The sequence below is a fragment of the Streptomyces sp. NBC_01460 genome, assembly GCF_036227405.1.
Taxonomy (GTDB): Bacteria; Actinomycetota; Actinomycetes; order Streptomycetales; family Streptomycetaceae; genus Streptomyces.
The window spans coordinates 802,998-859,673 of sequence record NZ_CP109473.1 but is presented as its reverse complement, the minus strand read 5'-3'; the positions used below and the strand labels follow the sequence as shown (position 1 = coordinate 859,673).

Annotated in this window: 54 protein-coding genes (2 of these 54 running past the window's edge); 33 read left to right on the top strand and 21 right to left on the bottom strand. The window is 71.9% G+C overall.

The window, feature by feature from the left end; translation table 11 throughout:
* A protein-coding gene (locus OG488_RS03965; RefSeq protein WP_329225946.1) for a HEAT repeat domain-containing protein crosses the window boundary here: on the top strand, nt 1-1,785 show its final stretch. 2,721 nt of this gene lie to the left of the window's left edge; the window shows 1,785 of its 4,506 coding nt (coding positions 2,722-4,506); its start codon lies beyond the left edge, outside the window; the stop codon is at nt 1,783-1,785.
* A 4-nt stretch (nt 1,786-1,789) separates the two neighbouring features.
* On the opposite strand, the gene OG488_RS03960 is transcribed toward OG488_RS03965, so the two are convergent.
* Complete coding sequence (locus tag OG488_RS03960; protein ID WP_329238417.1) at nt 1,790-2,365, bottom strand: DNA polymerase ligase N-terminal domain-containing protein; 576 nt, start codon at nt 2,363-2,365, stop codon at nt 1,790-1,792.
* A 137-nt stretch (nt 2,366-2,502) separates the two neighbouring features.
* Entirely contained in the window at nt 2,503-3,048 is a 546-nt protein-coding gene (locus OG488_RS03955) for a hypothetical protein (protein ID WP_329225945.1), read from the bottom strand.
* A gap of 173 nt (nt 3,049-3,221) precedes the next feature.
* On the opposite strand from OG488_RS03955, the gene OG488_RS03950 reads away from it, so the two are divergent.
* Both OG488_RS03950 and OG488_RS03945 read left to right on the top strand, forming a co-directional pair.
* Nucleotides 3,222-4,139, top strand: a complete 918-nt coding sequence (locus OG488_RS03950) for a glycoside hydrolase family 16 protein (protein ID WP_329225942.1) — start codon at nt 3,222-3,224, stop codon at nt 4,137-4,139.
* A 56-nt stretch (nt 4,140-4,195) separates the two neighbouring features.
* Nucleotides 4,196-5,188, top strand: coding sequence for an aldo/keto reductase (locus OG488_RS03945; RefSeq protein ID WP_329225940.1), 993 nt, complete (start codon nt 4,196-4,198; stop codon nt 5,186-5,188).
* 9 nt (nt 5,189-5,197) lie between these two features.
* On the opposite strand, the gene OG488_RS03940 is transcribed toward OG488_RS03945, so the two are convergent.
* From OG488_RS03940 to OG488_RS03910, 7 genes are all read right to left on the bottom strand, one after another.
* Nucleotides 5,198-6,379 (bottom strand): serine/threonine-protein kinase, encoded by a 1,182-nt coding sequence (locus OG488_RS03940; RefSeq protein WP_406466254.1) that lies wholly within the window; start codon nt 6,377-6,379, stop codon nt 5,198-5,200.
* 241 nt (nt 6,380-6,620) lie between these two features.
* The gene (locus tag OG488_RS03935) at nt 6,621-7,310 is read right to left on the bottom strand and encodes an HAD family hydrolase (RefSeq protein WP_329225936.1); all 690 of its coding nucleotides are present in this window, start codon (nt 7,308-7,310) and stop codon (nt 6,621-6,623) included.
* Nucleotides 7,311-7,334: 24 nt separating this feature from the next.
* Nucleotides 7,335-7,817, bottom strand: a complete 483-nt coding sequence (locus OG488_RS03930; protein ID WP_329225934.1) for an Lrp/AsnC family transcriptional regulator — start codon at nt 7,815-7,817, stop codon at nt 7,335-7,337.
* A 184-nt stretch (nt 7,818-8,001) separates the two neighbouring features.
* A complete protein-coding gene (locus tag OG488_RS03925) occupies nt 8,002-8,382 on the bottom strand; it encodes a VOC family protein (RefSeq protein ID WP_329225932.1) in 381 nt (126 codons plus the stop codon).
* A gap of 213 nt (nt 8,383-8,595) precedes the next feature.
* Entirely contained in the window at nt 8,596-10,260 is a 1,665-nt protein-coding gene (locus OG488_RS03920; RefSeq protein WP_443074205.1) for a hypothetical protein, read from the bottom strand.
* Nucleotides 10,261-10,265: 5 nt separating this feature from the next.
* On the bottom strand, nt 10,266-12,098 hold the full coding sequence (locus tag OG488_RS03915) for a flavin-containing monooxygenase (RefSeq protein WP_329225930.1): 1,833 nt from the start codon (nt 12,096-12,098) through the stop codon (nt 10,266-10,268).
* A gap of 415 nt (nt 12,099-12,513) precedes the next feature.
* Complete coding sequence (locus OG488_RS03910; RefSeq protein ID WP_329225928.1) at nt 12,514-13,281, bottom strand: SDR family NAD(P)-dependent oxidoreductase; 768 nt, start codon at nt 13,279-13,281, stop codon at nt 12,514-12,516.
* 130 nt (nt 13,282-13,411) lie between these two features.
* On the opposite strand from OG488_RS03910, the gene OG488_RS03905 reads away from it, so the two are divergent.
* From OG488_RS03905 to OG488_RS03870, 8 genes are all read left to right on the top strand, one after another.
* Nucleotides 13,412-14,086 (top strand): acyl-CoA-like ligand-binding transcription factor, encoded by a 675-nt coding sequence (locus tag OG488_RS03905; protein WP_329225926.1) that lies wholly within the window; start codon nt 13,412-13,414, stop codon nt 14,084-14,086.
* A 104-nt stretch (nt 14,087-14,190) separates the two neighbouring features.
* Complete coding sequence (locus OG488_RS03900; protein ID WP_329225924.1) at nt 14,191-14,631, top strand: hypothetical protein; 441 nt, start codon at nt 14,191-14,193, stop codon at nt 14,629-14,631.
* A 213-nt stretch (nt 14,632-14,844) separates the two neighbouring features.
* Nucleotides 14,845-15,042: a hypothetical protein gene (locus tag OG488_RS03895; protein ID WP_329225922.1), complete on the top strand. Its 198-nt coding sequence runs from the start codon at nt 14,845-14,847 to the stop codon at nt 15,040-15,042.
* 147 nt (nt 15,043-15,189) lie between these two features.
* On the top strand, nt 15,190-16,239 hold the full coding sequence (locus OG488_RS03890; protein WP_329225920.1) for a YihY/virulence factor BrkB family protein: 1,050 nt from the start codon (nt 15,190-15,192) through the stop codon (nt 16,237-16,239).
* Between the two features lie 254 nt (nt 16,240-16,493).
* Entirely contained in the window at nt 16,494-16,865 is a 372-nt protein-coding gene (locus OG488_RS03885) for a phage holin family protein (RefSeq protein WP_329225918.1), read from the top strand.
* On the top strand, nt 16,862-17,332 hold the full coding sequence (locus OG488_RS03880) for a DUF3618 domain-containing protein (RefSeq protein WP_329225916.1): 471 nt from the start codon (nt 16,862-16,864) through the stop codon (nt 17,330-17,332). The genes OG488_RS03885 and OG488_RS03880 overlap by 4 nt, the downstream gene beginning before the upstream one ends.
* Nucleotides 17,333-17,632: 300 nt before the next feature.
* Nucleotides 17,633-19,144 (top strand): FUSC family protein, encoded by a 1,512-nt coding sequence (locus OG488_RS03875; RefSeq protein WP_329225914.1) that lies wholly within the window; start codon nt 17,633-17,635, stop codon nt 19,142-19,144.
* A 93-nt stretch (nt 19,145-19,237) separates the two neighbouring features.
* Nucleotides 19,238-20,308 carry a lactonase family protein gene (locus OG488_RS03870; protein ID WP_329238412.1) on the top strand — a complete coding sequence of 357 codons (1,071 nt, stop codon included), beginning with the start codon at nt 19,238-19,240 and terminating at the stop codon, nt 20,306-20,308.
* Between the two features lie 110 nt (nt 20,309-20,418).
* On the opposite strand, the gene OG488_RS03865 is transcribed toward OG488_RS03870, so the two are convergent.
* Nucleotides 20,419-21,342 (bottom strand): sirohydrochlorin chelatase, encoded by a 924-nt coding sequence (locus OG488_RS03865; protein ID WP_329225912.1) that lies wholly within the window; start codon nt 21,340-21,342, stop codon nt 20,419-20,421.
* Between the two features lie 138 nt (nt 21,343-21,480).
* Nucleotides 21,481-22,479, bottom strand: a complete 999-nt coding sequence (locus OG488_RS03860; protein ID WP_329225910.1) for an N-acetylglucosamine kinase — start codon at nt 22,477-22,479, stop codon at nt 21,481-21,483.
* Nucleotides 22,480-22,665: 186 nt separating this feature from the next.
* Between OG488_RS03860 and OG488_RS03855 the strand changes: the two genes are divergently transcribed.
* The 5 genes from OG488_RS03855 (at nt 22,666) to OG488_RS03835 (ending at nt 27,520) form a co-directional block, all read left to right on the top strand.
* Entirely contained in the window at nt 22,666-23,343 is a 678-nt protein-coding gene (locus OG488_RS03855; RefSeq protein ID WP_329225908.1) for a uracil-DNA glycosylase, read from the top strand.
* Between the two features lie 409 nt (nt 23,344-23,752).
* Nucleotides 23,753-24,973: a saccharopine dehydrogenase family protein gene (locus OG488_RS03850; RefSeq protein ID WP_329225906.1), complete on the top strand. Its 1,221-nt coding sequence runs from the start codon at nt 23,753-23,755 to the stop codon at nt 24,971-24,973.
* A 123-nt stretch (nt 24,974-25,096) separates the two neighbouring features.
* The gene (locus OG488_RS03845) at nt 25,097-26,590 is read left to right on the top strand and encodes an APC family permease (protein ID WP_405696876.1); all 1,494 of its coding nucleotides are present in this window, start codon (nt 25,097-25,099) and stop codon (nt 26,588-26,590) included.
* Between the two features lies 1 nt (nt 26,591).
* Nucleotides 26,592-27,008, top strand: a complete 417-nt coding sequence (locus tag OG488_RS03840) for a universal stress protein (RefSeq protein WP_329225902.1) — start codon at nt 26,592-26,594, stop codon at nt 27,006-27,008.
* Between the two features lie 167 nt (nt 27,009-27,175).
* On the top strand, nt 27,176-27,520 hold the full coding sequence (locus OG488_RS03835) for a hypothetical protein (protein WP_329225900.1): 345 nt from the start codon (nt 27,176-27,178) through the stop codon (nt 27,518-27,520).
* A 25-nt stretch (nt 27,521-27,545) separates the two neighbouring features.
* Here the strand turns inward: OG488_RS03835 and OG488_RS03830 are convergent, their stop codons facing one another.
* Nucleotides 27,546-28,631, bottom strand: coding sequence for a WD40/YVTN/BNR-like repeat-containing protein (locus OG488_RS03830; protein ID WP_329225898.1), 1,086 nt, complete (start codon nt 28,629-28,631; stop codon nt 27,546-27,548).
* A 143-nt stretch (nt 28,632-28,774) separates the two neighbouring features.
* Nucleotides 28,775-29,833: a LacI family DNA-binding transcriptional regulator gene (locus OG488_RS03825; protein ID WP_329225897.1), complete on the bottom strand. Its 1,059-nt coding sequence runs from the start codon at nt 29,831-29,833 to the stop codon at nt 28,775-28,777.
* Nucleotides 29,834-30,048: 215 nt separating this feature from the next.
* Here OG488_RS03825 and OG488_RS03820 point away from each other — a divergent pair, with 215 nt between their 5' ends.
* From OG488_RS03820 to OG488_RS03770, 11 genes are all read left to right on the top strand, one after another.
* Nucleotides 30,049-31,293, top strand: a complete 1,245-nt coding sequence (locus OG488_RS03820) for an extracellular solute-binding protein (protein WP_329225895.1) — start codon at nt 30,049-30,051, stop codon at nt 31,291-31,293.
* Between the two features lie 2 nt (nt 31,294-31,295).
* Nucleotides 31,296-32,225: a carbohydrate ABC transporter permease gene (locus OG488_RS03815; protein WP_329225892.1), complete on the top strand. Its 930-nt coding sequence runs from the start codon at nt 31,296-31,298 to the stop codon at nt 32,223-32,225.
* Between the two features lie 4 nt (nt 32,226-32,229).
* Nucleotides 32,230-33,129, top strand: a complete 900-nt coding sequence (locus tag OG488_RS03810) for a carbohydrate ABC transporter permease (RefSeq protein ID WP_329225890.1) — start codon at nt 32,230-32,232, stop codon at nt 33,127-33,129.
* A gap of 52 nt (nt 33,130-33,181) precedes the next feature.
* Nucleotides 33,182-35,584, top strand: coding sequence for a glycoside hydrolase family 3 N-terminal domain-containing protein (locus tag OG488_RS03805; RefSeq protein ID WP_329225888.1), 2,403 nt, complete (start codon nt 33,182-33,184; stop codon nt 35,582-35,584).
* Nucleotides 35,585-35,725: 141 nt separating this feature from the next.
* Entirely contained in the window at nt 35,726-36,838 is a 1,113-nt protein-coding gene (locus OG488_RS03800) for an endo-1,4-beta-xylanase (protein ID WP_329225886.1), read from the top strand.
* Between the two features lie 36 nt (nt 36,839-36,874).
* Complete coding sequence (locus OG488_RS03795) at nt 36,875-38,143, top strand: glucarate dehydratase family protein (RefSeq protein ID WP_329225885.1); 1,269 nt, start codon at nt 36,875-36,877, stop codon at nt 38,141-38,143.
* Between the two features lie 117 nt (nt 38,144-38,260).
* Complete coding sequence (locus tag OG488_RS03790) at nt 38,261-41,443, top strand: glycosyl hydrolase 115 family protein (RefSeq protein ID WP_329225883.1); 3,183 nt, start codon at nt 38,261-38,263, stop codon at nt 41,441-41,443.
* A 27-nt stretch (nt 41,444-41,470) separates the two neighbouring features.
* A complete protein-coding gene (locus OG488_RS03785) occupies nt 41,471-41,875 on the top strand; it encodes a hypothetical protein (RefSeq protein ID WP_329225881.1) in 405 nt (134 codons plus the stop codon).
* Nucleotides 41,876-42,007: 132 nt separating this feature from the next.
* Nucleotides 42,008-43,090 (top strand): NADH:flavin oxidoreductase/NADH oxidase, encoded by a 1,083-nt coding sequence (locus OG488_RS03780; RefSeq protein ID WP_329225879.1) that lies wholly within the window; start codon nt 42,008-42,010, stop codon nt 43,088-43,090.
* 81 nt (nt 43,091-43,171) lie between these two features.
* A complete protein-coding gene (locus tag OG488_RS03775) occupies nt 43,172-43,909 on the top strand; it encodes a class I SAM-dependent methyltransferase (RefSeq protein WP_329225877.1) in 738 nt (245 codons plus the stop codon).
* Nucleotides 43,910-43,960: 51 nt separating this feature from the next.
* Nucleotides 43,961-44,308: an ArsR/SmtB family transcription factor gene (locus OG488_RS03770; protein WP_329225875.1), complete on the top strand. Its 348-nt coding sequence runs from the start codon at nt 43,961-43,963 to the stop codon at nt 44,306-44,308.
* A gap of 153 nt (nt 44,309-44,461) precedes the next feature.
* Here OG488_RS03770 and OG488_RS03765 read toward each other — a convergent pair whose 3' ends face one another.
* Nucleotides 44,462-45,124: a DUF305 domain-containing protein gene (locus tag OG488_RS03765; protein WP_329238409.1), complete on the bottom strand. Its 663-nt coding sequence runs from the start codon at nt 45,122-45,124 to the stop codon at nt 44,462-44,464.
* Between the two features lie 181 nt (nt 45,125-45,305).
* Between OG488_RS03765 and OG488_RS03760 the strand changes: the two genes are divergently transcribed.
* A complete protein-coding gene (locus OG488_RS03760; RefSeq protein ID WP_329225873.1) occupies nt 45,306-46,796 on the top strand; it encodes an LVIVD repeat-containing protein in 1,491 nt (496 codons plus the stop codon).
* A gap of 172 nt (nt 46,797-46,968) precedes the next feature.
* Here OG488_RS03760 and OG488_RS03755 read toward each other — a convergent pair whose 3' ends face one another.
* The 5 genes from OG488_RS03755 to OG488_RS03735 all read right to left on the bottom strand — a co-directional run bounded on the left by OG488_RS03755 (nt 46,969) and on the right by OG488_RS03735 (nt 50,337).
* Nucleotides 46,969-47,148: a hypothetical protein gene (locus tag OG488_RS03755; RefSeq protein ID WP_329225871.1), complete on the bottom strand. Its 180-nt coding sequence runs from the start codon at nt 47,146-47,148 to the stop codon at nt 46,969-46,971.
* Between the two features lie 80 nt (nt 47,149-47,228).
* Nucleotides 47,229-47,954 (bottom strand): HAD family hydrolase, encoded by a 726-nt coding sequence (locus tag OG488_RS03750; RefSeq protein WP_329225869.1) that lies wholly within the window; start codon nt 47,952-47,954, stop codon nt 47,229-47,231.
* 30 nt (nt 47,955-47,984) lie between these two features.
* Nucleotides 47,985-48,680 carry a phosphatase PAP2 family protein gene (locus OG488_RS03745; protein WP_329225868.1) on the bottom strand — a complete coding sequence of 232 codons (696 nt, stop codon included), beginning with the start codon at nt 48,678-48,680 and terminating at the stop codon, nt 47,985-47,987.
* Nucleotides 48,681-48,714: 34 nt separating this feature from the next.
* The gene (locus OG488_RS03740) at nt 48,715-49,650 is read right to left on the bottom strand and encodes a M56 family metallopeptidase (protein WP_329225867.1); all 936 of its coding nucleotides are present in this window, start codon (nt 49,648-49,650) and stop codon (nt 48,715-48,717) included.
* 87 nt (nt 49,651-49,737) lie between these two features.
* Entirely contained in the window at nt 49,738-50,337 is a 600-nt protein-coding gene (locus OG488_RS03735) for a DUF5134 domain-containing protein (protein ID WP_329225865.1), read from the bottom strand.
* A 180-nt stretch (nt 50,338-50,517) separates the two neighbouring features.
* Here OG488_RS03735 and OG488_RS03730 point away from each other — a divergent pair, with 180 nt between their 5' ends.
* Nucleotides 50,518-51,066: a GNAT family N-acetyltransferase gene (locus tag OG488_RS03730; RefSeq protein ID WP_329225863.1), complete on the top strand. Its 549-nt coding sequence runs from the start codon at nt 50,518-50,520 to the stop codon at nt 51,064-51,066.
* Between the two features lie 99 nt (nt 51,067-51,165).
* On the opposite strand, the gene OG488_RS03725 is transcribed toward OG488_RS03730, so the two are convergent.
* Nucleotides 51,166-51,849 carry a glycerophosphodiester phosphodiesterase gene (locus OG488_RS03725; RefSeq protein ID WP_329225861.1) on the bottom strand — a complete coding sequence of 228 codons (684 nt, stop codon included), beginning with the start codon at nt 51,847-51,849 and terminating at the stop codon, nt 51,166-51,168.
* Nucleotides 51,850-52,095: 246 nt separating this feature from the next.
* Here OG488_RS03725 and OG488_RS03720 point away from each other — a divergent pair, with 246 nt between their 5' ends.
* Genes OG488_RS03720 through OG488_RS03710 form a run of 3 tightly spaced genes read left to right on the top strand, consistent with a single transcriptional unit; the run spans nt 52,096 to nt 55,345 of the window.
* Nucleotides 52,096-53,493 (top strand): DUF6421 family protein, encoded by a 1,398-nt coding sequence (locus tag OG488_RS03720; protein ID WP_329225859.1) that lies wholly within the window; start codon nt 52,096-52,098, stop codon nt 53,491-53,493.
* Nucleotides 53,494-53,519: 26 nt separating this feature from the next.
* Entirely contained in the window at nt 53,520-54,284 is a 765-nt protein-coding gene (locus OG488_RS03715) for an SDR family oxidoreductase (protein WP_329225857.1), read from the top strand.
* Nucleotides 54,263-55,345 carry a threonine aldolase family protein gene (locus tag OG488_RS03710; RefSeq protein ID WP_329225855.1) on the top strand — a complete coding sequence of 361 codons (1,083 nt, stop codon included), beginning with the start codon at nt 54,263-54,265 and terminating at the stop codon, nt 55,343-55,345. The genes OG488_RS03715 and OG488_RS03710 overlap by 22 nt, the downstream gene beginning before the upstream one ends.
* Before the next feature lie 90 nt (nt 55,346-55,435).
* Here OG488_RS03710 and OG488_RS03705 read toward each other — a convergent pair whose 3' ends face one another.
* Nucleotides 55,436-56,158: a lysophospholipid acyltransferase family protein gene (locus tag OG488_RS03705; RefSeq protein ID WP_329225853.1), complete on the bottom strand. Its 723-nt coding sequence runs from the start codon at nt 56,156-56,158 to the stop codon at nt 55,436-55,438.
* A gap of 219 nt (nt 56,159-56,377) precedes the next feature.
* Here OG488_RS03705 and OG488_RS03700 point away from each other — a divergent pair, with 219 nt between their 5' ends.
* A protein-coding gene (locus tag OG488_RS03700; protein WP_329225852.1) for a TlpA family protein disulfide reductase crosses the window boundary here: on the top strand, nt 56,378-56,676 show its 5' portion. It continues 28 nt past the right edge of the window; the window shows 299 of its 327 coding nt (coding positions 1-299); the start codon lies at nt 56,378-56,380; its stop codon lies beyond the right edge, outside the window.

Genomic DNA, 56,676 nt, shown 5'->3' with positions numbered 1-56,676 from the left:
CTGCCGGAGTGGCTGCGCCTGGCCGGGTCCGTTCCGGGGGCCACCCGGGACCGCGTGCTGGCGCTCGTCCTGCGGCTGCGCCGGGGACCGTGGTCGGCCGCCGAACTGGAGCACTTCGCGGCTTTCTCCCCGGTGCTGGCGCAGGCACTCGCGGGTGAGCGGGAGAACCGACGGGGAATCCTCTCCCTGCTCACGGCTGTGGCGCCCCTGCTTCCCGGCCCCGAGCGCATGGCGGTCGCCGACGCCGTACGCACCATGTCACCGCCGCCGCACGTGGACGCGCTGCGGACGCTCCGGGCCTGCGGAGCCGTGCTCGTCGGAGAGGATCTGGACCGAGCCCTCGCCGCCGCCCGCCTCGACACCGACGACAGGGACGCCGAAACCGCCGTACTGCGTGAGGTGTTCGGCACGCCGGCCCCGTCCGGCAGCGGCGCGGAGGTCTGGCGGTCCGCGCTGCACGAGGTCCTCCGCACGCGCGGCGCGGTGGAGGAGTTCCGGCGCGCCGACCGGCACCCACCGGACTCCAGGCACCGCCTGGCCGCCCTGATGGCCGCCTACCCCGACGCCGGCGACGACGGGGTGCGCGCGCTCCTTCTCGACTGGATGACGGACCTCCAGCCCCCCGGGGTCCCGCCGTGGACGCTCGCCGAGGCAACCGGTCCGGCTTCGGAAGTCGTACGCGAGCCCGACCGGCCGCGGTCCGCCGCGCGGCGCGGGCGGCTGCTGGAGATGCTGGAGGCGCCCGACCCCGTCCGCCGGGCCGACGCGGCCCGGCAGCTCCAGGACTGGCCGGAACCGGAGGCGGCACGCGCCGTCCTCGACGCGTACCTGCGAGGACGCGTCCCCCTGCCGGCAGGGAACCTGCCTGCCCGGGCGCTGGTCACCCTAGATCCCGCGGAGCTGGAGGCCGGGGAGATCCTGCCCGCCGGAGTGGTCCGGATCGTCCGGCTCCTGGGCCCCTGGGACGTCGTGCCGCTGATCCCCCTGCTGCTCGGCTGGTGGGAACACGGCCCCGCGGACCTCCGCGAGGAAGCCGGTCACGCCCTGCGTTCCGCGCCCGCCGAGGTACTCGCCCAGCACCTGGGCCCCCGGCTCGAGGCGGGCGCCTGGGGTCTCCTGGACCTGCTGGTAGGCCGCCCGCTGCTCGCCTCCCCGGAGCTGACGCGGATCCGGGAGCGGCTGCGCGCGGAGGGGCGCGACGACCTCGCCGCAGCGCTGCTGCTGGACGAGGGCCCGGACTCCGCCCCTCGCACGGAGGCCCCCGCCGTCACGGCGGGCCGGCCGGGGCGCGCGGAACTGCTCCGCCTGGCCCGTACAGGGGGCCCCGAGCAGATCCGCAGGGCTCTCTCCCGCCTCGCGGAGGACCACGGCGGCCGGGCACCGGACAGGGACCCCGCCCTGAGGGAGGTCATCGGTGAGCTGCTGACCCACCCCAGGCCGAAGGTCAGGCTCCACGCCCACCGGACCTCGCGCACCATGCTGGACCGCCCGGCCCACCTGCTCCATACCGCGGCTCTGCTGGACAACCTCCAGCCGGACATCAGCCGCATGGCGATCAGGACGCTCAGCCGCGCCGCCTGGGAACCCGCGGTCCCCGCGCTGGTGGCCCTGCTCGACCACACCCGGCCGACGGTGCGGGCGGAGGCGGCCGAGGGGCTGCTGAGGATGGGTGGAGCCGCAGTTCCCGCTCTGCGCCACGCCGTCGGGCACGCCCGCCCGGACAGGCGCTCGCGCTACACGGACGTCCTCGACCGGCTCACCGGGCCCGACCAGGGGCTGCCCTAAGGGCTCAGGGGGCGCTCTCCTGTTCCGCCACGGCGACCTGGTGGAGGGTGCGGCCGGTGCGGGCCGAACGCGCGTGGTACGGATCGGGGGTGCCGGGCCGGTCGTGGACGGCCTGCGGGTCGTTGGCCTTGATCAGCAACCAGGCCTCCGGCCCCCGGGTCCCGTCCTCGTCGTCGATGTGGAAGCGGGTGAGCGCGAACTCGCCGTGCAGTTTGGCCCCGTCGAGCCAGAAGGTGGCGTGTCCGCGTTCCAAGGACTCCGCGAACGGCACGGGAGCACCCGCGAGGTCATGGCTGGTCGGGCGGTAGGTGCCCTGGTCCCAGACGATCACGGTGCCGCTGCCCTGCTCGTCCTGCGGGATGACCCCCTCGAACTCGCGGTATTCCAGGGGATGGTCGTCCGTCGGCACCGCCAGTCTCTTGTCGCTCGGATTGTCCGAGGGGCCGCGCGGCACGGCCCAGGACTTCAGGACGCCGTCGACCTCCAGACGGAAGTCGAAGTGCATACGCCGGGCGTCGTGGATCTGCACCACGAAACGCCGTGTGCTCTCGCTGTCCACGCCTGATCCTTCCGCCGGGATGCGTCGGCCGGTGCGCGGCTGCCCGGCCGAGCCGCGCGAGCCCCGCACAGTCCGTCTCTCCACTGTGCCGCCGCGGACCGCGCACCGCACGACGGCGCCCGTACGCCGGCCCGGGTGCGGGGGACAGGTCAGCCGGTCTAGCGCGCGAGTGCCGCGTCGGCCGCCGCGCTGGAGCGGTGCCACCGCGTGGTCACCGGCTCCCGGACCCGGATCCCGTCCGGCGCGCCCAGGGCGGCGGCGCCGAACGTCCGCCCGCGGTGCGCGGGGTCGCCGGCGACCGTCAGCCGCTCCACCACCCGCAGCTCGGTGGCGGCCGGGTCCAGGGTGCGCACCGTGGCGTGTGCGGATCCGCCCGCCGGCACACGGTACGGCCCGCTCCCGCCTTCGGGTACCGGCAGGGCGGGGCCGTCCAGGTCACCGAGGACGACCGTGGGGACGCGGTCGACGACGCAGGCCCGGCGGACGTGGTCGGTGATGCTGATCCGGACCGTCCCGGGCAGTTCCGAGGCTGCCGCGGTGACGGTGCGGCGGTTCTCCCGGCAACCGGGCGGAGCGGGCGCGACGGCCGGCGAGGCCGTCGCGGCTCCCGCGGGGACCGACAGGGCGAGGGCCAGGCCGAGGGGAAGAACTGCTTCGGTACGGATGTGTATGTGTTGTCCGTTCCCCGATCCGGTGACTTCCACCCACGGCCGCCCGGTCCGGACCAGATCCTTGACGGAGCCTCGGACCGCTGCCTTAAATCAAGTGTTGAAAGATACGCATGGGGCGAGTGCTTCATGTGTTCATCTCTCGTGTGTATCTGTCATGCGCATGACTGTCATCCCCCACTCATCTCCCCCCACCCCGAAATGATGTGATGACCGTGCCTTCCCCCCATCACGCCGTACGCCGCCCCTCCAGGAGGCGCCGTACGACGCTCTACGCCGCACTCTCCCTGCTCTGCTGCTCCGTGGTCATGACCGCGCTTCCCGCCGGAGCCTCGGCCGCACCCGACCCCCACACGGCTGCGTCCTCCACGGCACCCGGGGCGCAGGCCGTGGCCTTCGAGGACACCTTCGACGGAGCCGCGGGCTCCGCCGTCGACGGCGGCAAGTGGCTCACCGAGACCGGCGACAACGTCAGCAACCACGAACGGCAGTACTACACCGGGGGCACCGACAACGCGGCCCTCGACGGCCAGGGCAACCTCGTCATCACCGCGCGCAAGGAGAACCCCGGCAACTACCAGTGCTGGTACGGGGCCTGCGAGTACACCTCGTCCCGCCTCAACACCTCCGGCAAGTTCACCGCGACGTACGGCCATGTCGAGTCCCGGATGAAGATCCCGCGCGGTCAGGGCATCTGGCCCGCCTTCTGGATGCTGGGCGCCGACATCGGCAGCGTCGGCTGGCCCAACAGCGGTGAGATCGACATCATGGAGAACGTCGGCTTCGAACCCGGCACCGTCCACGGCACCCTGCACGGCCCCGGCTACTCCGGCTCCGGAGGAATCGGTGCCGGCTACACCCTCCCCGGCGGGGCCGCCTTCGCCGACGACTTCCACACCTTCGCCGTCGACTGGGCCCCCGACTCCATCACCTGGTCCGTCGACGGCACCGTCTACCAGCGGAGGACGCCCGCGGACCTCAACGGCAACACCTGGGTCTTCGACAAGCCGTTCTTCCTCATCCTCAACCTCGCCGTCGGCGGCTACTGGCCCGGCGACCCGGACGGCAGCACCCCCCTCCCGCAGCAGCTCGTGGTCGACTACGTCCGTGTGACCACCGGCGACTGAGCACGGGCGCGGGGGCGGCGGCGGTCACCGCCGCCGCCCCCGCGCACCGACGTAGCATGATCCGCATGGAGCAGCGCACACTCGGCAGGACCGGCCGTGACGTATCGGTCGTAGGACAGGGCACCTGGCAGCTGGGCGGGGACTGGGGCGAGGTGCGGGAGGCCGACGCCTTCGGCGTCCTCGACGCCGCCGTCGCATCGGGAGTCACCTTCTTCGACACCGCCGACGTGTACGGCGACGGCCGCAGCGAACAGCTCATCGGCCGCTACCTGAAGGACCGGCCGGACGCGGACGTCCTCGTCGCCACCAAGATGGGCCGGCGCGTCGACCAGCTTCCGGAGAACTACGTACTGGACAACTTCCGCGCCTGGAACGACCGCTCGCGCGCCAACCTCGGCGTCGACACCCTCGATCTCGTCCAGCTGCACTGCCCGCCGACCGCCGTCTACTCCTCGGACGCCGTGTACGACGCCCTCGACACGCTCGTCGCCGAGCAGCGGATCGCGGCCTACGGGGTCAGCGTCGAGACATGCGCCGAAGCCCTCACGGCGATCGCCAGGCCGGGCGTCTCCAGCGTCCAGATCATCCTGAACCCGTTCCGCCTCAAGCCCCTCGACGAGGTCCTCCCGGCGGCGGCGGAGGCAGGCGTCGGCATCATCGCGCGCGTGCCGCTCGCCTCCGGGCTGCTCTCCGGGAAGTACACCGCCGACACGGTCTTCGCGCCCGAGGACCACCGCACCTACAACCGCCACGGCGAGGCGTTCGACCAGGGCGAGACGTTCTCCGGCATCGACTACGCGACCGGTGTGGCCGCCGCGGCGGAGTTCGCCGGGTTCGCACCCGAAGGCGCCACCCCGGCGGGGACCGCGCTGCGCTGGATCATCCAGCAGCCCGGTGTCACCAGCGTCATCCCCGGTGCGCGCTCCGTGGACCAGGCCCGGGCCAACGCGGCGGCGGCAGCGCTTCCGCCGCTGCCGCAGAGCACCCTGGACGCCGTGCGCGACCTCTACGACCGCCGCATCCGCGCGGAGGTCCACCCGCGCTGGTGAGCCTTGGGCTCAGTCGTCCTCGCCGTCGCCGTCCTCGGAGGGAGCCACCGCCGGGTCGGCCGGCGCGGGCGATTCGAGTCCGGCCGTCGGGGTGACTCCGGGATCCGGGGTGCCGGCGGCTCCGGTGTCCGGAGCGAAGAGGACCGTGCCGAGGTACACCGCCGCCAGGAAGGCGACCGTCCCGGCGACGGCGCTCGCCACACGCGGGCGGCGCCGGATCGCCTCACCCGTGCTCATCCTGCGGGTGGTCGCGGATCTGGCCGCCGATCTGGAGGCCCGGGGCGCGGGGGCCGCCCGTCTGCGGCCGGTGGCCTGCGGCAGCCGGTACGTCGACTGACCCCCGCCGGCCGGCCCACCCTGAGCCGGTGCGGGGACGGCCGGGGCGGCGGCCCGCCGGGAGGCAGGCCTCTGCTGGGGCAGCGGCTCGGGCCGCCCACGCCAGGCGTCCGTACGGAACCAGTCGGAGACCTGCTGCGCGGTCGGCCGGTCCTCGGGCTTCTTCGCCAGCAGACCCAGCAGATAGGAGTCGAAGGCGGGGGAGACGTCCACGCCCCGCTGCCTGACCGGCACCGGAGGGGTGTCCACGTGCTGGTAGAGCGTCGCGGTCGCCGTGTCCGAGCGGAACGGCGGCTGCCCGACCAGCAGTTGGTAGATGACACAGCCGAGTGAGTACATGTCCGACGCGGAGTCGGCCGTCCGCCCGAGAGCCCGCTCGGGAGCCAGGTACAGGCTCGTACCGACGATGTGGCCGGCCGTCGTCAGCGCCGTCGACGGATCGTCGACGAACTGGGCGATGCCGAAGTCCCCGATCTTCACCGACCCGTCGGCGTCCAGCATCAGGTTGCCCGGCTTGATGTCACGGTGCACGATGCCCTGCCGGTGCGCCGCGGCGAGGCCGGCCGCGGCCTCACCGGCGATCCGGGCGACCTGCTCGGGACGGACCGTCTCCTCGGCCTCCAGCAGATCCCCGAGACTCCTGCCCTCGACCAGCTCCATCACCAGGTAGAAGCGGTCCTCCCATGAGCCGAAGTCGAACACGGCCACCAGATGAGGGTGGCTCAGACGCGCGGCCGTCTGCGCCTCCAGGCGGAAGCGCGCGGTCGACGAGGCATCGGCCTGGTCGCCCAGCAGCAGCTTCACCGCCACGGCACGCCCCAGCACTTCGTCGGTGCCGCGCCACACCTCACCCATACCGCCACGGCCGATGGGGGATATCAGCCGGTACCGTCCAGCAACCAGCACCTGTGCACACCACTCTCGCATTGTGGACCGCTCCGACTGCCGCGGCGGCGACCTGAACGGGCTCATCGCCTCGGTACGGTGCGTCGGGGTGCGCGGCATGATCAGGATATCCGTCCCCTGGACCTCCGCTCGCCCCGCCCGTGACCGGGACACCGGATCCGGCCAATCGGTGGACCCGAGCGGCCTGTTCTCACCCTGCGGAGAGCCAGTCGAGCACGGCGGCGGCGGTGAATTCCTGCTGCCCGCCGGGGAAGAGCAGCTCCGCCTCCGTGAACGCCGCACCGTCCCCGGCCGCTTCGGTGTCCGGAATCGCGACGCAGCGCATCCCGGCCGCGTGCGCGGCCCGGACTCCGGGGACCGCGTCCTCCAGGACCACACAGGACTCCGGCGCCACACCCAGCCGCCGCGCCGCCTCCAGGAACACATCGGGTTCCGGCTTGCCGCGCGCCACCTCCTCGGCGGACACGTACAGGGGGAGGTGGGCGTCGAGCCCCGTGACCGCGAGCGTGGCCGCGATGGCGGCCCTGGACGACCCCGACGCCACCGCCATCGGCACGCCGCCCTCGTGCAGCCGCTCCACCAAGGCGCGCATCTCGGGGAAGGCGGTGGTGGACGCTCCGGCGAGCTCCAGGTAGAGGGCGTTCTTACCGGCCAGCAGCTCGTCGACCGGTGCCTCGATCCCGTACTCCTGGCGCAGGACGGTGAGCGTCTCACGGGTGCCGATCCCGATGAAGCGGGTGTGGTTCTCCCAGCTGAAGTCCCGCACGCCGTAACGGGCGAGGAGGCGGCGCCCCGCCTCGTAGTAGTTCGGCTCGCTGTCGATGAGGGTGCCGTCGAGATCGAAGAGGACCGACGGGGCGGACGCATGCGGGGTCTTCATGGCGTCCAGCATGCCCGACGGTGATCAGCCGGCGGCGTCCGCCGTCCGCCCCACCGCTTCGACCAGCGGCAGCACCCGATGGGCCACGCGCTCGCGCAGCGCCACCTCGGTCCGCGTCCTGACGACGCCGGGGAGCTGGATCAGCTGCTGGATCACGTCCTCCAGGTGGCCGTTGTCGCGGGCCACGACACGCGTCAGGAGATCGCCGCCCCCGGTCGTCGAGAACGCCTCGATGATCTCCGGTACGGCCGCGAGCGCGTCCCCGACCTCGTCCAGGTGCCCCTGGGTGACCTCCAGGTGGACGAAGGCGAGCACCGGGTGTCCGAGCGCGGCGGGGGAGAGGGCGGGGCCCGTGCCCGTGATCACCCCGTCCCGCTCCATGCGGTCGAGCCGGGCCTGGAGCGTGCCGCGCGCCACGCCGAGGAGGCGGGCGTACTCGCGCACGCTGGTGCGCGGCTGCTCGATGAGCAGCCGAAGGATCCGGGTGTCGAGGGCGTCCACCGCCATGTCCGGCTGTGCTCCTCCTGGCTCGGTGGCAGGTCGCCCGACTGTACCCAGGCCGGACACCGAGGCGCGGCATCGGCCGGTCCGCGGCGCCCGGCGGCGGTCGCCCGGCGGCAGGCCGCGTGTGTCAGGCCCTCCCGTGGTCAGGCCCTCGCGTGGTCAGGCCCTGCGCGTCAGAACCCGCGCGTCAGAGGGGCCGCAGTCGGGTGCGCAGGAGGCAGAACTCGTTGCCCTCCGGGTCGGCCAGGACGTGCCAGCTCTCGGTACCGGTCTGGCCGACGGCGGGCCGGGCGCCGAGGGCGAGCAGCCGCTCCAGCTCGGCGTCCTGGTCACGGTCGAAGGGGCTGACGTCGATGTGCAGCGGGAGCTTCCCGGCGCGCGGCTCGCGTCCGGCGCCGAGGACGAGGGTGGGCTGCGCACCGCCGAAGCCCTCGTCGGGCGGACCGATCTGGATGCTTCCGTCATCCTCCCGGTCGAGCTCGACGTAACCGAGGACCTCGCTCCAGAACGTGGCCATCCGGTCCGGGTCGGCGCAGTCGATGACCAACTCACTGATGCGGCATGCCATGTCCGGCAGTGTATGCGGACAGCCCGGGAGTTGATCGCGACGCCCGGGCTCCGTCGGAAGGTACGGCGGGGGCCCGCACGCCGAACCACTGCTCGGCGCCGTACTCCTCGAACCGCTCCGCCTCGGCGAACCCCGGCTTCGCGGCGAGGCGCACCGCGCTCCGCCATGACACAGGTGGGTCATGGCGGAGCGAGCGGGACCGTCCGGATGCCGCTACCGGGGGCCCGACGGGGTCAGCCGCAGCAGGGTGCCCTCGCCGTCGGCCGACAGGACGAGCGAACCGTCCGGGGCGGAGGCGATCCCGGCGAAGCGGCCGGCGAGCCCCGGCATGCCGTGGGCGAACAGCGTGGGTTCGGCGTCCGGAGGCAGGCGGACGGCGTCCGGCGACGGGCCGACCGGCAGGTCCTCCGCTTCCGTCCAGCTCGCGCCCGTGACGAGGGAGACCGCGCGCAGACTGCGGTGCGCCGTCTCCACGACGTACAACGCGTCGCCCACGACCGTCACTCCCTGCGGTGCGCCGAGGCCGTCGGCGACGACGGTCGTCCCGGCGTCCTCCTCCAGCCTGAGCACGGCGCCGGCCCGCTCGTCACTGACGTAGCACCGCCCCGCCGCGTCGAAGGCCACGTCGACCGGGCGGCCGAGCCCTTCCGCGAGCACCGTGACCCTGTCGCTCCCGTCGACGGCCACGATCCGGCCGCCTCCCGTCTCGGCGACGACGAGTGAGCCCGCCGGGTCCACCGCGATGCCCATGGGCCGGTTCAGCCCGCCCAGGCGGGTCCGCATCGACCCCTGCCGGGGGTCGTAGGTCCGGACGTCGCCGAACTGCGAGGTGAGGTGGAGGAGTCCACCGTCCGCCACGATGCCGTGCACGAAGGGCGCGAGGACCTGGCTGATCGGTTCACCCTCGTCCGCACCGGTGCCGCCGTCCCCTCCGGGGGACGCCGGGGGGCTCGCCACCCGGTAGTGGTCGGCCGCGTACACCGTGCCGCCGAGGTCGACGGTCACCCCGTAGGGGCCGTCGAACCCGCGTGGCACGATCACGCGGGTCCGCCCGTCCGGGTGCATCTCGGTGATGCCGCCACTCGCGTAGCTGGAGACGAACATGCGGTTCTCCGCGTCGAACGCCGCGTTGTCCAGCCCTGCCAGCCCACTCGTGACCAGCGTCCGGGACCCCGTGCCGTGCAGGTCGATCCGGGTCACCCGGCCCTCCGGCCCGAGCGAGAGGACGTGCAGGACGCCGTCGCGGTCGAAGCGCACCGCGACCGGACGGTCCACCTGGTCCGCGACCATCTCGGGTGCACCGCCGTCCGGCGGGATGCGCCAGATCTGCTCACTCATCATGTGCGGGTAGTAGAGGCAGCCGTCCGGACCGCGCTGCATCGCGTTGCCCATGGCGAGCCCCGCGGTGAGCACGGTGGGTCGGCCACCGTCGGGGAAGAGCTCCAGCAGGCGGCCGTCCGGCTTCATCTCGTTGACGAAGAGCCGGTCCCCGATGCAGGTGATCCCGTTGGGATTCTTCACCGCGTCGCTGACGAGGGTGTAGGCGCCCTGCGGGCTACGCCGCCAGACACGGCCCGGGACCAGGTCGGCGATGTACATCGAGCCGTCCGCCCCGAACGCGAGGTCGTCCGGTGACCGGACCGGCCCACCCGCCGGTACGACGACGTCGAGGTCGCCGTTGTCGAGATCGACCGCGCTGATCCGGCCGCCCAGGAACTCGGCGACGTACAGCCGCCCGTCCGGGCCGAACGCGATGCCGTTCGACCCCCACAGCGGGTTGGCCGGGTTGAGCCTCTCGGCGGACGGGTGGGCGCCCCGTCGGCCGGTCACGTCGAACCTGCTCGGCCGGCCGGCAGGCCGCTCGTCGCCGTCGCGCACCCCGCTCACCTGGCCTCGGTCATGACGTCGTTCATGCCGTCGCCCTCGCGCCAGGCCCTCAGCAGCTCGTGGAAGGCGACCGGGCCGTCGCCGAAGGACTCGCTCCGCGCCCGGGGCCTGCCCTCGTTGTTGTAGTACCCCGGGGTGCACTCCGCCTGGAACTCGTGCAGGCTCGCCGCCTTCCGGCGGATCGTGGCCACCCACTCCTCCTGCGCCCTGACCGTGGGCTCGACGCACCGGGCCCCGCGCCTGCGTGACTCGGCGACGACCTCCGCGACGTGCGTGGCCTGTTCGTCGAGGATGTGTACGTAGTTGACGGCGCTGGCGTTCTGCAGCGGCCCGAGCTGGAAGAAGTTCGGGAAGCCGTGGCTGTAGAACCCGTGCAGCGTCCTGGGGCCCTCGCTCCACGTCTGCAGGAGGGATGCCCCGCCCCGCCCGTACACAGGGAGCCGGCCGGACAGCACGCCCGAGACACCGACCTCGAAGCCGGTCGCGAAGATGATGCAGTCGACCTCGTACTCGGTCCCGCCCACCACCACGGCGTTGCGGGTGATGCGTTCGACACCGTGGCTGTCGGCGGTGTCGACCAGGGTCACATGGGGGTGGTTGAAGGTCTGGAGGTAGTGGTCGCTGAACGTGGGCCGCTTGCACATGTAGCGGTACCAGGGCTTGAGCTTCTCCGCGGTCTCGCTGTCCTCGACCACGGAGTCCACGCGGGCACGGATCTCGTTCATCTTCTGGAAGTCGGCCAGTTCGTAGGCGCGTTCACGCTCCTCGGCGGGAACGTCCCTGTAGGCGTCGGTCGGGATGAGCTTCTCCTGCAGACGGGCGGTGCTCGTCCAGGCGTCGTCCACCAGGTCCTCGTCCACCGGCTTGCCGGTGACGACCTTGAGGAAGTTCTCCATCCGGCGGCGCTGCCAGCCCGGTTCGAGCGACGTGGCCCACTCCGGGTCGGTGGGCCGGTTGTCCCGCACGTCGACGGAGGACGGCGTGCGCTGGAACACGTACACCTGCCGCGCGTCGGCTCCGAGGTGCGGGACGACCTGGATGGCGGTCGCACCCGTGCCGATCAGTGCCACGCGCTTGTCGGCGAGCCCGGTCAGGCCGCCGCTCTGGTCGCCGCCGGTGTAGTCGTAGTCCCAGCGGCTGGTGTGGAAGGTGTGGCCCTCGAAGGTCTCGATGCCCGGGATGCCGGGCAGCTTCGCCTGGCTGAGCGTCCCACTGGACACCACCACGTAGCGGGCCCTGATGAGGTCTCCGCGGTCCGTGCCGACCGTCCACTCCGACGTGCTGTCGTCCCAGCGCAGTTCGGTCACGGCGGTCTGGAAGCAGGCGTCACGGTAGAGGTCGAAGTGCCGTGCGATCGCCTCCGAGTGCTCGCGGATCTCCTCGCCCGGGGCGTACTTCCACTTCGGGACGTAGCCGACCTCCTCGAGCAGAGGCATGTAGGTGTACGCGTCGATGTCGCAGTGGATGCCCGGATACCGGTTCCAGTACCAGGTGCCTCCGAAATCTCCGCCCTTCTCGATCACGCGGATCGTCTCGACGCCCGCCTGGCGCAGCCGTGCCGCGGCGAGGAGCCCACCGAAACCGCCACCGACGATCACCGCGTCCACCTGGTCCGTCAGGGGCTCACGGGTGAAGTCGGGGTCGGCGTGGGGATCGGCGTCGTAATAGCCGAACTCGCCCGTGGTGCGCTGGTACTGGGCGCTGCCGTCGGGGCGGATCCGCCGGTCGCGTTCCTGCCGGTACTTCAGGCGCAGTGCTTGGGGATCGAACCCCAGCCGGTGTGTGTCCGGGCCGGTGGGCGGTATGGGTGAGGTGTGGGGGGAGGGCATGTGCGGCCTCATTCCTCTGGATTCGTCTCGGGGGATGGATCCGGTGCCGATGTCCGACGAGTGGTCCGCGCGGAGAGGGCGGGGGCGAGGGGAGGGAGTGGTCGTCACTCGGCGTCCGCGAAGTCACCGGACGGGGTGTCCGGGGACGATTCCCCTCGGTCTCCTGGGACTTGTGCCGTGCGCCGTACCGCGCTAGTGCAGCATACATATCGTGTGGTCGATACATATCGAGGGTCACCCGGGGAGCAGGGTGAAGCTGTCCGGAAATGGTCGCCCGTCCGTCCGCGGCGGCGGCTCCCGCCGCTCTCCGCGCTGGAAAGGGCGCCGGCGGAGATGGCCGGAAGCGGTGGAGCGAACGGTCGGGCCGCATGCGCGTCCGAGTGGGCCGTCGGCGACAGCCCGCACGGACGGGGCCTCAGACCGCGGACCAGCCGTTGTCGACAGGCAGGATCGCCCCGTTGATGTTGCTCGCCGCGTCGGATGCCAGGAAGACGATGGCCGCCGCCTGCTCGTCCGCCTGCGCGGGGGTGCCGACGTTGCCCATGTAGGGGGCGAGGGCTGCGGGCCCGTGGGCGCCCCGGTCCGCGTCGACCCTGATGTTGGTGAGGGTGCCGCCCGGGGCGATGGCGTTGGTGCGGATCCCCTTGTCGCGGTACATGACCGCCAGGGACTTGGTCAGACCGGCGATGCCGTGCTTGGAGGCGGTGTAGGCCGCACCCGCCGCGCTGCCCCGCAGGGAGGCCTCGGAGGCGGTGAACACGATGGCGCCCCTGCTCACGGCCAGCATGTGCGGGAGCACGGCCCGGGTGAGACGGAACGGGGCCGTGAGGTTGATGCCGATGACGCGCTCCCACTCGTCGTCACCGGTGTCGGCGGCCGCCGACATGCTGTCCATGACCCCGGCGTTGTTGACCAGGACGTCTATCCCGCCGAACTCCGCCGCCGCCGTTGCCGCGACCCGGTCGACCACGGCCTGGTCCCGCAGGTCCCCGATCACGGTGACCGCCGTGCCCCCGGCCTGCGCCACCTCCCCGGCGACCTTCCCGGCCGACGCGGGATCGACGTCGGCTATCACGACGCGCGCGCCCTCCGCCGCGAACCGCAGGGCGACGGCCCGGCCGATGCCCGATCCGGCTCCGGTGACGATGACGCTGCGGCCGGGGCCGCTGGTGGTGACGCTCACGAGACGCTCCTTGAGATCGGCGATTCCGCCGTCACGTTACGTTATTGGCGGGCCGTGCCATGATGTCGGATCGCGCCAGAAAGAACATCGCTACGATGGGCGCAGCCGGGAAGAAAGGTGGCCGAACGCCGTGGGAACCGCACACGCCGGCGGGACGAAGGGACGTCCTCGCGCCACCGCCGGATCGGCGACGGAGGACGGAGCGCGCCTGGGCCGCCCTCCGCTGACCGAACGCCGCAAGGCCGCCACCCGGCTGGAGATCGCCCGCGAAGCCGTACGGCTCTTCGCCGACCGCGGCGTGGCCGCGACGACCGCCGACGACATCGCCGCGGCGGCGGGCATCTCGCAGCGGACCCTGTGGCGCTACACCTCGTCGAAGGAGCTGTGCGTCAGCCCGCTGCTGACCTACGCCCTCGACTCCGTCACCGTGCTCATGAGGTCGTGGCCGCGCGACCGGCCGCTGGCCGAGGCCGTCTCCGGCGGCCCGTCCGCACTCACGGCCTCCGCCTCCACCGACGCCGAAGCCCTGCGCGACCTGGTCCTGCTCACCCGCACCGAGCCCGGGCTGCGGGCCGTCTGGCTCCAGGTCCACCACGACGCCGAGCGGGTCTTCGCCGAGGTCATCGCCGAGCGCACGGGGCAGGCGCCGGACGCCCTCGAACCGCGGGTGCAGGCGACCCTGTTCAACGGTGCGCTGCGCATCGCCGTCGAGCAGTGGGCCTGGGGCGCGGACCCACGCCCGGACTCGCTGCCGGGCGCGATCGCCCGCGCGCTGGGCATCGCCCGGGCCGGTCTGTCCGGCTGAGGGGGACGCGCGGGGCCGGGCGCCCCCTAGGTGTCCTGTCGGTCCGACCGTCCACGTGTCCGGTCGATCGGACCGTCGTTGATCACGGCATGAACCTGCGGTCGATGTCCCTCGCGCTCGTTGCCCTGCTGAGTACGGCCGGCTGCGTGTCCGTACAGGCCGAGACCGGCCTGCCGGCTCCCGTGGCGTCCGTGCGTTCCGGCAACGCCCCCGCCGCGCAGGCCTCCACGGAGCCCAGCGCGCCGGCGGCGGTGCACGACGCCCTGGGGAAGGCCGAGGAACGGCCGCGCAAGGAGAAGCGGAAGAGGGCGGAGAAGCTGCGGGCGCCGGTCCGGCAGCCGGAGGCGATCGCGCCTCCGGCCCGTCGGCCGGCCGGGAACCGGCCCCGCCACCAGGCCCCGCCCCGTCGGGAGCCCCGCCGCGCCCACCCTCCGCGCGTGGCCCGGCCGGCCCAGCCGCACGACATGCGCACCGTCTGCGCGACCGGCCGTGGGGTCGCGTCCGCCGACATCGTCGACCTGTGCCGCGCCACGTACGGCCGCTGACGGGGATCGGGGCCGACCTCGTGGAGCGGGCGGGGAGGTGTCGGTCCGTCACGACCGAGCCGCGCCGCACGTCCCGTAGCCGGCCGGGGGAGCCGTGACGACAGGGCGTCGAGGAGTGGGCACCGGGTGGTCACCGGACCTTCACTCCGGCGGTCGGTTACCTGGGCCGCACCGGGCACCCGACGGAGTATCACCGGTCGGGAGGTACGTGCCGTGATCGCTGTCGCCGTTCTGATCGTGCCCGCGCTCGCATTGCTGCTCTACGGGATGGACCGTTTCGAGGACCGGCTGTTCGGCAGGCCGACGGCGCGCCATGCGCGAGGCCGGCACCTACGGCTGGTCGACGGCACGGGTGGCACCGGTGATGCCGTGGAGCGTCGTCGGCGTGAGCATCGCCGCGACGCCGCGTGACAAGCCCGGGGATTCGGCGGGCCGCCCCTCTCTTCACGGAGTGACACCGCGGAACGGCACCGTCGGCCCGTCCGGGAGAGGTCCGGAAGGCAGCAACCGCGGATGGCCCGAGGGCATAGGACCGCGCCATGGGGTTACGCGGTGGGTATGGCGAAGCTTCGTTTTCCAGGACGTGAGGACCACCGCGGCAGCCGCCCGGTGCCGGAGCCGGAGGAGGCCGGGCCCCGGCCGGAGGTGGAGGAGGCGGCGCCCGGAAAGCCGACGGAACTGCCCGGGCGGGCGTGGGGCGCGGTACTGAAGGGCTCCCTGAGGGAGTTCAAGGAGGACGAGCTGACGGATCGCGCCGCGGCGCTGACCTACTACGGGGTGCTGTCGCTGTTCCCGGCCCTGCTCGTGCTGGTGTCGCTGCTGGGCATCACCGGCAGGTCGGCCACCGACAGGCTCGTGTCCAACCTCAGCCGGCTGGCACCCGGCTCGGCTCGCGACATCATCACCCAGGCGGTGGAGGAGCTGCGGGACAGCGCCGGCACCGGATCGGTCATGGCGATCGCCGGCCTGGTGCTGGCCGTGTGGTCGGCCTCCGGTTATGTGGCGGCGTTCATCCGTGCGGCGAACGCCGTCTACGACATGCCCGAGGGCCGGCCGGTCTGGAAGATCCTTCCCGTGCGGGTCGGCGTGACGGTCGTGCTGATGGTGCTGGCCGTGGCGAGCGCGGTCATCGTGGTGTTCACCGGCGGTCTCGCGCGCCAGGCCGGCGGAGCACTGGGTATCGGCGACTCGGCCCTGACGGTGTGGTCGATCGCCAAGTGGCCCGTTCTGATCGTCCTGGTCATCGTCATGATCGCGATTCTCTTCTGGGCGACGCCCAACGCCAAGGTCAAGGGATTCCGCTGGGTCACCCCGGGCAGCTTCCTGGCACTGGCGTTGTGGCTGGCAGCGTCGGCGGGCTTCGCCCTGTACGTCGCGAACTTCGCCTCCTACAACAAGACCTACGGCACCATGGCCGGCGTCGTCGTCTTCCTCGTATGGCTCTGGATCAGCAACCTGGCGATTCTCTTCGGCCTGGAATTCGACGCGGAGACTGCGAGGCAACGGGCCATCGCAGGCGGGCACCCGCCCGACGCCGAGCCCTACACGCGGCCCCGTGACACCCGTACGTGGGACGAGGGCGACCTGCGCCGACTGGGCGACGTGTGACCGCCCCCCTGCAGGCCCGCTCGCCCGACCGCTCCGCCCTGCCGGCGCCGGGCGCGGTCCGGCTGCCGTCCGGGACAGAGGGTGCCGCGCCCCGGCCTGAACCGCACGGTCGGGGGTACGCGTGGGCTCACGGACCGCCGGGGCCTCAGTGCATCCCGGCCGACCAGGAAGGACATGAGGTGACTGCCATGTCGAGTGCACAGCCGCACTCCACAGGATCTGACCGCACCGCTCCGGCTTCCCAGACTGCGCCGGTGGGTGAGCTGGTGGAGCGTGCCTCCCACCAGCTGACCGAACTGGTGCGCGGCGAGCTGAGGCTGGCTCAGGCGGAGATGAAGGAGAAGGGCAGGCGCTACGGCAAGGGCGGCGGGCTGTTCGGCGGGGCCGGGGTGGCCGGGTTCCTGATGCTCGAGGCCCTGGTGGTGACCGCGATCGCCGCGCTGGCGGTGGTCCTGCCCGTGTGGGCCGCGGCGCTGATCGTCACGGCCGTGCTCGGCGCGATCGCCGCGCTCATGGCCCTGACCGGCAAGAGGCAGGTCGACAAGGCGGCGCCCCCCGCGCCCGAGCAGGCGATCGAGAACGTGAAGGCCGACGTGGCCGAGATCAAGGAGAGTGTTCACCGATGACCAAGCCGTTCGACGAGAAGCCCGGCACCCCCAGCCCCCAGGAGCTGCGCGAGCAGGTCGAGCAGACCCGCGAGCAGCTCGGGGAGACCGTCGAGGCCCTGGCGGCCAAGGCCGACGTGAAGGCCCGGGCCAAGGAGAAGTCCGTCGAGATCAAGGAGAAGTCGTCCGAGATCAAGGCGCAGGCCGAGGCCAAGGCCGGGGAGCTGAAGGCGAAGGCCGCCGAGGCCGCGCACCAGGTGCAGGACAGCGTGCCCGACCCGGTCAAGGACAAGGCGGCCAAGGCTGCCGACCAGGTTCGCATCAAGGCGGCACAGGCCGGGGACGCGTGGGAGGAGAAGGCGCCCGAGCCGGTGCGGCACGCCACGGCGCAGGGTGTTCGTGCGGTGCGTGACAACCGCACTGTGCTTCTGGTGGCCGCCGGTGCGGCCGTCGCCGCGTGGGTGACCCTTCGCCGCAGGAAGGGGTGAGTCGGCGCGGCCCCGGAGGCCGCCTCCTCTCCCGTAAATCCGGTCCGAGGGGCCAGGCCCGGAGCCGGGCGTGTGAAGAGGGCGCCGGTGCGTGTCGCACCGGCGCCCTCTTCTGTCGCCTCGGCACTCGGGTGCGGCCAATGGTCACCTCGTGGTACAGATCAGACCTCTCCTGATGGGCCAATGGCTCAGTCCAACGGTCACCTGTTGAGCCAGCAGTCGGCAGCGTGGTCTGATGGACCCGTCGATGGCGCTGCGGATTCCGTGGCGCCCTTTTTCATGAGAAGGGGCGGGGCATCCGTGCTGAAGAGGGCGTTCGTGGCTCCGGACCCGGGGCGGTTGCGTCTGCGTCACGCGACCAGGGCCGTCCTGGGCATCGGGCTGGCAGTCGTCGTGTGCGGCCTGGCCGGCCACTCGCTCGTCGGCGCCATCACCGGCGGGCTCGCGGCGCTTCTGGCCCTTTTCACGGTCCTGGACCCCACCGTGCGCGGTCAGGCGGTCACCACGGCGCTCCTCCCTGTGGCCGGCCTGCCGGTGTTCGCCCTCGCGGCCGCGCTGCACGACCTTCCCGTGGCGCGTGACCTGGCCTTCCTCGCGGTCATGGGCGCGGGCGTCTATGCCAGGCGATGGGGGCCGCGTGGCCACTCGCTCGGGGTGTTCGCCTTCATGGCCTTCTTCATCACCCAGTTCCTGCACACCCTGCCCGAGCAGCTGCCCGAGGTGTACTCCGCCGTCCTGCTCTCACTCGTCACCGCCTCGGCCGTCCGCTTCGGGCTCTGGTGCTACGAGCGACGGCTGCCCGTGGCGGCGGTGCTCGCCCCCGTGACGGGCCGGGGGCTGGCCAGGGCGACCACGCGTCAGGCGGTCCAGGCGACGGCGGGCGGTGCCCTGGCGCTGCTGGCGGGTCAGCTCCTCTCCGGGGAACGCTGGTACTGGGCCGTCGGCGCCACGTGGTGGGTCTTCGTCAACACGGCCTCGCGCGGCGAGACCCTGGTCCGGAGTTTCCGTCGGGTGCTGGGGACGCTGGCCGGCATCCCCGTCGGGCTGCTCGTCATCGCTCCGCTGCACGGCGCGGCGCTGCCCTCCGCCGCCCTCGTGGCGCTCGGTGTCTTCGGGATCTTCTACACCGCCGCCGTCTCCTACACCTGGATGATGTTCTCCGTGACGGTCCTGGCGGGCACGCTCTACGGGCTGCTGGGCGTCCTCGATCCGGCGCTGCTCGCGCTGCGTCTCCTGGAGACCGGGGTCGGGGCCCTCGGCGCGATGGTCGCGGTGCTCGTCATCCTGCCGGTCACCACCCACGCCACGACCGACGCCTGGATCCAGCGTGCTCTGCGCTGCGTGCACGTCTGCACCGCCGAGGCGGCCGCCCGGCTGGCGGGCTCGGCGACCGCCGATCCCGCGCCCCGGGTGGCCGAACTGGAAGTGCTTCTCGGGCGCGTACGCCTCTCCCTCGGCCCGCTGGTGCATCCGCTGAGCCCGCTCCGCGCCCGTAAGGCACGGGCCGGGCAGGTGCTCGCCCTGCTCGACGTCTGCGCTCGTGAGGTGCGGGGTCTGGCGTCGGTCGCGGCGGACCCGGAGGCGTCCCATGACGCCCGGCTGGCCGCCGCCTGCTGGCGCGTCGAGGCCTCGGTGGAGGCGCTGACGACGCCGCCCGTACGGAGGGACCGCGCGCCGGCGCTCGTCGGAGCGCTTCCGCCCGCCGGTGTCACCGAACCCGCGCTCGCCCATCTGCACAGCCTGGAAAGGGCGCTCGCCGAGCTCGCCGCACCCTTGCACAGCTCGCCGCGCGCCCCGCTGATCGGAGCCTGATCCCCTCCCCGTCCTCCCTTTGGTCCGGGCCGAAAAGCGCTGCCTGCTACCGTCGGCCGGAAGATCGTGACGGACGTGAAGAGGGGTAGCGCGATGGGCGCCGACCACGCACAGCGGGCATTCATAGGGTCGTTCACCTCGGCGGGCGGCCGTGGCATCACGGTCGCCGCCGTCGACCGGGACACGGGGGCGCTGACGGTGCTCGCCTCCACGGATGCCGTCGCCGACCCGTCCTTCCTCACCGTCGGCCACGCTCCAGGCGCGGACGGCACCGTGCTGTACGCGGTCAGCGAGGCCGACGAAGGTGCCGCCGCGGCCTTCGCCGTCGATGACGACGGCACTCCGCGGCTGATCGGCGAGGTGCGGCCGGTGGACGGGAGCGGTCCCACGCACCTGGCCCTCGCCGAGGACCATCTCCTCACCGCCAACTACGGGTCCGGCAGCGTCACCATGCTGCCGGTGTCCGACGACGGCACGCTCGGCCCGGCGGCGGCCGTGCTGCGGCACGAGGGCCGCGGACCGGACGACGGCCGGCAGTCCGGCCCGCACGCGCATCAGGTGCTGGCCGACCCCTCGGGGCGGTGGGTGCTGAGCGTGGACCTCGGGACGGACTCCGTACGCGTCTGCGCCGTCGACCCGGCCAAGGGCTCCCTGCTGCCGCACTCCGAGACAGCACTGCGGCCGGGGACGGGACCGCGCCATCTCGCCTTTCACCCGTCCGGGCGACACGCCTACGTCCTGAACGAGCTGGAACCGACCGTCACCGTGTGCCGCTGGGACGCCGTCGCCGGGCTTCTCGAGCCGCTCGGGGAGGCGCCGGTGCTGCCGTACGACCACGACGAGGGTGCCGCCGTGCGTACGTATCCGTCGGAGGTGGTGGTCTCGCACGACGGCCGGTTCCTGTGGACCGCCAACCGGGGGCACGACAGCATCTCGGTCCTCACGCTCGACGAGACGGCCGAGAAGCCCGTCCTGGCGGCGGCCGTGGGCTGCGGCGGACGCTGGCCCCGTGATCTCACCCTCGATCCCTCGGGGCAGTGGCTCTACGCCGCCAACGAGCACTCGGGGAACGTCAGCTGGTTCGCCGTGGACGCGGAGACGGGTGTTCCGGAGCACGCCGGCTCCGTCGAGGTCCCGGCCGCCTCCTGCGTGGTCTTCGCCTGACCTCGGGTCCCTGCCCCGGCGGGCGCCGAGACAGGGACCCGCGACGCCGTGAGGCGCGGACCGGAGGGAACCGGTCCGCGCCTCGTCGTCCGGGTGCGGGGTGGCGCGGATCAGTGCGCCGGAGCCCCCTGCGGCGTCGCGGGGGTGATCCCCAGCGTCGTCGCGTACAGCGAGAGCACGAGCTTGCCGATGGCCGGGTACGCGCCGAGCGGCTCGGCGGTCGCGCAGCCGGCCTCCTTCGCGGCCGCGTCCAGCAGCCCGGCGTCGATCTCCGGGCCCACCAGGTACGGCGCGAGCGCGAGCTGCGCGGAGCCGGAGTTCTGCAGCTGCGCCGCGATCGAGGCCACCGACCCCTCCACGTCCAGGGCCGCCGCCATCACGGGCACCGCGAGCCGGGCGGCCAGCAGCATGCCGGTGATCCCGGCGGCCTGCACGGCCTCCTCGCCCCCGACCGTGGCCAGCACGATGCCGTCGGCCGCGGTCGCCACGGTGAAGAGCCGCGCCCGGTCGGCACGTGCCAGGCCGGCCTCCGAGAGGCGCACGTGCAGAGCCTCGGCGAGCAGCGGGTGCGGACCGAGGACGTCGGTCAGCTCCGCCTGCGTACCGCTCTCCATGACGGCCTGCCGTATGCGCCGGATCAGGGCGCTGTCCGGCCCCGCGAGCAGCGGCACCACGACGGCGGACGGGCCCGAGGGCTCGGCGACCTCGCGGCCGGCGGCGGTGGCCTGCTCGTAGCGCGCGGTGCGCTCGGCTGCGGCATGGGTGAGTACGGAGGCGAGCGCCGGATATTCGGCGTCGTCGCCGTCGAGATAACCGATCTGCGCGTTCAGGCCGGGCAGCTCGGATCGGGCGATGCTGATGACTTCCTCGGCCAGGCTGCGCGAGGCCGGGGAAGGGGTACCGGGAAGGGCAAGAACGAGCGCGGCAGCGCCCTCAGGTGCGACCACGGGCTCCGGGCGGCGGTGCCGTCCGGACTGGCGAGGTCGCGGCATTCGTACAGGCAGGCCGGAAGCGGGCCCAGTGGGGGTGCTCATGGCGCCGCATGCTACTGGTTTTGGGTGCCCCTCTGTTCGGGGAGGGGGCGGCAGGACGTCATCTGTCCGTATATGTCTGTTGAGTGGCAAAGCAGGCTACTGACCTGCTCTGTCCGGGCGGATGATCGCTCGAATCGTCTACGTTACTCCCGGTACGAACAGGAGGCGCGGGTGGGGTGGGATGCGCAGCCCCGGTCCGGCGAGCGCCCGGGCGAGCTCCAGCGCGCCGTGCAGCGGGTCGCCCGCCGCCGGCACCACGCGTGCCTGCGGGACCTGCTCGGCCAGCTCCCCGCGGAGCGGCGCGAGAAGCGGCTCGCCCATGCGGAAGAGCCCACCGGTGAGGGCGACTTCGCAGCCGCCGGGGCCGGACTCGGCGGCGCCGGGACACACCGCGGCCGCGGCCTCGGCGATGTGGGCCGCGGCCCCCCGCAGGATCCCCGCCGCGACCTCGTCGTCGAGGGCGCAGGCGGCGACTTCGGGGGCGAAGGAGGCCAGCAGCGCGGGACGGTCCGTGCGCGGATAGAGCAGGCCCGGAAGACCGGTGACGGGACCGAGGACCGCCTCCAGCCGCTCCAGCAGCGCGGGTGAACCACCGCGACGGCCGTCGTGGGCCCGCATCGCCGCGTCGAGCCCTGCCCGGCCGATCCAGGCGCCCCCGCCGCTGTCCCCGAGCAGATGACCCCAGCCGTCCGCCCGGCGCCAGGTCCGGAGATCGGTGCCGAGCGCGATCATGCCGGTCCCGCCGGCGACGACCGCCCCGGGCCGCTGCCCCAGCGCCCCCGCGTACGCGGTCACCGCGTCGGCCGCCAGGGCCACCCGCCGTACGCCCAGCGCGTCCGCGAGGGCGGCGGGCACCTCGGCGCGCAACTGGTCACCGAGCGTCGCCATGCCCGCCGCCCCGACCACCACGGCGGAGACGGACGCCCCGGGACCCGCCCGCTCCAGCAGTCGCCGGGCCGCGGGCAGCAGCTGTTCCAGCAGATGTCCGGCGTCGATGCCGGCCGGCCCCGTCCGCACCGGCTCGGCGCAGACGTCCGTGGCGACCGGGTGCGTGGTGTCCGGGCTCCCCAGGGCCACTCTCAGTCCGGAGCCGCCCGAGTCCACCCCGAGGACGAACGAGCCACGGGCGCCGGTCACGGCAACCACCGCCCGGCCGAACGCTGTTCGACGGTTTCTCTCACTGGGGACGACACCGCCTGAGCGACCTCATGGAACGGCTCCGGGGGACTGGGGTGACTGACGACGCGGCGCAGCCTACCCCCGGGCGCCTCCTGCGGGGACCGCATGATCACGTTGTCGGTGTAGGCCGGTAGGGTGACACCCGTGGCAGCGCGACCGTTGAGTGAACTTGTGGAGCCCGGATGGGCTCAGGCCCTGGAGCCCGTGGCCGGCCGGGTCGCGGCGATGGGGGATTTCCTCCGCGCGGAGATCGGGGCGGGCCGCACCTACCTGCCTGCGGGTGCGAACGTCCTGCGCGCCTTCCAGCAGCCCTTCGACGACGTCCGCGTCCTGATCGTGGGTCAGGACCCCTATCCGACCCCGGGCATGGCGATCGGGCTCAGCTTCGCGGTCGCCCCCGACGTACGGCGCCTCCCGGGCAGCCTGGAGAACATCTTCCGGGAGCTGCACGCGGACCTCGGCATCCCGAGGCCGTCCAACGGAGACCTCACGCCGTGGACCCGGCAGGGGGTGCTGCTGCTCAACCGCGCGCTGACCACAGCGCCGGGCAAGCCCGCCGCCCACCGCGGCAAGGGCTGGGAAGAGGTGACCGAGCAGGCCATCCGCGCCCTGGCCGCGCGCGGCAAGCCCATGGTCTCCGTGCTGTGGGGGCGGGACGCGCGCAACGTGCGGCCGCTCCTCGGGGACCTGCCCGCGGTCGAGTCCGCGCACCCCTCTCCGATGTCGGCCGACCGCGGCTTCTTCGGGTCGCGGCCGTTCAGCCGCACCAACGACTTCCTGGTCGGGCTGGGGGAGCAGCCGGTGGACTGGCGCCTTCCGTGAGCGTCCCCCGGACGGCCCGCCGGACCCCGCCCGCCGGCGGTGCGGGATCCACGCTCCGGCACCGTGCATAGGTTCCCGGAAGCGGGGCACGAGACCTTGTGACCCGAGCTCCGGCAGGTGCACCCCCCCCGCACCTCCGCGAGCACCCGGCCCCACCGGCATCCCCCCGCCGGTGGGGCCGGCTCCTTCTCCGCGTCCGGTCACGCCGACGGCCAGGACCCCACCCGGCACGGCTCCCGCCCCGGGCCCCGGGGAGCCCGTCCGGGTGGCTCACCGGAGCCGGGGCATCCCGGACACGGGACACCGGCCCGGCGCTGCCCGCAGCCCGCCATCCGGGCTGTTAGCGTCCCCACTCCACCGGACCGGCCGGCCCGGCCGTGCCGTCGGCTCGGCAGAGGAGTGGTGTCCCATGCGTGTTCTCCTGGTCGGCGCGGGAGGGGTGGGGACGGCGATCACAAGGATCGCCGCCCGGCGGCCCTTCTTCGAGCACATGGCGGTCGCCGACTACGACGCCGCACGGGCGGAGGCCGCCGTCGCCGCCCTCGGGGAGCGCGGGGACCGCTTCGGAGCCGTCCGGCTCGACGCCTCCGACCCGGCGGCCGTGCGCGCCGCCCTCGCCGAACACCGCTGCGACGTGCTGCTGAACGCCACGGACCCGCGCTTCGTCATGCCGCTGTTCGAGGCGGCTCTCGCCCACGGCGCGCACTACCTGGACATGGCGATGTCGCTCTCCCGGCCCCACCCGTCCCGCCCCTACGAGGAGTGCGGCGTCAAACTCGGGGACGCGCAGTTCGACCGGGCGGCGGACTGGGAGGCCGCGGGGCTTCTCGCACTGGTCGGCATGGGGGTCGAGCCCGGGCTCTCGGACGTGTTCGCCCGGTACGCCTCCGACGAGCTCTTCGACGAGATCGAGGAGATCGGCATCCGCGACGGCGCCGACCTCACGGTGGAGGGCCACGACTTCGCCCCGTCCTTCAGCATCTGGACGACCATCGAGGAGTGCCTGAACCCACCGGTCGTCTACGAGGAGGGGCGGGGCTGGTTCACCACCGCCCCCTTCAGCGAACCGGAGGTCTTCGACTTCCCGGAGGGCATCGGGCCCGTCGAGTGCGTCAACGTCGAGCACGAGGAGGTCCTGCTCGTCCCCCGCTGGCTGAAGGCCCGGCGCGTCACGTTCAAGTACGGCCTGGGCGACGAGTTCATCGGGGTGCTGCGCACCCTCAACAAGCTGGGCCTCGACCGTACGGACCCCGTGTCCGTGAAGAGCGGCGCCGGTGACGCGCAGGTGTCGCCGAGGGACGTGGTGGCCGCCTGCCTGCCCGATCCGGCCGGACTGGGGGAACGGATGCACGGCAGGACGTGCGCGGGCACCTGGGTGAAGGGCAGCAAGGACGGCAAGCCCCGCGAGGTCTACCTGTACCACGTGGTCGACAACCAGTGGTCGATGCGTGAGTACGGTTCCCAGGCCGTGGTCTGGCAGACCGCGATCAACCCCGTGGCCGCTCTCGAACTGGTGGCGGGCGGCGCGTGGGGCGGCACCGGGGTGCTGGGCCCCGAGGCCATGCCGCCCCGGCCGTTCCTCGATCTCCTGACCGAGTACGGCTCGCCGTGGGGCATGCGCGAGCAATGACGGTGAACACGTCTGCGGCGGCCCCGAGGGAGTCGTCGGACGTGCACACCGTGAATCAGCTCAATAGCATACGAAACGACATATTCCGCCTTCTCTTCAGGCCTGTGACCCTAGTGAGGGAGCGTGGCAGAGGACCGTGCCGGATCAGGACCGCCGGCAAGCTTGAAGCCGAACGCGATCGGCTTCGTCGACGCGCTCGTCATCGGACTGAACGCCACGTCACCGGCCTACTCGGTGGCGGCGGTCATCGGCCCGATCGTGGCGCTCGTCGGTATCTACGCACCCGGAGCGCTCTTCGCCTCCTTCGTGCCGATGCTCCTCATCGCCGCGGCCTTCTACTACCTGAACAAGGTCGACCAGGACTGCGGGACGACGTTCTCCTGGGTCACCCGCGCCCTGGGGCCGTGGACCGGGTGGCTCGGCGGCTGGGCCATCACCATGACCGGTGTGCTCGTGGTCGGGTCACTGGCGGACGTCGCCGTCAGCTTCGGGCTGATGGCCGTCGGCCTCGACAGCTGGGCCGAGAACACCTTCGTCCGCCAGTTGCTCACCGTGGTCCTGATCGTGGTGATGACCGGCCTGTGCGTCATCGGGACCGAGATCTCGGCCAAGGTGCAGAACGTCCTGATCCTGGCTCAGGTGGCGTTCCTCCTCGTCTTCGTGATCGTCGCGCTCTACCGCGTCTACGCGGGCTCGACCGACTTCGACTCCGTCACGCCCGCCGTCGAGTGGCTCAACCCCTTCGGAGCGGGCGGCTCGGCGCTCACGGGAGGTCTGCTGCTGGGGGTGTTCATCTACTGGGGCTGGGAGTCGTGCGTCAACCTCACCGAGGAGGTGGAGGACTCCGCGACCGCTCCCGGCAGGGCGGGCGTGTGGTCGACGGTGATCCTGCTGGTGACCTACCTGTCCGTCGGCTTCGCGGTCGTCGCCTTCGCCGGTCCTGACTACCTCGCCGAGAACGCCGACGAGGAGGAGTTCATCTTCGCCCTGCTCGCCGGCGAGGTCATGGGGAGCTGGGACTGGATCGTGCTGCTCGCGGTCGCGACGTCGGCGCTCGCCTCGACCCAGACCACCATCATCCCGGCCTCACGCACCGCTCTGTCGATGGCCCGCCGCCACGCGCTCCCCGCGCACTTCGCCCACATCAGCCCGCGGTTCCGGACCCCCGACGTGAGCACCTGGTGGGTGGCGGTCATCGCCATCGCCTGGTACCTCGTCGTCAACCGGATCAGCGAGAACGCCCTCTTCGACTCGCTGACCGCGCTGTCCCTCCTCATCGCCTTCTACTACGCGCTCACCGGGGTGGCGTGCGCGGTCTACTACCGCCGCCATCTCACCGAGAGCGCGCGCAACTTCTTCCTCATCGGCCTCGGCCCGGTGGTCGGCGCAGGTCTGCTGACATGGCTGCTCGTCCGGTCGGTCATGGATATGTCGGACCCGGCCAACTCCTACAGCGGGACATCATGGTTCGGGCTGGGACCGCCGCTCGTCATCGGCATCTGCATCAGCCTCGTCGGTGTGGTGCTCATGGTGGTGCTGCGGTTCCGGTCACCCGCCTTCTGGGCCGAGCGCCGCGGTGTGGTCGATCCCGGTCTCGTGCACGGCAAGGAGCGCTGACATGTCCGTGGTCCTCGGGTACGACGAATCGCCGGGCGCGGCGCGTGCCCTGCGGGCGGCGATCGAGGTGGCCGCCGCGTTCGGCGAGCGGCTCGTCCTGGTCTACGGGGCGGCCCCGCCCGGCCCCACCGGCGAGGAGTACCGCGCCCATTACGACGCCATCCGCCAGGCCGGGCGTACAGGGCTGGAACGGGCGGTCACCGCGGCGGAGGAGGCCGACGTGCCGACCACGGTCGAGGTCATCGACCTGAGCCCGGCACAGGCGCTGATCGAAGCCGCCGCGCGCCACGCGGCGAGGGTCATCGTGGTGGGCAGCTGGGGCGAGAGCCCGATGCGGGGGGCGCTGCTCGGCTCCACCCCGCACAAGCTCCTGCACCTGTCGACCGTCCCGGTGCTCTGCGTGCCGACCGACGAGTGAGCCGCGCGGGACGCCTCGCCCGTGTGCGGGCAGGCGTGAAGCCCTCCAACGGAGTGAGGGGGGAACGATTCTGCCGCGCCACCGGAGTGGGAGACGTGCCGTCCGGCGGTCCGCCCGGGGCAGCCTGGAGGCGCGATCGAACCCACCTCCCACGAAGGAAGACCTCCATGCGCCTCCGTCACCATGCCGTCGCCGCCCTGGGCGCCCTCGCGCTCGTCATCACCCTGCCGACCTCGGCTTCGGCTGCCGAGGGTCAGTTCAGGTACACGTACGAGACCGACGAGGGCTACGAGGCGGTCGGATTCCTCAACGACCCGCCCAGCGGGGAGTGCATCAGCCTCCCCGGTGCCGACTCGGACGCACTGCCCCCGGCCTACGCGCCGAAGAACCTCACGGACGCGACGGCGACCGTCTTCCTCGGAGCCGAGTGCGAGGGCGACGTGTACTACACCCTGCGCCCGGGCGGGGGCGCCTCGGAGCGGCTGAAGGTCCGGTCCGTGGTCTTCAGCTGATCGGACGCGCCCCGGCAGCAGTTGGTCAGCCGAGCACCGCCGCCCGTACGCAGAGGACGTCGGGCAGGTGCGAGACGAGCTGCTGCCAGGTGTCGCCGTCGTCCGCGCTCGCGTACACCTCGCCGTTGCGGTTGCCGAAGTAGACGCCGGCCGGGTCGGCGTCGTCCACGCAGAGCGCGTCGCGCAGCACCGTGCCGTAGTGGTCGTCGTCCGGAAGGCCGCGCGTGAGGGGCTCCCACGTCTCGCCCGCGTCCTGGGTCCTGAAGACCCGGCAGCGGTGGCCGGCGGGGACACGGTCCGCGTCGGCGTTGATCGGGAAGACGTAGAACGTGTCCGCGCGGTGCGGGTGCGCGGCGGCGGCGAAGCCGAAGTCCGAGGGGAGGCCCGCGCCGATGTCCTTCCAGCGCCTGCCGCCGTCGTCGCTGCGGAAGACGCCCCAGTGGTTCTGCAGGTAGAGCCGGTCGGGATCGGCCGCGTCCCGGGTGACCTTGTGGACGCACTGGCCGAACTCGGGGTCGGGATCCGGCAGGAAGACCGCCGAGACACCCTTGTTGGAGGGAGCCCAGCGCTCGCCGCCGTCCTCGGTGCGGAACACGCCCGCGGTGGAGACGGCGACGGTCACCGCCCGGGCGTCCCTCGGGTCGGTCAGGATGGTGTGCAGGCCCTCGCCGCCCCCGCCCGGCACCCACTTGGACCGCGTCGGGTGCTCCCAGAGCGGACGGACCAGCTCGAAGGACTCGCCGCGGTCGTCCGACCGGAACAGCGCGGCCGGTTCGGTCCCCGCGTAGACGACGTCGGGTGCCTCGGGGCCCGCGGGGTGCAGCTGCCAGACCCGCTCCAGCGACGCCTCGGTGAACTGCGGGAACTTCACGGCGGGCTGCTTCGGCTCCACCCAGGTCCCGCCCAGGTCGTCGGAGTGGAAGACCGAGGGGCCCCAGTGGGCGCTGTCCCCGCCGACCAGCAGCCGGGGCGTCTCCCCCCGCGTGTCGATCGCGATCGAGTAGATGGCCTGGGCGTTGAAATGGGGATCCCCGAACTCCCAGGTCCCACCGCGCCTGCGGCCGATGAACAGCCCTTTGCGCGTGCCCACGGTGAGGAGTACATCGGTCATGACAGGACCTCCCGAAACGCCGTCGTGCCGGACAGGTGCCAGTCTGCACCCGGCCACTGACAGAGGCCGGGAGCCGCGGTGTCCGCCCAGGTCACAGCGGTCGTGGCAGGCTCCGCACGCCGGGCGTCACCGGCCGTCCCTCCTCAGTGCGCCGGCGGGGCCGTGCTGCTGCGGACGACCAGGCTCGTCGCCAGGTCGACCCTGGTGGTCGCGGGCTGCCGGCCCCGGCCCAGGTCGAGGACGAGCCGGGCCGCGGTCTCCGCCATCTCTATGAGCGGCTGGCGCACCGTGGTGAGCGGGGGGCCGATCCAGCGGGTGAGCGGCAGGTCGTCGAAGCCGACCACGCTGAGGTCCTCCGGGATCCGCAGCCCCAGCTCGCGCGCGGCCTCGTAGACGCCGAGCGCCTGCAGGTCGTTCCCGGCGAAGACGGCCGTCGGCCGTTCCGGGAGGCGGAGCAGTTCCAGTGCCGCCGTGTAGCCGTCCTCATGGTTGAACTCGCCCTCCCGGACGAGCTCGGGGTCCATGGGGACGCCCGAGGTCTCCAGGGCGGCGCGGTAGCCGTCCAGCCGGGCCCGGCTGCACATCATGCGGGCCGGCCCGCCGATGACACCGATGCGCCGGTGGCCGAGACCCGTCAGGTGACGTGTGGCGGCCAGGCCGCCCTGCCAGTTGGCGGCCCCCACCGACGGGATGTCGTCACCGGGATCACCCGCCGGATCAACGACGACGAACGGGATGGAGCGGCTCGTCAGCTGGGCCCGCTGCGCCGCGTCGAGGTCCGAGAGCACCAGGATCACTCCGGCCGGGCGGCGGGCCAGGACCCCGTCCACCCATGTCTGGCCCGGGGTGAGCCGGCCGGCGCTCTCCGAGAGGACCAGGCTCAGGCCCTCCTCCCTGGCGACGTTCTCGACACCCCGGACGACCTCCATCGCCCAGGCGCTGTCCAGCTCGTGGAAGACGAGATCGATGAGCCGGGACTGCTGCGAGGCACCACGCCTGCGGCGGTAGCCGTGGCGCAGCAGCAGCTCCTCCACCCTCGTACGCGTACCAGGGGCGACGTCGGCGCGTCCGTTCAGCACTTTCGAAACTGTCGGAGCCGAAACTCCGGCCGCTCGGGCGATCTCTGCCAGCGTGGCGGTGCTCTCCGACGGCTCGCCGACGGACGCCTTCTCCTGTTGGGGCTGGACCTTTGCAGGGCTCATGCACGAATCGTAGCTCGCCCGACGCCCCGCACACGCGTCCGGGCAGGGTTCGTAAATCCTTGCTCCTGCCCTCTTGACTGGCCCGAAACACGACCGTACGGTTCCGGCAACATTCGAAAGGCACGCCGAAACATTCGACAGAGGGTGCGGTCATGCGGTCGGGGATATTCACTCAGGGCACACGTACGACGAGATGGGCCGCGGCGGGTGCGGCCATGGCCATGGCCGGACTGCTGGCCGGCTGCGGCTCCGGCGCGGGCGGCAGTGACAGCGGGACCATCACCGCCTATGTCTACGGCGACGACGCGGTCAAGGTTCAGCAGGCCGCCGTCGACACGTTCAACAAGACCTCCGAGGTCAAGGTCAAGCTGGTGTCGGTCCCCGGCACCGACTACGTGAACAAGCTGCGCAGCGCCATGGGCTCACCCAGCGCCCCGGACGTCTTCTTCAACTGGGGCGGCGGCTCCATCAAGCCGTACGTCGACTCCGACGACCTGGTCGACCTGACGTCGACGGTCACGAACGACGCGACGCTCAAGGACGGCTTCCTGCCCTCGATCATGACGGCCGGCGGACTCGAGGGGAAGATCTACGGGGTGCCCATGCGCGGCATGCAGCCCGTGATGCTCTTCTACAACAAGGCCCTCTTCGCCGAGCACGAGATCGAGCCCCCCAAGACCTGGGAGGACCTGCAGGCGGCCATCAGGACCTTCAAGGACGCCGGCATCACCCCCTTCGCGCTCGGCGGCTCCGACAAGTGGCCCGAACTGATGTGGATGGAGTACCTGCTGGACCGGATCGGCGGCCCCGAGGTCTTCAAGAAGATCCAGGACGGCGACACCGAGGGCTGGGGCGACCCGGCGGTGCTCAGGACGGCGCAGACCGTCAAGGAGTTGGTCGACGGCGGCGCCTTCGGCAAGAACTTCAACTCCGTGGACTACGGCAACGGCGGAGCCCCGACCCTGCTCAACAAGGGCAAGGCCGCCATGCACCTCATGGGTTCGTGGGAGTACTCGACGCAGCTGGGCAAGGCCCCGGAGTTCGCGAAGAAGGACCTCGGCTGGACCGCCTTCCCGACCGTGGCCGGCGGGGTGGGCGATCCCGCGAACGTGGTGGGCAACCCCACCAACTACTGGTCCGTCAACGCCCGGACCAAGCACAAGGACACCGCCGTCGCGTTCCTGAAGGCCATGGCGTCGAAGACCTACGCGCAGGCCCTCGTCGACAACGGTGATGTGCCCACCACGTCGAACGCGGCCTCGATGCTGAGCGGTTCCCCCAACCCGCAGTTCGCCACCGACCAGTACGAGATGGTGCAGAAGGCCCCGAGCTTCACCCTCTCCTGGGACCAGGCGCTCGAAGCCCAGTACGCCACGCCCCTGCTCACGGAGATCAGCAAGCTGTTCGCCGGCAAGACGACCCCTGAGCAGTTCGTCGAAGCAATGAAGGCCGCCAGGTAACGATGTCCCACCACACTCCGGTTGCGAAGAGGCACGGAGACAGGAAGGCGGCCGTCGGAAACGTCGGCCGCCCCCCGGTCGCCTGGGCCCTCCCCGGCATCCTCTTCTTCGCCGTCTTCGCGATCGTCCCCCTGGCGATCGCCGTCTACCTCTCCTTCTGCGAGTGGGACGGGCTCGACTCCCCGACCCTGACGGGCCTGGACAACTGGACCCGCCTGTTCAAGGACTCCGAATTCGGCCAGGCAGCCTGGCTGAGCCTCCTGCTCACCACGATCAGCTGGGTCTTCCAGACGCCGGTGGCCCTGCTGCTGGGCGTCTGGGCCGCGGGACGCCAGCGGAGCAGGGCCTTCCTGTCCGCGATCTTCTTCATCCCGCTGCTGCTCTCCACCACCGCCATCGCGATGCTGTTCCACGCCCTGCTCGACCCGAACTTCGGCGTGATCCAGACCATCGGACCCTGGCTCGGCGTCGACCCCAACGTCATGGGCTCCTCCACCGGCGCCCTGCTCGTGGTGGCCTTCGTCGGCGGCTGGCAGTTCATGCCCTTCCACACGCTGATCTACCAGGGCGGTGCCCGGCAGATCCCGGAGGTCCTCTACCAGGCGGCCTCCATCGACGGGGCGGGCATGGTGCGGCAGTTCTTCCACATCACGCTGCCGCAGCTGCGCCACACCATGACGACCTCGTCGGTCCTGATGATCGTCGGCTCGCTGACCTACTTCGACACCGTGCTCATCATGACCAAGGGCGGTCCCGGCACCGACACGACGATCCTGCCCTACCTGATGTACCGGACCGGCTTCCAGACGTACGACCTCGGCTACGCGGCGGCCGTCGCCACCGCGCTCGTCGTCGTGGCCACCAGCATCTCGCTCCTCATGGTGCGCCTCAGTGGCTTCGGGTCCATGCGGTCGACCCGGGAAGGTATGTGACGAGATGTCGATCGACACCCGCCCCGCCGCGCCGCGGCACGACGCGGCACCCACCCCGCCCCGCCGCGGACGCCCGGTCCGCCGGCGCAGGCCCCTGGGCAACCCGGTGGCCGGACTCGGCTCGCTGATCTGGCTCCTCATCGTCCTGGTGCCCCTCTACACGCTGGTCTCCGCCTCGCTGATGCACCAGGACGAGGCACTCGACGGCGACCCGCTGGCGATCCCCACCGACCCGACGCTCGAGAACTACCGCACCGTGCTGGACAGCGGGTTCCTCTCGCTGATCGGCAACACCGCGATCGTGGCCGTGGCCACCGTCGCCCTCGTGCTGGTGCTCTCCGTCCCGGTCGCGTACGTGGCGGTGCGCACCCGCAGCCGCCTCTCCTCGCTCGCCTTCCGGACCTTCCTCCTCGGTGTGGCGATCCCGGCGCAGGCGGTGATCGTGCCCCTGTACCTGATGATCGGGAAGATGGGGCTGTACGACAGCCTGTGGGCGATCATCCTGCCCACCGCCGCCTTCGCGATGCCCGTCGCGGTCCTCGTGCTCAGCGGCACGATGCGTGACGTCTCCGAGGAGATGTACGAGGCGATGTCCCTCGACGGGGCCTCACCGGTGCGCATGCTCTGGCAGCTGGCGGTGCCGCTGTCCAGGGCCGGGATCAGCACGGTCGCCATCTTCTCCGCCCTGCAGGCGTGGAACGGCTTCCTCTTCCCGCTGATCCTGACCCAGTCGGAGGAGCAACGCGTCCTGACGCTCGGCCTGTTCAACTTCATGAGCCAGTTCGGAGTGAACATCCCCGCGGTGCTGGCGGCGATCGTCCTCTCCGTCATCCCCATCTTCGCCGTGTACCTCGTGGCCCGGCGGGCGCTGATCAACGGACTGATGGGGGTGGGCGGCAAATAGCACACGGACGCCGCCCCGGACCACCGCACCCATGAGAGGAACCCCTGCCGCCATGGCAATCCACCCCGTCCCGCAGGCCCGCCGGGCCGATCCGCCCTCCGCCGTCGACGGCCCGTGGCGCGACCCCTCGCTCAGCCCCGAGGTGAGGGTGGCCGATCTGGCGGCCCGTATGACCCTCGAGGAGAAGGCCGCCCAGCTGTACGGAATCTGGGTGGGCGCAGACGCGGAGGGTGACGGAGTCGCGCCGCACCAGAACGACATGGTCGACCCGGTCGACTTCGAGGCCCTCACCACGCGCGGACTCGGCCAGCTCACCCGCCCGTTCGGCACCGCCCCGGTGGACCCCGGTGTCGGCGCCGTCTCGCTGGCCACGGCCCAGGCCCGCATCGTGGAGGCCGGCCGGTTCGGGATCCCGGCGCTCGCCCACGAGGAGTGCCTCGCCGGGTTCACCGCGTGGGGCGCCACCGCCTACCCCGTCCCGCTCGCCTGGGGCGCCGCCTGGGACCCCGAGCTGGTCGCCGAGGTGGCGCACCGCATCGGCGGCGACATGCGGTCGGTCGGGATCCACCAGGGGCTCGCGCCGGTGCTGGACGTCGTGCGGGACCTGCGCTGGGGACGTGTCGAGGAGACGATCGGCGAGGACCCCTACCTGGTCGCCACCATCGCCACGGCCTACGTGAAGGGGCTGGAATCGGCGGGGATCGTCGCCACGCTCAAGCACTTCGCGGGCTACTCCGCGTCGGCCGGCGCCCGCAACCTCGCCCCCGTCCGGGCCGGTGCCCGGGAGATGGCCGACGTGATCCTCCCGCCGTTCGAGATGGCGGTCCGTGACGGCGGCGCCCGCTCGGTGATGCACTCGTACGCCGAGATCGACGGGGTCCCCGTGGCCGCCGACCCGTCCCTGCTCACCGGCCTCCTCCGCGACACCTGGGACTTCGGCGGCACGGTCGTCGCCGACTACTTCGGCATCGGCTTCCTGGAGACCCTGCACAAGGTGGCCGCGGACCGCGGCGACGCGGCCCGACTGGCCCTGACCGCCGGCGTCGACGTGGAACTGCCCACCGTGCGCAGCTACGGTGACGCACTCGTCGCCGCCGTGCGGGACGGACTGGTGGCCGAGGAACTGGTGGACCGCGCCCTGCGCAGGGTCCTGCTGCAGAAGTGCGAGCTCGGCCTGCTCGACCCGGAGCACCAGGTCCTGCCGTCCGCGCTGCAAGGCGTGGAACCGGGACGGGCGCGCGGGGCGGTGGACCTCGACCCGCCGCGGAACCGTGCCCTGGCCCGGCTGCTCGCCGAGCGGTCCTGCGTCCTGCTGGCCAACCCGGAGGGTGCGCTGCCGCTGAGCGGCACCGGACGGATCGCGGTCGTCGGACCGCGCGCCGACGATCCGCTGGCCATGCTCGGCTGCTACTCCTTCCCGAGCCACGTCGGGGTCCAGCACCCCGGGGCGCCCATGGGGATCGCCATCCCCACGGTGCTGGAGGCGCTCCGCGAGGAGTTCCCAGGTGCGGGTATCGACCACGCGCAGGGCTGCGACGTGGACGGCACGGACGCGGAGGGTATCGGGGCGGCCGCCGCGCTGGCGGCCGGAGCGGACGTCTGTGTGGCCGTGCTCGGCGACCGGGCCGGACTCTTCGGCCGCGGCACCTCCGGTGAGGGCTGCGACGTGGCCGACCTCGCGCTGCCGGGCCTCCAGGGCGAGCTCCTGGACGCGCTGCTCGCGACCGGCACGCCGGTCGTCCTGGTGCTGCTGACGGGCCGTACGTACGCCCTCGGCGGCCGGGCGGACCGGCTGGCCGGGTGCGTGCAGGCGTTCTTCCCCGGTGAGGAGGGCGGACCCGCGCTCGCGGGCGTGCTGTCGGGGCGTGTCAACCCGTCCGGGCGTCTGCCCGTGGGGGTGCCCCACGGCACCGGCGGTCAGCCGTGGACCTATCTGCAGCCTCCGCTGGGCCGGGCCAACGGGGTCACCAATCTCGACCCCACCCCGCTCTATCCGTTCGGGCACGGGCTCTCGTACACCTCGTTCGCGTGGGAGGCCGGCGCCGACGTGCCGGCCGAGCTCCCCACCGACGGGGAGACCGACCTCACGCTCACGGTCCGCAACACCGGTGAGCAGGACGGGGCCGAGGTGGTCCAGCTCTACGTCCACGACCCGGTCGCGCAGACCACGCGCCCAGAGGCACGGCTCATCGGATACGCCCGGGTGCCGCTCGCCGCGGGGGAGTCGCGGAGGGTGAGTTTCCGCTTCCATCCGGACCTGGTCTCCTTCACCGGGACCGGCGGGCACCGCATCGTCGAGCCCGGAGACCTCGAGCTGCGCTTCGCCACCTCCAGCGACGCGGCCGACGTCCGGCACACCGTACGGCTGCGGCTCACCGGGCCGGAGCGCACCGTCGATCACCGGCGCCGCCTGGTCTGCGACACCTCGGTCGACGCGCCGCTCGCACAGAAGTGACGTGCGGGGGGCCGAGGCCCCCCGCACGCCCGCCCCGCGCATCCCGGAGGGGTGTGCGGGGAGATGTCGAAAGTTTCGAAGGCCGCCCGGCGCGCTCGGGGCGGTTTCGCTTCCACGCGTCGTCATGGAAAGGCATCTGTCATGTTCAAGGCAAACCGCTCGGTCGCGGTGGGCTCCGCGGCCGCCGTGCTCCTCGTCTCCGCGTTCGCCCTCTCCAGCGCTTCCGCCGCCACCGTCGACACCGGGCGGCACGCCGGGAAAGGCAGCGGCTCACCGGCCCGGCAGACGCTCGGCGCCCTCGGCCTGAAGGCCGGACTGCGCATCGGCACAGCAGTCGACACCACCGCTCTCTCCGATGACGCGCCCTACCGCGCCGAGGTCGAGAAGGAGTTCACGTCCGTGACCCCGGAGAACGTCATGAAGTGGGAGGCGGTGGAGCCTGAGCGGGGCACGTACGACTGGGCCGCCGCCGACCGACTCGTCGACTTCGCCGCGAAGAACAAGCAACTGGTCCGCGGTCACACCCTGGTGTGGCACAGCCAGCTCCCGGCCTGGCTGAACGAGGGCGACTTCACCGCCGGCGAGCTGCGGGAGATCCTGCACCGGCACGTCACCGACCAGGTCGCCCACTTCAAGGGCAGGGTCTGGCAGTGGGACGTCGTCAACGAGGCCTTCGACGACGACGGCACGCTGCGGGACAGCATCTGGCTGCGGAAGCTGGGCCCCGGCTACATCGCCGACGCCTTCCGCTGGGCACACCAGGCGGACCCGAAGGCCCGGCTGTTCATCAACGACTACAACATCGAGGGCGTCAACGCGAAGAGCACGGCCCTCCACGAGCTGGTCACGACCCTGCGCAAGCAGCGCGTCCCTGTCCACGGCGTCGGGATCCAGGGCCACCTGGCCGTCCAGTACAGCGCGCCGCACGACATCGCCGACAACATGCTGCGCTTCGACCGCCTCGGCCTGGAGACCGCGATCACGGAGGCCGACGTACGCATCCCCATGCCGGCCGACAGCACGAAGCTGGAGGCCCAGGCCCAGGCCGAGGGCTACGGCGTCCTCCTGCGCGGCTGCCTGCTCACTCCCGGCTGCAACGACTTCACCGTCTGGGGCTTCACCGACAGCTACTCCTGGGTGCCGGACACCTTCCCCGGCCAGGGCGCGGCCAACATCCTCGACGAGAACTACGCCCCCAAGCCCGCCTACGGCACCCTGCGCCAGACCCTGGCGCTCGCCGCGGGCCGGCGCTGACCCACGACCACCCCACCGGTACGGAAGAGGCGACGGATGACGACGGACCTCCGGATCACCGGAGTGCGCATCACTCCGGTCGCCTTCAGGGACCCGGCGCTGCTGAACGCGGTCGGCGTGCACGAGCCCTTCGCGCTGCGGGCGGTCGTCGAGGTGGACACGGGCGACGGCCCGGTCGGTCTCGGCGAGACGTACGCCGACGACGGGCACCTGCGCCGGCTGCGGGCGGCAGCGGACGCGGTCACCGGCATGGACGTGTACGCGCTCGGCGCCATGCACCGCGCGGTGGCCGCGGCGCTGGCGGAGGACGCCGGGACCGGTGGGTCCGGGCTCACCGGGATGATCACCACCAGCAGCGTCGTCGACCGCGTCTTCTCCCCGTTCGAGGTGGCCTGCCTCGACATCCAGGGCAAGGCGGCGGGCCGCCCCGTCAGTGACCTGCTGGGCGGCGCGGTGCGGGACACCGTCCCCTTCAGCGCCTACCTCTTCTACAAGTGGGCCGGCCACCCGGGGGCGCAACCGGACGACTGGGGCGAGGCCCTCGACCCGGACGGCATCGTCGCCCAGGCCCGCCGCATGATCGACACGTACGGCTTCTCGGCGATCAAGCTCAAGGGCGGCGTACGGCCCCCCGAGGAGGAGGCCGAGGCGGTGCTCGCCCTGCGCGACGCCTTCCCCGGCATCCCCTTGCGGCTCGACCCCAACGCGGCCTGGAGCGTGCCCACATCGGTCGGGGTGGCCCGCCGGCTGGAGGGCGTCCTGGAGTACCTGGAGGACCCGACACCCGGTCTCGACGGAATGGCCGCGGTCGCGCGGGAGACGCCGGTCCCGCTCGCCACCAACATGTGCGTCGTCGCCTTCGACCACCTGGCTCCCGCCGTCGCGCGGGGATCGGTGCGGATCGTGCTCTCGGACCACCACTACTGGGGCGGTCTGCACCGCTCCCGGCTCCTCTCCGGGATCTGCGAGACGTTCGGCATGGGCCTCTCGATGCACTCCAACTCGCACCTGGGCATCAGCCTGGCCGCGATGACCCATCTGGCAGCCGCCACGCCCGACCTCACCTACGCCTGCGACACCCACTGGCCGTGGAAGACCGAGGAGATCGTGGTTCCCGGCGCACTCACCTTCGCCGACGGCGCGGTCCGCGTCCCCCGGGGGCCCGGCCTCGGCGTCGAGCTGGACCGCGACGCACTCGCCCGCCTGCACGAGCAGTACATCGCGTGCGGACTGCGCAACCGCGACGACACCGGCTACATCCGCCGGATCGACCCCTCCTACGAGAAGAGGACACCCCGCTGGTGACCCGCCGGGGCCGCCGCGCCCGGCGTCACCGACCGACGTCGGGGCCCGCACCGCAAACCCGTCAGGGGCGTACACCCGTCCAATTCGTCATGTGTGTGAACACAATGGGAGAGCAGCATGGACAAGCACACCAGCCGCAGGTCGGTCCTCGGGGCCGGTCTCGGGTTCACGGCGCTCGCGGCGACGCCGCTCGGATCGCTGACAGGACTGGCCGGCGAGGCCGCCGCGGCGCCGGCGGGTTCCGGCGGTTCCGCGACGGCCAGGCCCACCGACCCCGGCGCGTACATCTCGTTCACGCCCCGGTCCGGTGCCTTCCCCCTGGTCAGGGCCGGTCGTGCCGCCCCGGTCGTGGTCAGCGACGAGGACCATGACGGGGTCGTCCGGGTGGCCGGTGACCTCCGGGACGACATCGAGCGGGTCACCGGCGTGCGCCCCTTGCTCGCACGGAACGCGCCGCCGCGCGGCAGCCGCGAGATCGTCCTCGTGGGCACCATCGGCCGCAGCCCGCTGATCGACGGCCTGATCTCCGCCGGCAGGCTGAAGGCCTCCGGGATCACGGGCAGGTGGGAGACCAGCCTCCAGACCGTCGTGGAGAAGCCGCTGCCCGGAGTGGACCGCGCGTTCGTCATCGCGGGCAGCGACCAGCGCGGCACGATCTTCGGCGCGTACGACGTCTCCCGGGGGATCGGCGTCTCGCCCTGGTACTGGTGGGACGACGTCGCCCCCGTCCACCGGGACGCGCTGTACGCCCTGCCCGGCCTGCACAGCCAGGGGACCCCCGCCGTGAAGTACCGCGGGTTCTTCATCAACGACGAGAATCCGGCCCTGGGCACCTGGGCGCCCGCCCACTTCGGTCCCGGCAAGGCGCCCGGCTTCGAAGGCGGGTTCAACGCCGGCTTCTACGCGAGGATCTTCGAGGTGATGCTGCGCCTCAAGGCCAACTACCTCTGGCCCGCGGTCTGGGGACGCGCCTTCGCCGAGGACGACCCGGAGAACCACGCCACCGCGAAGGCCTACGGAGTCGTCATGGGCACCTCGCACGAGGCGCCCATGATGCGGGGCATCGAGGAGTGGAACCGGCACGCCGTCGCCGCCGTGCGCGACGGCGCGGGAAACATCACCAAGCCCGGCCACGACCCCTACGGCGGCACCGGCGAGTGGTCCTTCCGCCGCAACGCCGAGGCCGTCAAGGCCTACTGGCGGGAGGGCATCCGCCGCATGGCCGACGAGGACTTCGAGGGCGTGGTCACCCTCGGCATGCGCGGGAACGGCGATGTCGGCCTGCCCGACGGCGACGGCATCGAGCTGATGACGGAGATCATCGCCACCCAGCGCGAGATCCTCGCCGAGGAGCTGGGCGCACCGGACGGGGTCCCGCAGGTGTGGACCCTCTACAAGGAGGTCCAGCACTACTGGGACCGCGGGCTGCGCGTCCCGGACGACATCACCGTCGTCCTCACCGACGACAACTGGGCCAACGTCCGCAAGCTGCCGGATCTGAAGAACGACGCCCGCAGCGGCGGTTACGGCCTCTACTACCACTTCGACTACGTGGGGGTGGGCCGCAACTACAAGTGGGTCGACACCGCCTCGCTCCCCAACATGTGGGACCAGCTCCACCAGTGCGCGGCCTACGGCAACCACGGCCTCTGGGTCACCAACGTGGGCGACCTCAAGGGCAACGAACTGCCCACCCAGTTCTTCCTGGAGTACGCCTGGGACCCCGGCCGCTGGCCCCTGGAGGCGCTCCCGGAGTGGGAGGAGCGGTACGCCGCGCAGAACTTCGGCGAGCGGCAGGCGCAGGAGATCGCCGGCATCCTGCGGACGTATGCCTGGCTGCAGTCCCGCCGCAAGCCCGAGCTGCTCAACCGGAAGATCACCCTCGACCCCGCCAAGGACCCGGCGACGGACTCCTCCGCCATCCTGTACGACGACCGGGCCACGCCCTTCAGCATCGTCGACTACCGCGAGCTGGAGCGGGTCACCGAGGACTGGCAGCGCCTGTCGGCGGCCGCCGAACGCGTCCGGCAGCGGCTGCCCGCGTCCGCCCAGGACGCCTGGTACCAGCTGGTCGGCTACGCGGTGGGGGCGACCGCCAATCTGTACATCCTGCGGGAGGCGGAGTTCACCAACCTGCACTACGCCCCCCAGGGCCGCGCCCTGACCAATCAGCTCGCGGCCGCCGCCGAGGCGGGCCTGGCCGAGGACCTCGCCCTCGCCGAGCGGTTCGACACGGAGGTGGCCGACGGCAAATGGGAGGGGTTCCAGACCCAGCCGCACATCGGGTACGGCGATGTGGACCGCTACGGGCCCAACGCGCCCTGGCAGCAGCCCGAGCTGGACAACGTGGCGCTCGCCGACGAGATCTTCCCCGCCGTGCGGCGGATCGAGCTGCCGGCCAGGGCCGAGATGGGCGTGGCCGTCGACGGTTCGTCCGACTGGTGGCCGATGTCCGGCGCGGAGGCGGTCCTGCCCGTCTTCAGCCCTTACCAGAGCCAGCCCGCACCGTATGTGGAGGTCTTCAACCGGGGCACCGATCCCTTCGACTTCCGCATCCGCACGGGAGCCTCCTGGCTGATCGCCGACCGCACCCGGGGCCGGGTGGACGCCCAGACCCGGGTCACCTTCCGGGTCGACTGGTCGCGCGCCCCGAAGGGAGTGACACGGGTGCCCGTCACCGTGTCCGGCCCCGGCGGCAGCGAGGTCGTCGTGCGGGCCGTCGTCGACCGGCCGCGGATCGGACGGGCACGGCTCGAAGGGTTCGTCGAGGCCAACGGATACGTCTCCGTCGAGGCCGACCACTTCCACCGGGCGGTCGGCCGTGACGGGATCTCCTGGCGGCGCATCCCCGGCATCGGCCGCACCGGAGCGGGCATGGAGCCCTTCCCGGTCACCGCGGCGCGCCGGACCCCGGGCGGCCGGGGGCCCCGGCTGGAGTACCGGGTCAGCCTGTTCACGACCGGGCCGGTCACGGTCTGGGCGTACCTCTCGCCCCGCAACAACGCCCTGGCCACCGACGGGCTCACCTACGCGGTCTCCTTCGACGACGACGCACCGCGGTCCGTCAACATCACCGAGGTCACGGGGGCCGACGACGGCACCATGAACACGCAGTGGGCACGCAACACCTCGGACAACGTCAACCGCACCGGAACCACGCACCACATCGGGCGGGCGGGCGCACACGTCCTGAAATTCTGGATGGTCGACCCGACCGTGGTACTCCAGAACCTGGTGATCGACACCGGCGGCCTCAAGCCCAGCTACCTGGGCCCGCCGGAGAGTCTCCGGCTGAGCTGACCGGAGCAGGACGACAAGGCGGCAGGGATGAGCATCGAGATCAGGGACACCGAGGGGCGCGAGGCGGCCATGGAGGTGGCCCCCGGGCCCGCGGAAGGGCCTCTCCAGGTCGGCATCCTGATCGCGGGCGGCCCGGGGAGCGCCTCCTGGTCCTGCTCCCCGGCGGCGGCCAGGGAGCTGGCCGCCGCCCTCGTGGCGGCGGCCGCCGAGGCGGAGAACGCGCGATGGGCCGAGCCGGTCACGGTCAAGGCGCGTGAGCTCTTCCGCGGCGACGTCCGGGACGGGGACCGCCCCATGACGGTGGAGGCCGTGCGGGTGGACGGGGCGAGCGTCCAGGTGACGTGGACATCGGGAGGCGGACGCAGCTGGAGCCAGATGTACGAGGCCGATGCCGACATCCGCCTCCGGCGCCGGCTGCGGCCGGGGAGGTGAGAGGGGAGTCGTACGAGAGGCTTCGTATTTCGACGATCGTCGTAGTACGGTGAACATCGTACGAAGCGGCGGCCGGGACTTCCCCGGGGCCGTCGCGCCGCGCTGTCGCAACCCGAGGAACCGGAGTCCCCTGTGAGTGCACTGTTCGAGCCCTACACCCTGCGGTCGCTGACGATCCCGAACCGCGTATGGATGGCCCCGATGTGCCAGTACAGTGCCGCCCCCGACGGCCCGGCGGCCGGTGCCCCGACGGACTGGCACTTCCAGCACTACGCCGCCCGCGCGGTCGGCGGCGCCGGCCTCGTCATCGTCGAGGCGACCGGTGTGAGCCCCGAAGGCCGTATCTCCCCGCAGGACCTCGGCATCTGGAACGACACCCAGGTCGAGGCCTTCCGCCGCATCACCACGTTCCTGAGGAGCCAGAACACCGTTCCGGCTGTCCAGATCGCCCACGCCGGGCGCAAGGGCTCCACCGGCCGGCCCTGGAAGGGCGGCGCCCCGGTCGGCCCCGACGCGCACGGATGGCAGCCCGTCGCGCCGAGTGCGATCGCGTTCGACGAGAACCACCCCGTGCCGACCGAACTGACCGTCGGAGAGATCAAGGACGTCGTCCGGCAGTTCGCCGACGCCGCCCGCCGCTCCCTGGACGCCGGCTTCGAGATCGTCGAGATCCACGGCGCCCACGGCTACCTGATCGGCGAGTTCCTCTCCCCGCACTCCAACAGGCGCACGGACGAGTACGGCGGCTCGTACGAGAACCGCACCCGCTTCGCCCTCGAGGTCGTCGACGCCGTACGCGCTGTCTGGCCCGACGAGCTGCCCCTGTTCTTCCGCATCTCCGCCACCGACTGGCTCGAGGACGGCGAGGGCTGGACGGCCGATGACACGGTCCGCTTCGCCACCGACCTCGAGGCCCACGGCGTCGATCTCCTCGATGCCTCCACCGGCGGCAACGCCGCAGGCGTCCGCATTCCCGTCGGCCCCGGCTACCAGGTCCCCTTCGCGGCCCGCGTCAAGACCGGGACCACGTTGCCCGTCGCCGCGGTCGGCCTGATCACGGAGGCGCGGCAGGCCGAGAAGATCCTGGAGAACGGCGAGGCCGACGCGATCCTCCTCGGCCGCGAGCTGCTCCGTAACCCGTCGTGGGCCCGGCACGCCGCGCGCGAACTCGGCGCCGAACCGCACGTCCCGGACCAGTACCACCGCTCCGTCTGACGGCGGAGACGCCGGCGGAGCCGGGGCGCCGCCGCACGGTGACGCGGTGCGGCGCCGCCCCGGTGGGTACGCTGATCCGCGATGTTCACTTCCCAGGGCCCCACGCTGCGCGAACTGGCCGTCCAGGCGTTCTCCTCGACGATGCGCGGATACGACCTGCTCGCCCCGAAGTTCGACCTGACGCCCTACCGGACCCCTGACCGGGTGCTGCGGGCCGTCACCGACGCGGTGCGGCCCCTCGGGCCGTTCGACCGCGGCCTGGACGTCTGCTGCGGCACCGGGGCCGGGGTGGGCGTGCTGCGCGGGCTGTGCCGGGAACGGGTCACCGGCGTCGACTTCAGCGCCGGTATGCTCGGCGCCGCCCGGTCCGCGCACACGGCGCACGCCGGGGACACCGACGGCCCGGCCGTGGACTGGGTCAGGGCCGATGCCCTGGCGCTGCCGTTCTCCCGGACCTTCGACCTGGCCGTGAGCTTCGGGGCGTTCGGCCACTTCCTGCCGGAGGAGCGCCCGGCCCTGTTCGACCAGGTGCACGCGGTGCTGCGGCCGGGCGGTCTGTTCGCCTTCCCGGTGGGCGCACCGCCCGCGGTGGGCTCGCGGGCCTACTGGTCGCTGCTCGGCTTCGACGTGGCCATGCGGGTGCGCAACGCCCTGTGGCGCCCGCCCTTCGTCATGTACTACCGCACCTTCCCGCTGGCCGGTGTCGTGGACGACCTCGTGCGGAGCGGATTCACGGTGCGGCTCCTGCCGCTCGAGGAGTTCGGCCGGAGACCGGACGGCAGCCCACGCGTCCGGCTCGTGGCGGCGGCCCGTGACTGAAGATACGACGACTCTCGTACAATGGGAGCCCCTGCACGAAGTGGAGCCACCGTGACGACCAACGCCGCTCGTGTGCTCGCCCACCCCGCGCGCGACGAGATCCGTGTCGAGGGCGTGCTCCACGCGCTCTCCGATCCGATCAGGTTGCGGATCGTGCGCCAACTGGCGGGAGCCGCCGACGAGCAGGCCTGTTCCCGCTTCGATCTCCCGGTGTCGAAGTCCACCACGACCCACCACTTCAGGGTGCTCCGCGAGAGCGGCGTCATCACGCAGTTCTACCGCGGCACGGCGAAGCTGAGCTGTGTACGCACGGAAGACCTGGACGCCCTTTTCCCCGGCCTGCTGGACAGCGTCCTCGGCGGAGCGGACCGGCAGGCCGAGCGCCTCGCCCAGGGCTGACCGCGTCAGCGCCGCCATGGGACGGCACGGATCGCGAGCTGCCCCGAGCCGGCTTCCAGGACGAACCGTTCGCCGAGCGCCATGCGCGGCCGCGGGACGGCACGGATCGTGGCGCCAGCCGACAGGGCCGAATGGACCGCGGGCACGACCGCGTCAGGCCATGAGGGACCGCATCCGGTCGATCTCCACGGTCTGCTGGGCGACGACGTCGTTGGCCATCTCCTCCACCAGCACGTTGTTGCCGTCCGCGAGCGCCTCGGTCGCCATGGTGACCGCCCCCTGGTGGTGGGTGATCATCAGCTCGAGGAAGAGGCGGTCGAAGGCCTTGCCGCGCGCGCCGCGCAGCTCCTCGATCTGCTCGGCGGTCGCCATGCCGGGCATCGCGGCGTGGTCGTGCGTCTCTTCGCGCCCGTCGCCGCCGTTGTTCTTCAGCCAGCCCTCCATGGCGCCGATCTCCGGCTTCTGGGCTGCCGATATGCGCTTCGCGAGTCGTTCGACCGAGGTGGAGGACGCGCGTCCGGGGACCAGCCCGGTGAGCACGAGGGCCTGTTCGTGATGCTCGATCATCATGCGGGCGTAGCGGAAGTCGGCCGAGTTGGGGGTGTCGTCCCCGGCGGCCTTCTGCGCCTCCTCGGGGGACAGGGTCCTGGCCGGCTCGCCGGGTTTCCCGGGCGCCACGACCGAATAGCCCTTGTCCGCACCGGCCTTCGCCCCTTCGTCACCGCTGTCCCCGTCGCATCCCCCCAGAGCGAGGACGGATGCGGCGAGCGCCGTCAGCAGCGCGACCGCGCGCACGCGTGTGGTCCGACGGGGCATCAGCACGGTGACCTCCATTGCCACGTGAGTGTGTCGCACACCGTCCTAACACCTTCCACCGGCCGATGATCAAAAACTTTTATTACGTCTCTGTTGCCATCTGTTGGTGTGTACATGAGAGGGACGATACTGCCGGGGTCCATGAACCGTTCGTCGACGGACGGATACAAGGGAGGACGCAGTGACCTCGTTGCACACCACCAGCGTGCGGCGCAGACGTCTGGGTGTGGCGGCAGCCGCGGCCGGGCTCATCGCCACGCTGTTCACGGCCGGACCCGCGGCCGCGACACCCGATCCGGGTGACACCCCCGCCACCCGCGGCGGTGTCTCCGTGAGCGAGCAGGCCGAAGCCAGGGCCGCCATCCAGAGCGGTGAGATACCCGGCGTGGACGAGATCGTCCACAGCGACAACATCGAACACCTCACGAACATCCCCAAGGATGCGCTCCAGGGGCTCAACACGGACCTGGCGTTCCAGGGCACCTACGCCTTCGCCGGGAACTACGACGGCTTCCGGATCTTCGACATCCGCAACCCGAAGAAGCCGAGGACCGTGGCGCAGGTCCTGTGCCCCGGCTCGCAGAACGACATCTCGGTCTCCGGGAATCTCCTCTTCCTGTCGACCGACTCCTCCCGCAGCGACAACTCCTGTGCCAGCACCACCCAGCCGGCCACGGAGAAGTCCTCCTGGGAGGGCATGAAGGTCTTCGACATCAGCGACAAGCGCAACCCGAAGTACGTCGCCGCCGTCGAGACCGCGTGCGGCTCGCACACCCACACGATCGTTCCCGAGCGCAGGAACGTCTACGTGTACGTCTCGTCCTACTCGCCGAACGAGACGTTCCCGGACTGCCAGCCCCCGCACGACGGGATCTCCGTCATCAAGGTGCCGCGCAGCGCTCCCGAGGACTCCCGCATCGTGAACTTCCCCGTCCTCTTCCCGGACGGCGGCAACCCGGGTGCGCCGGCCAACCCGGGCGTCTCGAAGACCACCGGCTGCCACGACATCACCGTCCTTCCCTCGAAGGACCTGGCGGCCGGGGCGTGCATGGGCGACGGTCTGCTGTTCTCCATCAAGGACCCGGAGAACCCGAAGATCATCGACCGGGTCCAGGACAACGTGAACTTCGCGTTCTGGCACTCCGCGACCTTCAACCAGGGTGCGGACAAGGTCGTGTTCACCGACGAGCTCGGCGGCGGCGGCGCGGCCACCTGTAACGACGAGATCGGCCCGAACCGCGGTGCCGACGGCGTCTACGACATCACGGGCCGGGGTGACCACCGCAAGCTGGTCTTCCGCAGCTACTTCAAGATCGACCGCCCGCAGGCCGACACCGAGGTGTGTGTCGCGCACAACGGCTCGATCATCCCGGTCAAGGGCCGTGACCTGATGGTCCAGGCCTGGTACCAGGGTGGCGTCTCGGTCTGGGACTTCACCAACTCCTCCAAGCCGAAGGAGATCGCGTACTTCGAGCGCGGTCCCGTCACCACGGAGGCGGTCACCACGGCCGGCCCGTGGTCGGCGTACTACTACAACGGCTACATCTACTCCAACGACATCGCCAAGGGCTTCGACGTGCTGAAGCTCGACGACCGGCGGACGGACCCGGCGAAGAAGGTGCGGCTGCCCGAGCTCAACGTGCAGACGCAGCCGGACTACTTCGACCGCTGATCCGCACTCCGCCGCGCAGGTGGAAAAGAGTGCCCCGCCGGACGGTCTCCGTCCGGCGGGGCACTTGTTATTGCATTGACCAGGTGGTGGCGCGGGGACATGCTGTACGCCTGATTCCGGCGATGCGGGGGATCGCCGGAATCAGCAGGGGGACGGCGCACCGTCCCGGGGCTCAGGCAGCAGGACGGACGCTCGTACCCGCGGCCGCGGCCCACTCCACGAGCAGTCGCTGGTACTCCGTCTCGTCGTCCGGGGACAGCAGTCCGCCCGAGCGCTGCCACAGGGTCCGGATCTCTTCGTTGACCACGGAGGCGGTGCGCACGGTGGCGGACGGGTTCGGATAGGGGGACATGTCCACCAAGCTAAACCCCCGCCGGGCGGTTGACCCCACTCAGGGACAGGGATATCCCTCACACCGTCTTCCGGAATCCTTCACGACCCCTGCTCGCCGGGCGTCCCACCGTCCGCCCCGGGCAGTCCGAGCGCCCGGAGCCCGTCCGGCCGCTCCGCGACGGGCAGGGGGTCGACGAAACGCACGTCACACCCCAGAGCGGCCGCTCCGCCGTCCGCGCGGCGGTCGTCACCGACCATGACCACCTCCGCGGGATCGTGCCCCAGGAGGGTGCACGCCGTGCGGAACAGGCGGGGGTCGGGCTTGTGGACGCCGTGCTCGTAGGACAGGACGTACGCGTCGACCAGCTCGTCCAGGCCGTGCGCGCGGAAGACGGGGCGCAGGTCCCAGCCGATGTTGCTCACGACACCGACCGCGACGCCGCTGCGGCGGAGCCCGCGCAGCACCTCGGCCGCGTCCGGGTACGGCTGCCAGGCCTCAGGGCTCATGTGGCGCTCGTACAGCGCGTCGCCCAGGGCCGGGTCCGGGAGGCCCGCCCGGCGGGCCAGGCCGGTGTACGCCTCCCGGTGCAACTCCGCGCTGCTGTCGCGGCCCGCCCACGCCGCGGCCAGCTCCGACGGGACCCGCTCGGGTGGCGGTCCTCCGGGGAGCGCTCCGGCAGCGGTCAGCCGCCGCACGCACTGCTCGAACTCGGCCTGCCCCATGGCCGTGCCCCGCGCGTCCAGAGCGGCGCGCAGCCACGCCGCGACGGGCTCGCTCCTGAAGAGGGTCCCGGAGAAGTCGAAAAGTACGCCCTTGGTCTGCATGAAGCTGATCATCGCGGCCCCGGGCGGCGCCTACAAGGGCGTGTCGCCCGGGCGGACCGGCCGCCGCGTGTGCCTGGCGTACCCGGCGTAGCCGGCCGCGGACAGCGCGGCCACGGTGCCGCCCAGCAGCGCGCCGCCCAGCACGTCGCTCATCCAGTGCACGCCCAGGTACACGCGCGTGTAGGCCACACCGGCCATCGAGAGCACGGCGACCGCCGTCGCGGTCCACACGAGGGGGGCCTGCGCGCCGTGCAGGCGCAGCAGCCAGAGCAGCAGCCCGCAGGTCACGGCGGCGGTCATGACGTGTCCCGAGGGGAAGGCCGCGTACTGCGCCGAGTCCACCGGATCGACCCAGCGGGGGCGCTCCCTGCCCACGACGGCCTTCAGGCCCTGCTGCACGAGCGTGGCGACGAGGCTGGTCACGGCGACCCACCCGGCGAGCAGCCGAGAGCCGCGCCACCACAGCACGATGACGACGACGGCGGTCAGCGCGCGCATCGTCCAGGGATCCCACACCCAGTCCGTCAGCACCCGGTTGACCTGGACCAGCCCCGGTTCGGTGACCGCCCTGCGGTGCAGCGCCCCGGCCACCGAGGTGTCCAGTGTCATGAGCGGTGTCCACCGCACGGCGACCAGCACGAGCAGGGCGAGGGAGAGCGCGCCGCAGACGAGGCCGGTCACTAGGAGGGGGGAGCGGGTGCGCGGGGGGAGAGGAGGGGAGTGCATGGGGACGATCCTCGTCCACGATCCGCGCGAGAAGCTATCCCAGAGCCCTGAGTCCCGGCACGAAGGCCACGAGCAGCGGTACGACGGGAACCAGCGCAGCAGCGGCGGTCAGCCGGAGCCGGCGGCCCGCGGTGAGCCGCTCCACCGGTGCGAGCAAGCGGTCGACCCTGAGGGGCACATGGGCGCCGGAGGCCGGTCCGGGTCCGAACACGCCGCGGTCCTCGTTGAGTTCGACCAGAGCGAGGGCGATCGTGAGGCGCCCGAAGCGGCGTGAGGCCACATCGTCCGCGGCCAGTTCGACCAGGCGGTGCATCTCGTCCCGGAACGCGGCGAACACCGGTACCTGCGGGAATCCGGTCGCGAGCGCGCCCGAACAGTGCAGGAGCCAGTCGTGGCGGGCCTGGGCGTGGCCCTGCTCGTGCGCCAGCACGGCGTCGAGCTGACGCCCCTTCAGGCGTCCGAGCGCCGCGGTGGTGATGACCAGTCGGGGTGCCGACCCCGGCAGCCACCAGGCATCGGGGCGCTCGCCCTCCAGCACCACGAGGCGCTCGCTGCCGGGCTCCTCGCCCGGCAACAGCGGGGAACGGACCAGCAGTTCGGTCCGGCGCCGCCTGCGGCGGGACCGGGCGCGGTGGATCTCCCGTACGAGCATGGCGGCCGTCCAGACCCCGCCCAGGGCCAGCAGGACCGCGATGACCGCGGACCACGGCCCGTACGCCCCCAGGGCGTAGGCCTCGACCACGCCGTGCGGAGCGGGCGCGAACACATGGCCGCGCACCGCCTGCCAGGCGGCGGCCGCGCTCAAGGTCATGGAGAGCCCGAACGACAACAGGACTCCCGCGACCACGCACTGCCAGACCCACAGGGCCACGACCGGCTCACGCTCCGGCCAGCGGGCCCTCGCCATCAGGCTCGGGGCCACGACGGCGGCCAGTGCACCGAGCAGCAGCAGCGCGAGGGAGACCAACATGGGCGTCAGCCTATGAGGGCCGTGGTATCCACGGGTATGGCCTCGCGCGCCAAGTGACGTACGACACGGGGCGGCGGGCCCGCTGTCTCACAGGGTGAGCAGCATGGTGAACATGGCCGTCCCCATGGCCATCCTGCACGCCAGGGCGAGATCCGTCCGCTCGCCGGGGCCCGGGCCCGTCATGACGCCTCCACCACCGCCGACGGACACACCGGCGGGCGCGGGTATCAGCCGGCCCGCCGAACGCAGGACGTACAGCCCGTAGTACACCAGCAGCGCTCCCGTCAGCGCGGGCACGCCTCCCGCGGATCCGGCCGTCCCGGCTCCGTGGCCGGAGTGGCCGCCTCCCGTCGCGTGGGCGGCGCCCGGCGCCATGGCCAGGGCCATGTAGACCATGGCGAGCGAACCCACCAGATGGTGCAGATGGTGCCCGCCGTCCCTGGCGTGCACGACCGCGTGCAGAGCCGCCGCGCCGAAGACCACCGCGTACACCACCCACATCCACTCCGGGAGGGTGTACAGGGCCGCGGGCACCGCCATCGCGGCCATCCCGAACCCCATCAGCGCCTCCGCACGCGCCGATCTCCGTTCCCGCTCGGTGCCGGTGCGGGTCCGCAGGAGGCAGTAAGCCCCCGTGGCCCCGCACAACGCCATGAGCAGCCAGCCGGACAGCGCCGGTCCGTGCACGGTGCACCTCCCCCTACGGCGAATCACGCCGGTGTCGTCCCCATCGATGCCCCGTCCCGGATGCTCCTACCGGGGCGCATTGAGGTACTGGGGGAGCGCGCCCGGGGCCTGCGGGGGGCGGTCGCGGCCGGGTTAGTCTCGGGAACGCACAGCGGCAGCACACCACGGAGGAAGAACCACATGGACATCGCACCGGCCACGCCACGGGCAGAACTGACCTTCCGCGACGCGACCGAGGACGATGTGCCGGTCCTCGTGCGGCTCGTGGAGAGCGCCTACCGGGGCGACGCGAGCCGGGCCGGGTGGACCAGTGAGGCGGACATCCTCCAGGGGCAGCGCACCGACGCCGAAGGGGTGCGCGAGGTGATCACGACCCCCTCCGGCCGGGTCCTCGTCGCCGAACAGGACGGCCTCGTGGTCGCCTGCTGCCAGCTCGAACACCGGGGGAAGGCCGCGTACTTCGGCATGTTCGCGGTCAGGCCCGAGTTGCAGGGCGCCGGCCTCGGCAAGGTGATCATCGCCGAGGCGGAGCACACGGCCCGTGAGGAGTGGGGCGTCGGCGAGATGCACATGACGGTGATCTCGGTCCGTCACGAGCTCATCGCCTGGTACGAGCGCCGGGGCTACCGCCGTACGGGAGAGCTCTCCCCCTTCCCGTACGGCGAGGAGCGCTTCGGCATCCCGCAGCGCGACGACCTCGCCTTCGAGCTGCTGGTCAAGGAGTTGTAAGGCGCGCGGGGGAGTACCGGCGTCCGCGCGCCACCTCAGGCGGGCCGGCCCCTCGGGCGGGCCCCAGGGACGGGCCGGCCCCTCGGACGCGCGGGCCCCTCATGCGGTGAAGCGGCCCGCGCGCCGGATCTCCGGGTAGTCGGTCGTCGCCCCGTCCAGTCCGAGCGCGCGGACGAGACGCAGGTGGTCCGGGGTGTTGACCACCCAGCCGATCACCTTCAGGCCCTCCGCGTGCGCCTGCTCGACCACCTCGAGGGTCAGGCGCCGGATGTTCAGGGCGAGCGTCGCCGCGCCGGCCGCCTTCGCCCGGTCCACCACGTCGCCCTCCCAGCGGCTGGCGATGAGCACCGTCCGCACCCCCGGTACCAGCTGCGCGATCTCGGCGACCGCCTCGTCGTGGAACGAGGACACCTCCACGCGGCCCGCCAGATCGCGTCGCAGCATCACCTCGGCCAGCGCCCTGGCGGCCGCCACGTCCTTGATCTCGGCCTGGAGGGGCGAACCGACCGCGTCGAGCACCTCCTCGAAGACGGGTACCCGCTCGCCCTGCCCGGCGTCGAGCGCGCGCAGCTCCGTCAGCGTCTTCTCGGCGATCAGGCCGTGCCCGTCCGTCGTGCGGTCCACGGCGGCGTCGTGCATCACGGCGAGCGCGCCGTCCTTGCTGAGATGGAGATCCAGCTCGACGGCGTCCATGCCCGCCTGCTCCGCGTGCGCGAACGACCGGAGTGTGTTCTCCGGTTCGACGCCCATGACCCCGCGATGACCGATGGTGAGAAAAGTCAAGGCACTCCCGCTTCCGTCCGTGTGTTCGCCCCGCGTGCGGCTCCTACCCCGCAGGGGACCAGTTCTCGCGTGCGGACGGCCTCTGCCCGGTCGGTCGGGCGGAAGAAGTTGTCACACCGAGGTGTGGCAGGAAAAATAACGGTGATGATGGGGGTCGGCAGGATAATCTTCTGCCCTCCACTTGTCCGAAGGAACCGAACATGGATACGGTTGCTTGACGCGAGGTTCTCCCGTGAAGGAAGTGTCATGACGGAAATTCTTGAGCAAGCCCCCGCCATAGACGGGACAGCTGCCGCCCAGCGGGTCGTGGAGCACCCGGCCTGGCCCGCGCTCAAGAGTGCCGTGGAGGAGCTCCGCCCCTGGCAGGCCAAGGACGGTTCCATCGACTTCGCGGCGGACGGCGCTCCGTCCCCCGAGGCGGCCGGGGCCGTCGTCGAGCGCGTGGTCGCCGCGGTCGAGCGGCTCTCCCCGCTGCTCCCGCACGACGACGCCTACCACCGCGCACTGGTCACCGACCTCCGCCGGTGGGCCGCGGGTGGCTTCGACGTCCCGGACTTCCTCGACTCGCTGCTGGCCTTCCAGCCCGCCAGGGACCGCGCCGACGGCCTCCAGCACCTGGTCGTGTTCGCGATGTACACGCAGAACGGCAACCCGGACCGCAATCTCGAAGCCGTCGTGCTGCGGATGGTGTGGCCCGAGTGGCTCGCCGACCTCGAGGCCACGCGCTACGACAACCCGCTGTTCTGCGGCATCACCTTCGAGGACTTCACCTCGGGCTACGACACCAACTCGGCCGTGCTCTTCCCCGAGACCATCGCCGTGCGCGAGGCGCCGGAGCGCTTCAGCTGGGGCGGCATCTTCTGCGACCGCGAGGCCGCGCGCTTCCGCCGCGTGACCGAGGCGTCGGTCGGCCTGCTGGGCCTGGAGCTGCCCGACGACATCCGCGAGATGCTCGGCGACCAGAAGCGCTGCGAGCAGGCCTTCGTGCTCTGGGACATGGTCCACGACCGTACGCACAGCCACGGCGACCTTCCGTTCGACCCCTTCATGATCAAGCAGCGCCAGCCGTTCTGGATGTACGGCCTGGAGGAGCTGCGCTGCGACCTCACCGCCTTCCGGGAGGCCGTGAAGCTGGAGGCCGACGGCTTCGGGCAGGGGCGTGACGTGCAGTTCGCCGTGCTCTTCGACCGGATGTTCCGCTTCCCCGTCACCGGTGAGCGCGTGCGCAACTACGACGGTCTCGGCGGTCAGCTCCTCTTCGCCTACCTCCACAAGCACGACGTCGTCCGCTGGACCGACAACACCCTCAAGATCGACTGGGCGCGCGCCCCGCAGGTCACCAACCAGCTCTGCGGCGAGATCGAGCAGCTCTACCGCGACGGCATCGACCGCCCGAAGCTGGTGCACTGGTTCGCGGCCTACGACCTGGTCTCGGCCTATCTCGCACCGCATCCGGGATCCCGCTGGGCCAAGGGACCGGACGCCCTGGACCTCGATCAGCCTCCTCGGAAGCTCGTCGACGACGTGCTTCCTGACGAGTTTCCCCTGAGCATGTTCTATGAGGCGCTCTCCAAGAAGCTGAAGCACGTGATCGCCTCGACCAAGGGGATCACTGCGGCGGACGCCGGGCGGGCAGCTGCGTGAGCGCGGGTTCTGAGGAGGCGGTGGCCATGAACGGAACAGTCGGGGCCGACAGCGGTGTGCTCGAGGGCGCGGTGATCGCGGTGGCCGGGGCGGCGGGTCCGGCGGGCCGGGCGACGCTGCTCAGGCTCGCCGAGGCGGGAGCGACCGTGGTCGCCTCCGACGCGAATCCCGAACGGCTCGTGGAGGCGGTCGACGCCGCGCGCTACGCCCACGGCGGGGCGACCGTCACCGGCGACACGGTCGATCTTCTCGACCCTGCGGCGGCGCGGGAGTGGGCCCTCAAGACGGAGAAGGAATTCGGGCGCGTCGACGGCCTGGTCCACCTCGTCGGCGGCTGGCGCGGCGGCTCGGGCCTCACGGACACCAGTCTCGCCGACTGGGATTTCCTCGAGAAACTGCTGATCCGTACCGTCCAGTCCACCTCGCTGGCCTTCCAGGAGGTCCTCCAGCGGAGCGACCGTGGCCGGTACGTGCTGATCAGCGCGGCCGGAGCGAGCAGCCCCACCGCCGGCAACGCGGCCTACTCCGCGTCCAAGGCGGCGGCCGAGGCCTGGACGCTCGCCCTCGCCGACGCCTTCCGCAAGGCGGGGGGCGACGCGGGCCCCACATCGGCGGCTGCGATCCTGGTGGTCAAGGCACTGGTGCACGACGCGATGCGCGCCGAGCGCCCGAATGCGAAGTTCGCGGGCTTCACGGACGTCACGGAGCTGGCCGAGGCCATCGCCGGTGTCTGGGACGTGCCCGCCGGAGAAGTGAACGGAAAGCGTCTGTGGCTGACCCCGCAACCGTAAGGACCGACGCGCGACGTCATCACGACCCGCAGGTGCGCGGTTTCGCCAGTGACAACTACGCCGGAGCGCACCCGGAGGTCCTCGCCGCCCTCGCCCTCGCCAACGGAGGCCATCAGGTCGCCTACGGCGAGGACGACTACACCGAGCACCTCCAGCGCGTCATGCACAGCCACTTCGGCCCCACCGCCGAGGCCTTCCCGGTCTTCAACGGCACCGGGGCCAACGTCCTCGCCCTCCAGGCGCTGACCGACCGCTGGGGCGCGGTGATCTGCGCCGAGTCGGCCCACATCAACGTCGACGAGGGCGGGGCGCCGGAGCGGATGGGCGGACTGAAGCTGCTCACTGTGCCGACGCCGGACGGCAAGCTGACACCGGAGCTCATCGACCAGCAGGCGTACGGCTGGGACGACGAGCACCGGGCCATGCCACAGGTCGTCTCGATCACCCAGAACACCGAGCTCGGCACCGTCTACACGCCCGACGAGATCCGCGCCGTCTGCGACCACGCCCACGAGCGGGGCATGAAGGTGCACCTCGACGGCGCCCGCATAGCCAACGCCGCCGCGTCGCTGGACGTGCCGATGCGTACGTTCACCAACACGGTGGGTGTCGACGTCCTCTCGTTCGGCGGCACCAAGAACGGCGCGCTCTTCGGGGAGGCCGTCGTCGTGCTGGACCCGGACTCCGTCCGGGCCATGAAGCACCTGCGCAAGCTGTCGATGCAGCTCGCCTCCAAGATGCGTTTCGTCTCGGTGCAGCTCGAGGCGCTCCTCGCGAAGGACCTCTGGCTGCGCAACGCGCGCCACGCCAACGCCATGGCCCAGCGGCTCGCCGAGGGGGTCCGGGCGGTCGACGGCGTGGAGATCCTCCACCCGGTCCAGGCCAACGCCGTCTTCGCGCGGCTGCCGCACGCGGTGACCGAACGGCTGCAGAAGCGGTTCCGGTTCTACTTCTGGGACGAGAAGGCGGGCGACGTCCGCTGGATGTGCGCCTTCGACACCCGCGAGGACGATGTCGACGCCTTCCTGCTGGCGCTCAAGGAAGAGATGGCACGGCAGTAGCGGAACGCGTGGAGGGCCGGTCAGGAGCTCCTGACCGGCCCTCCACGCGTTCCGCGGCCCGGCGTGACGTTTCCTCCGCCGGGCGGCCGGTCAGCCGTGCTCGCGCACCTCTGCGGGCGTCGGAGCCGTACCGCCGAGGTGCGCCGGGACCCACCAGGTGTCGGCCGCGTCCTTGGGCCGCACCGGATAGGCCCGCTGCGCCGCTTCGAGCAGCTCCTGGACGCGTTCGCGCAGCCGACGGGTGATCGCCCCGGCGTACTGGTCGGTGGGTGCCTCCAGGGGCTCGCCCACGCGGATCGTGATCGGGGTGTGGCTGCGCCGGAAGTTGCGCGGGCGCCCCTTGGTCCACAGCCGCTGGGTGCCCCACAGCGCCATCGGGATCAGCGGGACGCCGGCTTCCTGGGCCAGCCGTGCGGCGCCCGACTTGAAGCTCTTCAAGGTGAAGGACTGCGAGATGGTCGCCTCGGGGAAGACGCCGACGATCTCGCCCGAGCGCAGGGACGCGAGCGCGTGCGCGTAGGCGTCCTCGCCCTGGTTGCGGTCGACGGGGATGTGCTTCATGCCGCGCATCAGGGGACCGGACACCTTGTGCCGGAACACCGACTCCTTCGCCATGAAGCGGACGAGCCGCTTCTGGGGCAGGGCGCCGAGGCCGGTGAAGATGAAGTCGAGATAGCTGATGTGGTTGCTGACCAGAACCGCGCCACCGGTCTTCGGGATGTGCTCCGAACCCTGGGTGTCGATCTTCAGGTCGAGCGCCTTGAACAGGGTGCGAGCGGCGCCGATGACCGGCCGATAGACGAGTTCTGCCATCTGGATGAAGACCCTTCTTCAATGCCTGGGGAGGGTTCTCCCGGCGGAAGTTACGCAGCCGTAGGTTTTCGGCATTGTGGCGATCGTGCCCCATGTCCGACGCCGTGGCCAGCCCCAAAGGCCCCGGGGCGAGAGATTCTCGTCACGTGAATCCTCCGGGAATGTAATGCGGTCGCACGGTGCTGACGCTCTGCGCAGAGATCCGAGAGGGAGGCAGGGATGGACGGGCAGGCGGCTGTCGACACGCTGGACGCGGCTCAACTCGGCACGGAACTGGGGGCTCGGGCCACTCTGGTGCAGTTCTCGACCGCGTTCTGCCAGCCGTGCCGCGCCACCCGGCGCACGCTCGCGGAGGTGTCGGGCATGGTCGAGGGCGTCGCCCACGTCGAGATCGACGCCGAGGCGCATCTCACGCTCGTACGCGCTCTCGGCATCACCCGGACCCCCACGGTCCTGGTGCTCGACGCGGCGGGCAGGGTGGTGCGCCGGGCGGTGGGGCAGCCCCGCACGGCGGATGT

Excerpts from the sequence above, each read along its gene's own strand:
- OG488_RS03805 (WP_329225888.1), top strand. The coding sequence starts at position 33,182 with ATGGCAATCCACCCCGTCCCGCAGGCCCGCCGGGCCGATCCGCCCTCC.
- OG488_RS03890 (WP_329225920.1), top strand. The coding sequence starts at position 15,190 with ATGGCGAAGCTTCGTTTTCCAGGACGTGAGGACCACCGCGGCAGCCGC.
- OG488_RS03795 (WP_329225885.1), top strand. The coding sequence starts at position 36,875 with ATGACGACGGACCTCCGGATCACCGGAGTGCGCATCACTCCGGTCGCC.
- OG488_RS03715 (WP_329225857.1), top strand. The coding sequence starts at position 53,520 with ATGAACGGAACAGTCGGGGCCGACAGCGGTGTGCTCGAGGGCGCGGTG.
- OG488_RS03835 (WP_329225900.1), top strand. The coding sequence starts at position 27,176 with ATGCGCCTCCGTCACCATGCCGTCGCCGCCCTGGGCGCCCTCGCGCTC.
- OG488_RS03930 (WP_329225934.1), bottom strand. The coding sequence starts at position 7,817 with ATGGCGGTGGACGCCCTCGACACCCGGATCCTTCGGCTGCTCATCGAG.
- OG488_RS03755 (WP_329225871.1), bottom strand. The coding sequence starts at position 47,148 with ATGTCCCCCTATCCGAACCCGTCCGCCACCGTGCGCACCGCCTCCGTG.
- OG488_RS03750 (WP_329225869.1), bottom strand. The coding sequence starts at position 47,954 with ATGCAGACCAAGGGCGTACTTTTCGACTTCTCCGGGACCCTCTTCAGG.
- OG488_RS03945 (WP_329225940.1), top strand. The coding sequence starts at position 4,196 with ATGATCCGCATGGAGCAGCGCACACTCGGCAGGACCGGCCGTGACGTA.
- OG488_RS03870 (WP_329238412.1), top strand. The coding sequence starts at position 19,238 with ATGGGCGCCGACCACGCACAGCGGGCATTCATAGGGTCGTTCACCTCG.
- OG488_RS03790 (WP_329225883.1), top strand. The coding sequence starts at position 38,261 with ATGGACAAGCACACCAGCCGCAGGTCGGTCCTCGGGGCCGGTCTCGGG.
- OG488_RS03810 (WP_329225890.1), top strand. The coding sequence starts at position 32,230 with ATGTCGATCGACACCCGCCCCGCCGCGCCGCGGCACGACGCGGCACCC.
- OG488_RS03865 (WP_329225912.1), bottom strand. The coding sequence starts at position 21,342 with ATGAGCACCCCCACTGGGCCCGCTTCCGGCCTGCCTGTACGAATGCCG.
- OG488_RS03825 (WP_329225897.1), bottom strand. The coding sequence starts at position 29,833 with ATGAGCCCTGCAAAGGTCCAGCCCCAACAGGAGAAGGCGTCCGTCGGC.
- OG488_RS03935 (WP_329225936.1), bottom strand. The coding sequence starts at position 7,310 with ATGAAGACCCCGCATGCGTCCGCCCCGTCGGTCCTCTTCGATCTCGAC.
- OG488_RS03745 (WP_329225868.1), bottom strand. The coding sequence starts at position 48,680 with ATGCACTCCCCTCCTCTCCCCCCGCGCACCCGCTCCCCCCTCCTAGTG.
- OG488_RS03950 (WP_329225942.1), top strand. The coding sequence starts at position 3,222 with ATGACCGTGCCTTCCCCCCATCACGCCGTACGCCGCCCCTCCAGGAGG.
- OG488_RS03785 (WP_329225881.1), top strand. The coding sequence starts at position 41,471 with ATGAGCATCGAGATCAGGGACACCGAGGGGCGCGAGGCGGCCATGGAG.
- OG488_RS03730 (WP_329225863.1), top strand. The coding sequence starts at position 50,518 with ATGGACATCGCACCGGCCACGCCACGGGCAGAACTGACCTTCCGCGAC.
- OG488_RS03880 (WP_329225916.1), top strand. The coding sequence starts at position 16,862 with ATGACCAAGCCGTTCGACGAGAAGCCCGGCACCCCCAGCCCCCAGGAG.
- OG488_RS03775 (WP_329225877.1), top strand. The coding sequence starts at position 43,172 with ATGTTCACTTCCCAGGGCCCCACGCTGCGCGAACTGGCCGTCCAGGCG.
- OG488_RS03705 (WP_329225853.1), bottom strand. The coding sequence starts at position 56,158 with ATGGCAGAACTCGTCTATCGGCCGGTCATCGGCGCCGCTCGCACCCTG.
- OG488_RS03740 (WP_329225867.1), bottom strand. The coding sequence starts at position 49,650 with ATGTTGGTCTCCCTCGCGCTGCTGCTGCTCGGTGCACTGGCCGCCGTC.
- OG488_RS03815 (WP_329225892.1), top strand. The coding sequence starts at position 31,296 with ATGTCCCACCACACTCCGGTTGCGAAGAGGCACGGAGACAGGAAGGCG.
- OG488_RS03765 (WP_329238409.1), bottom strand. The coding sequence starts at position 45,124 with ATGCCCCGTCGGACCACACGCGTGCGCGCGGTCGCGCTGCTGACGGCG.
- OG488_RS03925 (WP_329225932.1), bottom strand. The coding sequence starts at position 8,382 with ATGGCATGCCGCATCAGTGAGTTGGTCATCGACTGCGCCGACCCGGAC.
- OG488_RS03830 (WP_329225898.1), bottom strand. The coding sequence starts at position 28,631 with ATGACCGATGTACTCCTCACCGTGGGCACGCGCAAAGGGCTGTTCATC.
- OG488_RS03915 (WP_329225930.1), bottom strand. The coding sequence starts at position 12,098 with ATGCCCTCCCCCCACACCTCACCCATACCGCCCACCGGCCCGGACACA.
- OG488_RS03800 (WP_329225886.1), top strand. The coding sequence starts at position 35,726 with ATGTTCAAGGCAAACCGCTCGGTCGCGGTGGGCTCCGCGGCCGCCGTG.
- OG488_RS03820 (WP_329225895.1), top strand. The coding sequence starts at position 30,049 with ATGGCCATGGCCGGACTGCTGGCCGGCTGCGGCTCCGGCGCGGGCGGC.
- OG488_RS03850 (WP_329225906.1), top strand. The coding sequence starts at position 23,753 with ATGCGTGTTCTCCTGGTCGGCGCGGGAGGGGTGGGGACGGCGATCACA.
- OG488_RS03840 (WP_329225902.1), top strand. The coding sequence starts at position 26,592 with ATGTCCGTGGTCCTCGGGTACGACGAATCGCCGGGCGCGGCGCGTGCC.
- OG488_RS03900 (WP_329225924.1), top strand. The coding sequence starts at position 14,191 with ATGTCCCTCGCGCTCGTTGCCCTGCTGAGTACGGCCGGCTGCGTGTCC.
- OG488_RS03940 (WP_406466254.1), bottom strand. The coding sequence starts at position 6,379 with ATGGGTGAGGTGTGGCGCGGCACCGACGAAGTGCTGGGGCGTGCCGTG.
- OG488_RS03720 (WP_329225859.1), top strand. The coding sequence starts at position 52,096 with ATGACGGAAATTCTTGAGCAAGCCCCCGCCATAGACGGGACAGCTGCC.